Raw genomic sequence first — 42,777 nt, 5'->3', positions numbered from 1 at the left:
ACCCAAAGATCAAATGCGTATACATGCTCTGCATCCGTTTCATTTGCTACAAACATCGATGTTAAGGCATAACCGCACCCCAAATCCAGTGTCCTGTTAAAGCAAACGCCTTCAGGTCTTTTGCGAATCAATTCATCAAGCAGCCTAAAGGAATTCGGTCCCATCAAATATTCCTTTGTAAAATACTTCTTGTACATTTCTATACTGTTCATAAACAGCGTCCTCCATAGCACGATATTGGTCTGTTTTTCACTGCTTTTGCATTATGCACATTAATACTTTAGAACGTAATATAAAAAGTTATAAATCCAATCCAGCTTTATGCGCCTGGATATGCTGTAGCTTTCTTGGGATGTTATAAAGCTTCCCATCCTTAATCAGTTTTGCTCCTGTCTGGTGATAATAAAATGAGATTCCGTTCTCTTTACACTGTAACCATACCTTCTCTACCCATTTATAATCGCAGACCCTTGCATTTGCTCCTGACTCTCCACCTACGGAAACCTCCTCGATGAGCGGTCGCCCATCGAAAGTCCTGTATTTTTCGATATATGGACTCAAATCCACCTCAGTCAGCATAGGTTCTATCATCACGGCATGATGGAACAATGGAAGATCCAGATAAACCGGAAGTCTCTTATCCAGCATATCCTGATTCTCACAGGTAATGGCTATCGTAACATGCTCCCATCCGTTCCCCCATCCTGCAGGGAGATGATCTGCAATACGCTCAGGTCTTTTAGTAATCATAAAGAATGTACAATCTGAACGCTCATGCATCATTTCCCAGGCATCTTTTCTCCATCCATCTGCATCGGGATGAAAGAAATCTGAAGAAAAACATGTATAAATGTGTGACCCGCATGGAACCTTATACATGCCCTTATACTGTCCTGACCTTAGTTTTCGTATTGGGAGATTAAAGTTATCTGTCTTATGAAGGACTGTAGGGTCCTTTCCTATGGACTCATCTCTCCGGTAAACATAACAATGTAGGCACCCTGTGCTTGCTCTGGTGCATCCATGCCACAGATTCCAGTTAAGTGCCAGCGGAGGCCGTGGATCATTGTGTTTTTCCTCAAAAAACGATAATTGCTCCATCATGAAAACCATCCAGTTAGATATGAATCACTCCCCACTATCCCAAAGTCACAGCTCAAATGCAAAGATTTTCATCGTAACTATTCCTTCTTTCACTCCGCAGGCCAAACATCGCCTATATTAAGCCCTCTATCTATAAGCCATGCATCCTCTACAGATACAAACTTTGTCTGGCCCTCTTCGTTTTCAAGTGTTACTGAAACCTTTGGCCTTTCTCCGGGTGCGAGCTCCTCGCAGCCAAAGTCCCCATCAAAAAATTGCTTTATCTTCCACATGAGTATTCCTCAAATTCTTCGTTTATCAGATCTTCGCTTGCTGCCATGCCCTGAAGCGTCATGGTAAGCAGCTTATCAAGTTCCCAGCCAAGCTGCTGCGCGCCTCGCTCAATTACTTCTCTGGAGCAGCCTGCGGCAAAGCCCTTGCTCTTGTACTTTTTCTTGAGAGACTTAAGTTCCATATCCTTGGTGCTCTTGGACGGTCTCATGAGCGCCGCTGCCCAGATAAGTCCGGTAAGCTCATCTGCTGCAAAAAGAACTTTCTCCATTTCGTGAATGGGTTCCACATCTATAGTTGTCCCGCATCCAACAGTTATTCCATAGCCATGCGAGCATACAGAGTGAATAATGTCGTCACTGACACCACCTTCTCTTAGGAGTTCAGGAGCTTTCAGGCAGTGCTCTTCTGGATACAGTTCAAAGTCTATATCATGCAAAAGACCTACAATCCCCCAGTACTCTGCTTCATCAGAGTATCCCAGTTCATTTGCATACCACTTCATAACAGCCTCAACTGTCAATGAATGCTGGATATGAAATGGATCCTTGTTATATTTCTTTAAAAGTTCAAATGCCTCATCCCTTGTGATCATACAGTTCCTCCTCACTTCTTTTTCTTTGGAGCCGGAAGTTCATCATACATTGCTTCAAAAAGCTCTTTCAGAAACTCCTTATTATCAACATCATCCACAAGCAGCATCTCTTTTGCTCCTTCATAAGGAAGCTCCAGATCAGCGTCAGGCATCTTGTCTATGGCTGCCTTTACGTTCTTTACAAGGAAGCGGTCATCATAGATACCACCAACGATCTTGCCACGATAATAGATGATGTACTCGCCCATCATTGCCTTATATGTTATTTCATCAAGCCCCGAAAGCTGTTCTAAGATAAAATCCAGATACTCTTTAGTTGATGCCATACTTACCTCTTTCACTCATGTTTCTTAAAATAATAAATAAACTCGTTATCACGTCTTGCTTCTGTATACCCAAGCTTAGAATAAAATGCATTTGTTCTGACATTCCAAATGGGCGTATCCAACGTGAATTCCTTTGCATCTGAAAACATCGCCTCAATTTCCTGCATCATGTAGATTCCATAGCCTTTACGGAAATGCTCTGGACTTACAAATATCCTTCCGACGTTCAGCTTGTCTTTATCAGGAAACAGAATAGCTCCGCCAACAATCAATCCATCATCGGTTAACTTGTACAAATGATTTGATCTGGCCATCTTGGTATGATAAGGCACAGACATATATCCAGGAGGTCCACCTGCTGAAGGTGCTCCGACCTGAACATCGCTGTCAAAAGCTCTTTAAGATATTCCATTTAGTGTCAAAGCATCAGAAGTGCTTGCTTTTACAAATTGTAGACTCATGTTCTTATGCCTCTTACCCTCTACTTAATCATTGCACGCTCTGTGTTTAACTCAAAACCAAATTTTCTATACAAGCCATCTTAAGGAGTCTTTGGATATCTTCCATTTTCATATTCTCTGCGCCATCTATTATTCTGTAATCCATCATCCTTCGTATCTATACCCAGTTTCCAAATAGTATTCTTCAAGAAAATCTTTCATATACTCATGCCTCTTTTGGGCCATCTCCTTAGCTGCATCAGTATTCATTTCTTCTTTTAACAAAAGAAGTTTATCGTAAAAATGCTTTATGGAGTCTGACAAGCCCCTTCCAGCCTTCCCGCCATATGCAAATGTTCTGGCAATCCCTATCGCTCCAATGGCATCAAGTCTGTCTGCATCCTGGACAATCCTTCCCTCCAGTGTTTCGGGCCTTCTGCCTCTGTTATGGCTGAATGACACGGAATTAATAATTTTGCAAATCTGTTCTACCATTTCTGACGGAAGGCCTTTTTGTTCCATAAATGATCTGGCATTTGCATTGTTTTCTGTGCTGAAAAGCTTATAATCATCAGCGTCATGTAATAATGCAGCTAATGAAATTGCAAAACCATCTGCCTCAGGGTATGCTTCCATAAGTATCTGAGCGTTGTAATATACCCTCATGGTATGATCTGCTCCATGCCCATCGGAATTCCCTGCAAACAGCTTATTAACATACTCTATTGCTTCACTGATTATCATGTCACTGCTCATTTAAGTCTCATCCTTCATCAATCTTTCTTAATGTATTACAATAGTTTATCCAACTCACAAAGAAGCTTCTACTCCTTTACATCAAGTAAGTCCTTAGCACGCTTAAGAACAGGTACTTCCCTATTAGCTACCAGTCTGCCTAATCTTGTACTACTGCACTTTTCATATTCTGCAAGTGCTTCATCATAGTGAAGCTTCAGTGTCGAAAGATGAAAATCCTCTATTTCATCCTGTGTCAGGTGTTTATCACCAAAAGATTTAACTCTGCAAAGATAATAATTATTGATGTTATGCCTGTGAATCAGATTGTAATAATCGCTTACTACTCCAATCTTACATATCACTTCAACCTCAGCACCCAGTTCCTCAATAAGTTCTCGTCTGATCGCTGTATCGAGATTCTCACCAGGCTCAACCCCACCTCCAGCTGTCTCTATTAGTGTTGCTTTTCCAAAATCATCATCTCTATTTGCCCTGACAAAATAGAAATTATCATCACCATCCACCACTATTGCCCTGGCTATCATTCTGTCGTGGTCAATTGTTGTAAGTGGCCATTCCTTATCTTCCAAATTCAAATGCAGTTCTTCATCATTCATGCTTCTTGTACCTCTTATATATTCTGGTATAAACAAATGGCAGCACAGGCACGCAGAGGATGCATCCGACTAGCATTACCATTCCTGCCAGTTTCATGCTCGAGAATGCCAAAAACGTACTAAACCACATGAGCAGAGAGAAAACAATCCACATTATGCCGTTAGCTCTGTTATATGCCTTTACATCTCCAATCTCATCTTCACCAACTGTCTGGCCTGACCAGAACCACATAGGTTTCTGTCTTCTCCAGGCAAAGATTCCAAGTCCTGTAAGTATTGCGCTTACAGGAACCATTATTACAAGCCAAATAATCAATGCCCCATACACACTCCTCCATAATCTACAGTTCTTTTTTCATATAACCACATGTAAATGGAAAGAAATCAAATTTCTTTGTCCCCACATGAACGGCTCCGTTATCCTCATACCACTTACGAAGCCGCGTATTCTCTTCTACTATTCCGATATTCATCAGACTACAGCCTTTGCTTCGGGCGATTTTAAAAGAATGCTCCAATAGCTCTTTCCCTATTCCCTTATGTCTGTACTCTGGTAATACAGCAAGATTGTTCAACTCGCACTCATTGTTATCCTGAAGGAGTAACGAGTAATATCCGCACAGTACACCGTCTACCTCAAACACATACATCGGTCTATGCTCGCCATCCATGTGCCAGTATAGTCTCTCATCGGTAGTTGCAAATGCAGTAAACCTCGGAGCATTTTCCTCTGTAAAACCATATTCATCAGCAACAGTCTTAAAACTCTTTTTTATAATATTGGCACATAAAGAGATTTCTTCCCGCTTAACCTCTCTGATCATTCCATTAAGCATCTTGAACATATTGCATCTTCCCCAGGATTCATCTTTATAAGAAAATGCATTTTCTGTAACACTCCGCTCAGTAAATCCAGCCTTCTGATAGCACTTCTTTGCTCTGATGTTTTCGGAAAAGACATTTAGATGAAGTGCTTTCGCTCCTGTTTCTTCAAAAGCATATTGCGATGCCAGCTCAAGCATTTCCTTTGCAACACCTTTTCCACGCAGCAATGAATTGACCACAATAAACTTCAGCATGCCTTCTTTAGTCTCATCATTTAATGAATAGCAAAAGAAACCCACATTATTGCCGTCATCAAGGCTTGCAATAAACGGAGTATCTCCCCACTTCGAGTGCATATCCTCAAGAACCGCTTCAAAGTTTTCTTTCTCAAGAGGATATTCAAAGCGGCCTGCACACCACATAGCGTGTGTCCTTTCATCATCTATCCAGCTTTTAATATTGTCGAAATCCTTAGAAGGTAAATATTCCCTTAGCTTCATATTCCCACCAAAACTCCACTTCAAATACGGTACTCAAACCATTCGTCATCTGTTCTGACAAAACCTACGGACTTAAACATCCGCTGGCTTTGAGTGTTAAAAGAGTAAATGTTAGCTCTAACTTTAGTCATACCTTTTTCTCGGGCAAGTTCAATCATATTCAGTATGCATCTTCTGCCAATGTGACGGTTTTGATACTCCTTACAGACAACTATTGCAAGCTCTGCATTATCCCTAAGAGATACATCCCCCACAAGTCTGCCCTGATACTTTATGTAGTAGCAGTTACCATGGCTACTAAGAAAATCGTACATAGCATGCAGAGTATCAATATCATATACGTGGTCTACATTATCGACCTGCTTGCAAACATCAGGGTCTTGATACCATTTAAAAGATTCCTCATCATTTCTGTAATATGGAATAAGGTCTATATAATCATCGACTTTGCGATTTAGCTTAAGTTCAAAAGTATCCAAGCCATCCTTTTGGCCTTTATATTCAAAGCCATACTTACCTGCGATGTGCTTTGTAGCTTCCTGTTTAGGACTACACTCAATAATTGCATTTTTACCGTCAAGCCTTATTTTCTCTATAAGCATTTCTGTCAGTTTGCCTGCAAATCCCTTACCCCAAGCAGATTTATTCAGAATCCACCCAATTTCATTAGTATCCTGTTCATACTCGTGGTAGATAACATAACCAATGTAGTTACCATTATCATCCTCTGCAGCATAAATTAGAGGCTTTTCTATCAGAGCTGCTTTTTCAAGAAATGCCTTTGTCTTGTCCAATGTGTAAGGCGCTTCTATATATTTCATTACTTCTGAATCCGATAATGTCCCATACAGATTCAAAAGATCCGATTCTGTCATTATTCTGATGTTCATCCCAACTCTTGCTTTACCATTTCAAGCATTCTTTTATCTCTTTTAATCATAATTTCATTGAAATAATCAGCGCTGGAATACGCTTCGTTAGTTGCAATAGCCTCATCTATGTTCACTATTCGCAGCTCAAATCCAGCCTCATCTTCATATACATCCAGGTCCTGTCCGACAACTCTATCCTCGACATCACAGAAGTAGTAATAATTCTCCTGTTCAAAGATTTCGCCATCCTTTAAAGTGCTCTTCTGTCTTCGCAATACACTTCCATATTCCCTGATAGATTCAGGAATTACGACAAGGCCCACTTCTTCCCGAACCTCTCTGATGAGAGCTTCTTTCTTATCTTCGTCATCATGGATTCCTCCGCCCGGAAACTTGTAATACTTCTCTTTCTTGCTGTAAACGAGAGCTATCTTATCATCTTTTATAATGATGGCCCTGGCTGAAGGTCTGCGAAAAACTGTATCTGTTTCTTTATAATCCTTAAGATCAATTTCAAATAACTGTTTCATACTCTTTTTATCACCACTTATATATCCTCACAAAGCGCTATTATTTCCCGCTTTCTGGGCTCTACATTTTCCTTATACTCAACAGAACATAGTCCCAGGCTATTTACTGCTTGAATCTCCAAATGACCATAAAAATGCTCGATACTTTTAATTATTCGCTCACATTCAGGCATGCTTGGCCCAGTCCTCAGGGCTATGGCATAACCTCTTTTCCCTGGCCTAATCGTTGCATGTGGCTCATGGGTATTACACCATGGAGTACATCTGTCTATGAAAGCCTTGTATTGTCCAGGAATATCAGCCCAGTACGATGGAGAAACTGAAACTATCACATCTGCAGCATCAAATTCATCCATGATTACCTGAATATCATCCTCTATCACGCACTTAGCAGTGCTGTGGCACGAACGGCATCCTTTGCAAAAACTGAAGGTATAGTCATCAATACAAATGCTTTTCACATCATATTTCTTGGACAATTCCTGTGAAACAATGCTTACTATTTCCGCTGTAGCTCCGTTTCTGACCGGGCTGCAGTTGATCACTAATGCTTTCATTCATCTCTCCATCTTAACGATACTTGCTCTGTCGTTCTCTACTGCCTTTCGATACTCTATCATTAATTCAATACCTCATAGATATTTATTCACATGTATATCCTGGTCTTTTATATAAATACTGATCATCCGGAACAATGTTTTTATCCCATACTTGTTCTTTCCAGCTTTCCTCCGGAATATCTTTGATTGCAACAGAAATGCTCGTAGTCTTGCATCCAAGTGTCTCAGCGATTACTTCCGCAACTCTTTCCGCGCATTCTTTTTTCTGCTCTTCTGTTCTTCCTGAAAAGCACTTAATTTCAACGTGTGGCATTATCCTTTTCTCCAACTTCATCAACTGGCTTTAGAACATGTTGAAAAAAGAAGTTTCTTTTCCTTCTTCCTTTTTGCAGCACAGAATATTTCCCTGAATAACCGGCTCTGTCCTGTCATAGTAATCAATCTTATAATCTGATAATACCGTTCTTACAGCTGTCAATATTGCCCCGTGAGCTACAATCATTATTTTTTCATCTTCAGCAAAATCATATTTATCCAGCGCTCTTTGAGCTCTTTCACATAGCTCTGAAATTGTTTCCATCTTATATTTGGGATCTTCCAGATTAAGCTCCGGATACCATACTTCACCCTCCAGAAGCCCACAATCTCTTTCTATGAAATCATCGTCAAATACAATTTCATCCTTGAAGCCTGTCTTCTCAGCTATAATCTCAGCGCTTTGCTTTGCCCTGTCCAAAGGACTGGCAATCAATCTGTCAAATCTGACTTTGTCTCTAACCATCTGATCTGCAAGGTCCTTTATTTGCTGAATACCTACATCGTTCATAGGGATATTCATATGCCCTTGCATTCTTTTCTCGTTATTCCAATCTGTCTGTCCATGTCTTACAAGGTAAAAAAGCATTTCTAAACACCTCCAAAAAGCATAGTTCTAATATATCAGAAAAAAGAGCCATCAGACAGCAATTATTCTGTCAAATGGCTCCTTCCCATCAATTTGTAGATTCACAAATCATTTATCTTTTCCCAGCCTGTATGCATCCTCCGGATATCTGCTTCTTTTTGTCATAGATGGAGTGCCACATCCATATCCCAGAATCATCCCTTTATCCTCGAAATTGATATAGCGGACAAGAGTTTTATAGTGCGATACCAGGGCTTCAAAAGTCCAGTCATCCGCATTCCATGCCACTGTAAGAAGTGCTGATTTTAAATGCCTGCTGTTTAAGCTGCTGTTATAAGCACAGAACCTGTCCACTACAGTTTTTAACTGCGCACTCATGCCATAGTAATATAGCGGTGTCGCAAATACCACCATATCTGATGACAGGAGCTTTTCCTTAATATCTTCAACATCATCTTTCTGTACACATGGTCCTTCATAACCACAGGCTACACACCCAATGCAGGGATGTATATTGGCATGGCACACATCTATGACTTCACATGTATGACCTGCCTCCTCTGCTCCTCTATTAAATTCATCCACAAGAATACTTGTTGATCCTTTTCTGTTTGGGCTTCCCATAAGTATAGTTATCTTCATAAAAATCATCCTACCTTCTTATTTGTTGATACCATTAACTTCCAACCACTTCTGAATATCATCCGAGAGTGTAGAGCCACCTGAATAGTGTACCGATAATCCTTTGCCCATGTCTGCATCAGGCGCAAGCTTTGCTATCGCCGTAAGACTCTGTTCCACCCATCTTCGTCAAAATTCTGCCCGGATGTGCTGCCAGATATCATATTGATCACAAGTCCTATGATTATTGCCACCATAATGAATACCACAGGCAATAGCGGATTCTTTTTATCTTCTGTTTTCATCTGAGAGTTTCTGCATAAGACCGCAGCTTCGGTTCCAATAAATCCCCAGAATAAAAGCATTAGGACATTTTCAACAAATACCAATATTCCTGCCTTCTCATAATCAAGGAAAGCAAAGGGAACACGGAAAAAAAGATAATCCGGCATTCCGTTCCTAATGAATAAAAACAATCCAATGCCAGCCACAACACATAATGCTGCAGATATCACCGTCTTCAGTTTGTCTGTAAGGTGTAGCCTTGCAAACATTACCGGAATATGCATTCCAAGATGCAGTCCCATAAGTACAAATGCCCAGTGTGACATGGACAGATGCATCCTTCTGGCAAAGGAAACCTTCGTCATTCCATACAGAAAAGGTACTGCATGACCACTCATGGACATACCACAGAAAGCAGTCATGGCAAAGGATAAAAGAAGGGCTATGTTCACTACTGTCGTTATTATTCTGTATGGATTGTATTTACCTTTGAATAACGCACCGTACCACTTCCTGTTAAGGAGCTGATGGATAATAACGAGCACCGTCATGCCAATTCCAATCCACTCATGCAATGCTTCGCCTGTAACCTGATAAGCCATCAGACATAATAAGAGGACGGTCATACAGACATCCACTATTCTTTTTAACATGATATTTTGTTTTCTCTGCATGTTCCCGTCCTCACTTCCTCACTCTTTCTTTACTGCATGCCATCTATCCAGGATCTGATCTCATCCTCAGATGCTCCTGCGCCAAAACGCTTTCCATCAATCCATGTACCACTTCCTGCATTATCTGCAAGATTCTGACCACTTCTTCCTATTCCACTGCTGCTTGAGGTGCAGAAAGGTATCATTGTAATGCCATCAAAGCTGTAGCTCTCCACAAATGTATCCATGATGCGCGGCTCTTCTCCCCACCAGATAGGGTATCCAATATAGATTGTTGTATATCCATCCAGCGATACTGCATCACTTCCAATCTCAGGTCTTGCCGCTGAATCATTCTGTTCCTTAGTTGAGCGGCTGTTTGAATCGTTCCAGTTTAGATCTGCATCTGTATATTCCTGTGCAGCCTTTATCTCATAGGTATCTGCATCTGTGATTCCTGCAATCTTTTCCGCAACACCCTTTGTGGTTCCGGTTGCTGAGAAATATACTACAAGGACACCACTGTTTTCCTTGGAGCTACCAGTCTCTTCCGAAGAAGTATCATCCGCACTTTCATCATTTGTGTTTGAAGCAGTTTCACTTGTCACGACCTGCTGTGCTTCCTCTTCAGTATTATTCGCAGTTTCTGTTTCCTGTGAACTCTCAGCCTGTATAGTCTGAGCTGTATCACTCGCCGCCTGACCCTCGTTATTCCCACATGCCGTAAGACCAATAGCTAACAAAACAGCTGCAAGTACTGCCATCTTTTTCTTCATTTTGCGTCACCTTTCTATTTCAGTTTGCCATACTTCCTTTGCAAGACGAAATACCGCCCATCCCTTTGGCCATCCTACATACATGGTGGCATGGGTTATGATCGCTGCAATCTCTTCCTTTGTGACTCCGTGAGCCTTCGCATTCTGAAGGTGATATGAAAGCGATGAGTCTGTGATGCCTGATGCCATAAGTGAAACCACTGTAATAATGCATTTGGTCTTAACATCAATCGCTTCCTCATTCCACACTTCACCAAAGAGTACATCATCATTTAAGTGTGCAAACATCGGAGCAAACTCACCAAGCTGATCTCTTCCTGCTGTCTGTACAATTTTCTCGCTCATTGCGTTTTACCTCACTTTCCAATTTTCTGGTCTCCGGTAGACCATACATGTTTCTTTGAAGCATCACTTCTCTTATTCTGTGCCATAACACCTGCAAGCGGATGTGGCACATATGGCTCTTCGAGATACTTCAGTTCATCATCCGTAAGTTCAATGTCCACAGCCTTTGCTGCCCCTTCTATATGATGCAGCTTGGTCGCACCTACCACAGGAGACGTCACCCTGGTAAGGAGCCATGCAAGGGATACTTCTGTCATGGTCACACCGTGTTTCTCGGCAAGTTCTGCCACACGGTTTATTATCACAGCATCCTGATCCGCTGTAGCATCATACTTAAACTTCGCATAGGTATCCTGGGCAGCTCTTTTGGTATCCCCTTCGCCCGCCTTTCTGGAAAGCCTTCCGCTTGCCAATGCGCTATAAGGAGTCAGTGCGATATTCTCTTCTTCACAATAAGGCACCATCTCACGCTCTTCTTCACGGAAGATCAGATTATAATGCCCCTGGATCGAAACAAACTTTGCAAAGTCCTCTTTTTCTGCCAGAGCATTAGCCTTTGCAATCTGCCATGCGAAGCAGTTTGAAATGCCAATATATCTTGCCTTGCCTGCTTTCACGATACGGTTCAGTCCATCCATGATATCGTAAATATCCGTATTCCAGTCCCACATGTGATAGATATACAGATCCACATAGTCCATCCCAAGATTTTGAAGGCTCGTATTTATCATGTTTTCAATATGCTGCTGACCACTAACTCCTTTTTCAATCTCTTCCGGCGTCCTTGGAAGAAATTTAGTCGCAACAACCACATCCTCGCGCTTTGCAAAATCTCTAAGTGCACGTCCTACATACTGCTCACTTGTTCCGCTCTGATAAGCGATTGCAGTGTCATAGAAATTAACTCCCAGTTCAAAACCTCTTTTAATAATTTCTCTGGAATGTTCCTCATCAATCGTCCAGCTATGCTGTCCTTTTTGGGCATCACCAAATCCCATACAGCCCATGCATATACGGGATACATTTAAATCTGAATTTCCAAGCTTTGTATATTTCATTATCTGACTCCTTTCCGTTTAAAGTACTTCATCAAGCCACTTTTTAATCACAGCTTCATCCGAGCGATTGATCTGTGTGCCTTTTTCCCACTTCACATCACCCTTTACATTCTTATGGAGTTCTTCGTCACTTCTTCCTACACCGCTTCCTCCGGATGTGCAGAAAGGAATGACTGTCTTTCCACTGAAATCATAGCTTTCAAGGAAGGTCTCAATGATTCTTGGCGCAACTCCCCACCAGATAGGAAATCCAACAATCACCTTGTTGTAGGAATCCATGTCTGATACTGTCCCTGCAATCTCAGGTCTCGCAGAAGGGTCATTCATCTCAACACTGCTCCTGCTCTGCTTGTTCATCCAGTTAAGGTCATCATCTGTATATATTTCTTTTGGCACTATTTCAAAGAAATCTCCGTCTGCGATACGGGCAATCTCTTCTCCTACTTTTTTAGTTACACCGCTTGCTGAAAAAACAGCCACTAAAGTTTTTCCTGTCATTTTTTGTCCTTTCTTCTTATATAAAACAAGCCTCTGACCATAAAAGGTCAGAGACTTGAAAAATCAGTTCATCTTTCCACAGTTTCCGACCTTTTCTCCGGTAACGAAATACTCATAGGTCGGGAATTCAAACAATACCGGCTTAAAGGTATGATAGTTGATCTTGCCCTGCTCGTTTAAAACTGCTTCATCAGCATAGGTGGCAAGGATCTTGCAGATAAAGTGGTCGAAGTTTTCAAGTTCATAGTTACCATCAACCTCACACTCGATAGAAACCTTGGCTTCATCAATAATAGGTGCTCCGTTTTCGCCCATTGTCCATGCAAAAGCCTCAGACTTATCTTCTTTATTTCCGCTGATTGTTCCCATCTTATCCGCTTTTGAAAGCCATGATTCATCTACCACATTTACTGAAAGCTTTTTATTCTCACGGATTCCCTTATTGATATAGTGTGCCTGTACCAACGATACCATCAGATGACTGTGTGCCACAGTTCCTGCCTGTGCAACAAGAGTCCATGTGGGTTTATCATTTACCATTGCTCCAACCACGATCACAGGACATGGATATAATGCCAGTGTTGCTCCGATATTTTTCTTTGCCATATTATTTCATCTCCTTTTCCCAAAAGCGGATCACATTAAGTTCCAGACTATCAGCTACATTTTCAAGTGAGGATACTTCCTCATCTGTAAGGGTGATATTTGCAGCCTTCACTGCATCAAGCACCTGGTTTTCTTTTGTCACACCGATAATAGGAAGGGTTCCCTTTGCTATTGCCCATGCAACCGGGATCTGAGCCATTCCTACACCATATTTGTCTGCAAGTTTCTTAAGCTCTTCATTAAGGATCTCCAGCTTATCAAGTACAGGATTATAGATCTCTGCCCTTGCAGAGCCTTCCGGCATAGGATGCTTTGTATCATACTTGCCTGACAATGCTCCCTGCTCAAGAACCATGTATGAAAAAAAGGTAATGTCATTTTCTTTACAATAATCCAGGATCCCTGAGTCTTCTGATGATCTGTTGATCAGGCTGTAATGGTTCTGTACCGCTGACAGCTTAAGACCGTGAGCCTTCAGGATCTCATTTGCCTGTTTGATCTCAGAAAGGTTATGGTTAGACACTCCAAGAAGAGGCACATTGTCCTTGCCTTCAAAGTACTTAGCCAGTTCTTCCGTCCACTTTGGTGCACCAGACACATTGTGGATCCAGTAAACATCAAACCTGTCCAGATCCATAAGACCAAGCTGCATCTCTATCATATCCTTCATTGCAGAAGCTGAAGATGCATCTGCACACTGTGGAGTAAACTTATCGGAAATGAAGTAAGACTCCCTTGGCAGCCCTTCAAGAAATCCTGCAAGCACCTTCTCTGATGTTCCCATGCAACAAGAGCGATCTTAGGTAAACTTGCCATTTTAGTTTTCCTCCTTGAAATTAGTGTTTTTATTAGTCTGCCTCGCTTTATAAAAGCTTCAGCAGGCAGTTATTTGTTATCTCAAAAATGGACTGATATACATAGTCCACATTTGCCTGTTTCATGGCTTCCCTCTGTTTATCCGTTACTGCGGTATAAGGATAAATACCAAACATAAAAGGGAAGAATACATATATAAAATCCTGAATCTCCTGCACCGATTTCTCCGGACAGAACTTTGTGATTATCCTGCATACATTTTTCATAGACTCGCCATAAGCTACCTTAAAAGATGTAAGAAGTTCAGGTCTGCTGTTTTCCTCCATATCATAGTTATTCATGGAGAGAAGTTTTAGCAGTTGCTGCCTGTTTGCTATGGATGATGCAAGCTTGTTTGCAAGCTGCTCCTTGGAAAGCTTCTCATTTTCCTGAAGAATAGATTGTAATTCTTCATTCCAGCGAATGTACTCCCTCTCAAAAAGGGCCAAAAATATTTCCTCTTTTGTCTGGTAGTAGTTATATATTGTCGGTCTTGAGAAGGATGTTTCATTCCCGATCTCTTTAAGAGTGATATCTTTAAAGCTCATGGTCTGATACAGCTTCTCGCAGGCACTTATGATTTCTTCTTTTCTTGCTGCGGTTCTTTCCGGTGATCCTTTTGGCATATATCTGTCTCCTGATTTTTTATTCTGACTTCGTGTCAATATGAATTATAATCATTTTCTGACACCGTGTCAATATATTTTAAAAATAAAAAAAGGACGCATAAACATTAGTGCTTATACGCCCTGTGTTATAACATTCATCTTAGAAATATCCGAGCCCGGATATCCATGCATTTACAGATTCCCTTACGCTGTCCTGATCATTCTGTGCATCAGTATTGGGTCTTTCATCCTCTGATTTCCTTAACAACTTTAACAGCTTCTTTTGTCATATCCTCAATCTTATCAAAGGCGCATGATTTAATAAGATCACCTTTGACCATCCAGCTACCACCACAACATGCAATTCTGTCATAAGAAAGATAATCTCTCATGTTCTTTTCATTGATTCCACCTGTTGGCATGAACTTAATGCCTGTGTAAGGTGCTGCCATAGCCTTGATCATTGCAAGACCGCCTGCCTGTTCAGCGGGAAAAAATTTAAGAACCTTGAGGCCTCTTTTTACGCCCTGCGCTGCCTCTGAAGGAGTAGCTACTCCGGGAAGCACTGGATACCCTTTCTCAAGACAGTAATCCACAACCTCAGGATCAAATCCCGGGCTAACAATGAACTTTGCTCCTGCCTCAATGGCCTCATCCACCTGTTTTGTTGATAAAACAGTTCCTGCTCCAACCAGCATATCCGGAAAATTATCTGTCATTATTTTAATTGCATCAGCTGCAGCAGCTGTTCTGAATGTCACTTCAGCACATTTTAAACCACCTTTAACGAGTGCCTCTCCAAGAGGTTTTGCATCCTCCACTCTATCTATAACCACTACCGGAACCACTCCATATTGTGATAGCTCCTCAATAATATTGCTCATTTGATTCTCCCTTTAATATCTTCTTATTAGTAAATTATTCTTAATCCGGTATTATGGCTGTTTACCGATATAAGCCAAAATACCGCCATCAACATAAAGTATATGTCCATTAACAAAATCTGATGCCTTTGATGCAAGGAAAACTGCAGGACCTTTAAGATCATCTGACTCACCCCATCTTTCAGCAGGTGTCTTGGCAATTATGAAACTGTCAAAAGGATGTCTTGAACCATCAGCCTGTCTCTCCCTCAGCGGAGCTGTCTGTTCTGTAGCAATATAGCCCGGGCCGATACCATTGCACTGAATATTGTAGGCACCATACTCCGATGCGATATTCCTGGTAAGCATCTTAAGACCACCCTTTGCTGCCGCATAAGCTGATACAGTCTCTCTTCCAAGTTCTGACATCATTGAGCATATATTTATAATCTTACCGCCACCTCTTTTTATCATGGACGGAATGACAGTCTTAGATACGATAAACGGAGCCGTAAGGTCAACATCGATAACTCTTCTAAAGTCACTTGCTTCCATCTCCGTCATGGGCACACGTCTTATCATTCCTGCATTATTGACGAGGATGTCTACTTCACCCACTTCCTTCACAATTGTTACATGAAGCTTTTTCACGGCTTCCTCATCAGTTACATCACAGACATAACCTTTAACTGAATCGAAAAGCCCATCCTCTTCATAACTCTTAAGTCCTCTGTCCACAGTATCCTGTCTGCTGCAGTTAAAAACAACCTTTGCTCCAGCCTCAATATATGCCTTAGCAATCGCATAACCTATTCCATAGGCAGCACCGGTAACCCATGCCACCTTACCTTTTAATGAAAACATATCTTCGCTCATTTCATTTCTCCTCTATGAACATTCACATTACATAAGATCTGTCGGCTTCAGATTATCCATATCGTCAAATTCCTGGTTTTCTCCGCCCATTGCCCATATAAATGTGTAGTTTGAAGTACCTGCTCCTGAATGAATTGACCATGAAGGTGATATTACTGCCTCTTCGTTTTTCATTACAATATGTCTGGTCTCAGTAGGTTCTCCCATAAAATGGAATACTACCTGGTTCTCAGGTATATCAAAATATGTATATATCTCCATCCTTCTCTCATGAGTGTGTGAAGGCATCGTATTCCATACGCTTCCCTCTTCAAGAACCGTCATTCCCATACTAAGCTGACAGGTTTTCAAAACATCCGGATGAATAAACTGGTTAATGACTCTCTTATTGCATTCGGCTGTTGTTCCAAGAGGACGCTTAACAGCATCCTTAAAAGTAAGAAGCCTTGTCTCATAAGAACAATGTGCAGGAGCACTTACCATATAAAACTTAGCCGGTGTATCCTTATTGTCTGATGAAAACAGAATCGATTTGGCTCCCTTTGTGATATAAAGGCAATCTTTATGATCAAGGGCATATTCTGTTCCATCGACCTTTATCTTACCTTTACCACCAATATTGAAAATGCCGATTTCTCTTCTCTCCAAAATATAAGAAGTTCCGAAATTGTGATATACATCTATTCCATCATCAAGGGCTACTTCTCTCGTAACCGGCATACAGCCAAAGGTAACCATTCTATCCACATGTGAGTAAACAGCCTTTACCTTGTCAGCCTCATAAAGTCCTGTTATCAAAAACTCTTTTCTGAGTTCTTCTGTTGTATATCTTTTTACATCTCTCTGATTTGCAGAATATCTAATATCCATACCTTTTCTCCATACCTTTTCCTATTATCTCTGTACTCTTGCGCCTTTTCCGCCCATAATAGATTCAACTTCACTCTTATCAGCCATTGTTGTATCTCCGGGAGTAGTCATAGCAAGAGCTCCATGTGCCGCACCGTAATTAACAGCTGTTTCTGCATCGCCAGTGGTCATCAGCCCATATATAAGACCGGAAGCAAATGAATCTCCGCCACCTACACGGTCCATAATCTCAAGACCTTTGTAGTCCTTGGCCTTATAAATCTCACCATCCGCAAAGCACAACGCACTCCAGTCATTTACTGTTGCTGTCTTTACCTCTCTTAATGTAGTCGCAACAGCCTTGAAGTTAGGATATGTTTTCACTACCTCTCTTATCATCTTTTTATAGCCATCAATATCAAGCTTAGCAAGGTTCTCATCATTGCCTTCTATTTCGAATCCCAGGCAGGCAGTAAAGTCTTCCTCATTTCCAATCATTACATCAACATACTTAGCTATCTCTTTATTTACTTCCTGAGCCTTTTCCTTTCCTCCGATTGCACTCCACATGGAAGGACGATAATTCAGGTCATAAGAAATAACTGTTCCATATTTACGAGCTGTTTTGATAACCTCAAGCACTGTCTCACATGACTGTTCTGATAATGCAGCATATATTCCGCCGGTGTGAAGCCACTTTACTCCCATATCTCCAAAAAGCTTCTCAAGATCAAAATCTTCAGGCTTTACCTTTGATATAGCAGTATTTGCTCTATCGGAACATCCCTTTGCTCCTCTTATTCCAAAACCTCTCTCTGTAAAATTGAGGCCATTTCTGCACTCTCTGCCTATTCCGTCTGTTTTCATCCATTTAATGAAGGATGTATCTACTCCACCCTGCAGAATCAGATCCTCCATAAGCTTTCCGACTTCATTATCAGCAAAGGCTGTAAGAACAGTGGTCTTAAGTCCAAAACAACGTCTAAGGCCCCTTATTACGTTATATTCTCCGCCACCTTCCCAAACATTAAAATGTCTGGCTGTTCTGATTCTTCCTTCACCTGGATCAAGTCTAAGCATAACTTCCCCTAATGATACTGCATCAAATATTGCATCTTCTCTCAAATTTAAATCCATGATCTCCTCCAATAAATTAACTATTCGCTATTAATACCTTTAAGTTTTACTCCGAATCAGAGCGTTACTCCATCCTTAAATATGGATATTTCTCTATACCCGGCGTCTTCCTGCCTGGTTTTTTGTCCACTTGCAACATCCAAAACATAGTCCAGGAGTCTGTCCCCTGCTTCATCCAGAGACTCTTTTCCTTCAGCTACCTTTCCTGCATTGAAATCTATCCAACTGCCTTTCTTCTCATATAGCGCAGTATTCGTTGAAATCTTCACTGTAGGAACAGGTGCCCCAAAGGGTGTTCCCCTTCCGGTTGTAAAAAGTATCAGATGTACTCCTGCAGCTGTAAGGTCTGTAGTAGATACCATATCATTTCCCGGACCTGACAATAATGACAGTCCTTTATTTTTTACCGGCTCAGCATACTCCAGTACATCTGAAATCTGAGCACTTCCGCCTTTTTGAACACATCCACAAGACTTGTCCTCAAGAGTTGTAATCCCGCCAGCTTTATTTCCGGGGCTTGGATTTTCATATACAACCTGTCCGTGATCCACAAAATATTTCTTGAAATTATCAACCATACAAACTGCTTTATGGAACGTGGCGCTATCCTTACATCTATTAAAAAGAATTGATTCAGCCCCGAACATCTCAGGAACCTCTGTAAGAACAGTAGAACCTCCCAGAGAGATAAGTCTGTCAGAAAATCTGCCAACCGTTGGATTGGCAGTTATTCCTGAAAGGCCATCAGAACCTCCGCACTTCATTCCTACAATAAGCTCGCATGCATCTATTTCCTCACGCTTGGACTGGCCTGCATAATCCGCCAATTCTTTGAGAAGTTTGCTGCCTTCCTCAATCTCGTCTTCGCAGTCCTGACAGGTAAGGAATTTCACTCTTTCTCCGTTCCATTCCCTGAGTTCTTCCTTGAATTGTTCTGAAGTAAGATTCTCACACCCCAAAGAAAGAACAAGAACCCCGCCTGCATTTGGATGTTTTACAAGTGCTGCAAGGACCCTCTTTGTAGTTTCATGGTCATCACCCATTTGAGAGCATCCGTACGGATGGGTATATGCATATAATCCCTCAATTGATCCCTTTACAAGGTTCTGATTGTCTCTGGCCAATTTCTCCGCAATCCGGTTCACACATCCGACAGTAGGAATAATCCATATTTCATTTCTGATTCCTACTTTTCCTTTGGCTCTCCTGTAACCCATAAAAGTCCTGTTTGCTACTTTAGGAAGCAATGGTATTTCAGGTTTATACTCAAATTTGGAATTCTCAGAAAGAGAGGTTTTGACATTATGTACATGCACAAAACTTCCTGATTTTATTTCATCTGTGGCAATGCCTATACAGTTTCCGTATTTTACTATCGAGGATCCTTCGGCTATGTCATTAAGCGCTACTTTATGCCCTCTTCCAATTGCCTCAATAGTTTTTAACCCATCTTCAGATGCATCTATAATTTCACCCTTTTCCAGGTCTCTAAGTGCAACTGCAACATTATCCAGAGGATGTATCCTGATACTATTCACCCTGAACCTCCCTCATGGCTTCATACATGCCCTTTTCATCTATCAGGGCAAGGTCTTTAATAACTGCTTCTTCAAATCCGGATAGTTTTATGAGCGCATCTCCCCACATCTTCTCATTGGCAATAATATCTCTTGCCAACTTCTCATTATCAGCATCTTTCAGAGCAAGGAACGCATCAAGTACCCATTCGTCATCTTTGATAAGGTATTCATTATTGTCTCTTTCTGCAACCAGAGCGCCTTCCCGCTTTTCATAACCTCTGTGATAAAAAGCAAGAAATGCAGCAAACGAAAATGTCAGTACTTTGGGTAACTCCTTCTTCTGTTCATAATACTCGAGTACTGTGTACATAACTCTTGCCTTCCACTTAGATGCTGAATTCAGGGAAATACTAAGCAGTTCATGGTCAATGAAAGGATTTGCAAATCTGTCTGTAACTGCGGCTGCAAAATCCTCAAGATCTTTCTTATCAAGTCCCTTGAGAACCGGAATAATCTCATCATAGAGAGCCTTATTCATATATCCCCTTATTACATCATCTTTCATGCAATCTCTTACAATATTCTGTCCTGCAAGATATGCACCCATAATCATAGATGTGTGCGCACCGTTTAAGATCCTTACTTTGCGCTTTTTATAAGGATCAACATTATCTACTACAAGTATGGGAAGTCCGGCTTCTTCCACAGGAAATTCTTTCTTAATCTTCTGCGGTCCTTCTATAACCCACGCGCCAAACACTTCAGCCGTATCAATAATATTGTCTTTATATCCAAGCTCTTCACAAATAGCATCAGCTTCTGCTCTCGGATAACCTGGAACTATTCTGTCCACGAGTGTGGAGCAGAAAATATTATCATTATTTACAAAGTCTCTGAATTCTTCAGACAATCCCCACTGATCTATATATTTATTTACGCACTTTAGTAGCTCATCTCCGTTTCTGTCTATGAGCTCGCAGGATAAAATAATAAATCCCGGAAGTTTGTTATTAAATCTTTCATACAGGAACTGTGTCAGTTTTCCCGGAAAACTTGCACACGGTCTATCCTCCGGTTTGCAGGAAGGATCATAAGCTATACCTGCCTCTGTAGTGTTGCTTACAATGAATCTCATTTCGGGATTTTTGGCACAGGCTAAGAATTCATCAAATTCTCTGTATGGATTAAGGCATCTTGAAACACTGGAAATGACTCTTTTGTTATTAACTTTTTGCCCATTTTCCTGTCCCCGTAAATAAAGTGTGTAAAGGCCTTCCTGATCGTTTATCATATCAGCGAGTCCCTGTTCTATTGGCTGACATAAAACAACCTTGCTGTTAAATCCTGCTTTTTCGTTCATAAGATCGATAAAGTAATCGACGAACGCACGAAGGAAATTTCCTTCGCCAAACTGAAGAACCCTCTCCGGTGCATCCTTTAGAAGGTATCCATCGTACCCCTTTTCCCCCAATAGTTTGTAACTAAGCTTCTCCATGTTAAAAATCCTCCTCTCAGATTCCGAAATATCTCTTTGCGTTATAATAAGAAATCCCGGAAACAATGCTTTCCAGTGCCTTCTCGTCATTTGGGTATTCCCCATTTTCTACCCATTCTCCTATAAGATTGCACATTATCCTTCTAAAATAATCATGCCTTGTGTATGACAAAAATGATCTGGAGTCTGTAAGCATACCAATAAAATTACCAAGCAGCCCCAAATTAGCTAACGATTTCATCTGCTCTTCCATTCCTGATTTGGTGTCATTAAACCACCATGCGGGACCATGCTGAATTTTCCCGGGAACCTCAGATGACTGGAAGCATCCTAATATAGTTCCTATCTGCGCATTATCTGCAGGATTCAAAGAGAAAATTATCGTTTTTGGAAGTTCACCTGTTTTATCAAGCTCCGACATAAGCTTTGCAATATTCCCTCCGCAGGAATTATTGGCAATCATGTCAAATCCGGTATCCGGTCCCTCCAGCCTGAACATTCTCTCATTCATATTTCTAAGACAGGAATAGTGGAGCTCCATAGCAATTCCATGCTTGTGATAAGCCTTTCCGAGTGAAAGGAGCAGCGCTGTCTGATATCCTTCTGCCTCATCAAGTGTTATTTCTTTCCCGTTCATTACCTTTGTAAAAGCATTGTTACATTCGGCCATTGTCATCATTTTAAACGGGATATAATCCAGTCCGTGGTCAGATGCAACGCAGCCGTGCGCAGCAAAAAATTCTACTCTTTGTATCAGCGCATCAATAACTTCCTCAGCAGAATCAAGTGATCTTTTTCCAACAGTTTCAGCAAGTTTTACAATATATTCTCTAAAGCCTTCTTTTGTTATGTTGATTGCCTTGTCAGGTCTGAAGGATGGTCTGACCATAAACTCTATGCTATCGTCGTTCGCAATTTTCTCATGCCATTCAAGAGAGTCTGTCGGATCATCTGTTGTTCCCACATATGCCACGTTGCTCTGTCTGATCAGCCCTCTTACGGTCATCCCCGGATCATTTTGCAGCATGTCATTACATTTATTCCATATTTCCTCGGCATTTTGAACAGTAAGCGGCTTGGTGATTCCGAAGTACTTTTTAAGTTCCAGATTGCACCAATGATACATAGGGTTGCCTATCGCTTTGGTTAAAGTTTCTGCAAATCCTTTGAATCTTTGCAGTTCATCTTCCCTTCCCGTTACCATCTCCTCAGGAATTCCGTTTGAACGCATCAGTCTCCATTTATAGTGATCTCCAAAATAGGAACCATCCTCCTGTTTTCCCCCAAACCATACATCTCCAAGAGTTTCAAATCTCCTGTCCTCATATATTTCCTGAGGTGAAATATGGCAATGATAATCAATTATTGGCAATTTTTCCGCATAATCATGAAAAATATGCTTTGCAGTCTCAGTTTGTAAAATAAAATCTTCATCTAAAAAATTTTTCATCTTTTACCAGCTCCCAATTAAAACCTTTCCTATAATACTAATTGCAAATCTTTATTTTTTATATAGCTTTGGGCTTTTAAGCCAACTTATACAACAAGTACAACAATTTTTACAATATTTATGTCCGTCTTCTATAACAGCAGTTTTTTATACGTTTGCATACAATTTCTCCACATACATTCGCGTATCTACCGCATTGTCAGGAGATGTGTTTTCCAGAGTACACTGTATGCACGGCTTGTATTCTTTGATCTTGGATAAAAGAAGTTCATAGTTCAGGTCACCTTTACCCGCAGGTATTGATTTAAGTTCATCTCCGCATAATTCGAAATCCTTCATATGAATTACAGCTATATCATCCTTAAGCAAATCGAAGGTCTTCGTAATAATGCTGTCCTGTTCATCAATATTTCCTGAATAGAGCATGTTTACAGGGTCAAAAATAATTTGAAGGTTGGGACTTCCTATCTCATCAAGCACAAATCTCGCCTGTTCAGGGCCGTATACAATATGCTTCCAGACAGGTTCTATAGCAACTATCACGCCGAATTTCTCCGCAGCATTTACCACCGGCTTCAGATTCTTAATAAATATATCAAGTGCTTCCCGCTCATGATTCGCCGGCTCGTATTTATATTCAGCATTAACCGCACCAGTTTCAGTACCCACAACGCCGCAGCCAAGAATTGATGCAAATCTCATGTGCGCTATATATCTTTTCTTAATCTCATCAAGTTTGTCTTTGTCGGGATGTGCAAGATTTTGATAATTGCCAAGCACTGCAATATCTATATGATTATTTCTGCATAGATTTTTAATATACATGGCAAGTCCGGGAGTCATGGCACTTTCAGTCACCTTGAATTCCTTTATGGATTTGGAAAGCGCCAGGTGAATACAGCTAAAGCCCTGTTCTTTTATTCTGGGTATAAGTTCATTTAACGGTCCATATTCCGCATCATGTGCACGTAATCCTATCTGCATTAATTCTGCCTCCTAACACTCATTACCAGACTATCTGCCGCTTCTCTTATTTTTGAAGCTTCCTCAGGTGACAGGAGTTTTACCCATTTATTTCTCTTTGATAAATCAGGCTCATTCCCCATTTCATCCCTCGAATTGTATTCCGCAAAGAATGCCTCACTCTCCATCGTTTTCATCTCATACCACTCGCTGAATCTTAGTGGGTGTATGGAATTATCGTAGGTGCAATCTATGAATGCCACCTTACCTGTCGGTCTCCAGGGTCTTCCTAACAATACGGTACCTTCCATATCTTTATTCTCACCATGGATATGGCATTCTCTAAACACCATGCCTAATTCTCCAAGATTTTCGGAAGGCGCTGTAACATAGCCGTTAATGTCTTTTTTCCTGTCCATTACCACTATCTCACAGTTATCAAACACCGCATCCGCACCGCCGAATATGAAATCAACATCTCCACAAATCACACAGTTTTTATAAAACTGACGCGTATTTCGCCTGTTTGTAAGCATACGTGGACCAAAGAAACCGTTCTTAAACCGCTCTGTCAAAGGAAGTGGTGCCATAAAAAGTGTATCCTGCCTTGAGCGTATACTGACATTCTCCATTACAACCTCATCAGCATCTGCGTAAATTGCAAGCGCCTGACCTACGCCGTTTCCCCAGCCTGCTGTATTCTCTACGGTCAGATCCTGCACTTTGACCCTTTCTCCGCCGATAAATAATGTCTGACTTCTGAACGTCCCTCTTTTTGTATTATCTTCAAGAAGCTGTTCTGCACAGTCATCATAAGATATGACCGTCTTATTCATTCCGGCCCCTCTGAGGGTTATGTCCTTTTTTTCTATGGACAGTTTTTCTTTGTAGATCCCTTCTGCTATATCTATAACAGCACTTGCCATATACGGCACTGCTTCAGCAGCTTCTCCTATTGTGCGGTAATCCCCCAAAGGACCCACTGATATCCTTATTTTTTCCATCATTTTCCCCGCAATACCGGTTTTTATCCTAACTTTACATTTTCTATGTCACATATATCTGTTTCGCTGATATCCGGCTCCGAGTCCACCGTACCTGTTACTTCCACATCCCTAATGACAAGTTTCTTTGTGTTTCTGACAAATATTCCTCTCCCGCTCATCTTGTCAATGCCATCCATCATGACAGGGACTTCGGGAGCTCTGTCCTTTTCATCCATGTAGATTGCCTTAATGTTCTCAAGCGTTACCTCTTCAACTTTAGATTCCGGAAGTCCATATACCGTGATCAGGCACACGTCAACTCCCGCACATTCGATATTTCTCGCAGTAATATCTTTTATTGACGGAGTCATTTCATTGACTTCCATGAACTCTTTACCTTGACAGTATTCGCTGTGTCCGTCCGGATCACAAAAATAAAACATATTGATGGTAAACGGCATTCTTACATTCTCCATTTTTATATTCTCAAACAGAATATTTTGAAGAATTGACTTTTCACCCCTTCCTCTTCTTGTCTTAATTCTGAGTCCTCTGTCAGTGGAATCAAACAGACATCTGGTCACCTTTACGCCATTTACTCCACCTGCACATTCGCTTCCTACTGTGACACTTCCATGCCCTCTGTTAAGCCTGCAATTCCTGACAGTTATATTTGATGTATTCTTGTAGTGCCTAAGAGCCATGTAATATTTTCCTGACTTAATTGCTATGCAATCATCCCCAACAGATATTGTAGTTCCTATAATGTTCACATCACTGCAGCTCTCAGGGTCAATTCCATCAGTATTTGGCGAATTGTCCGGATTTTTAATACTCAAACCGATCAGATTTATTGCTTCCGAATAATAAGGATGGATTGTCCAGGATGGTGAATTCTGAACAGTTATCCCCTGCATGGTAACGTTACTGCATTCCTTAAGGAATATCAGTCTCGGTCTCCATGCCCCAGCCTTTTCTTTGGGGTTTATCCACCAATCTCCGCTTTGTGCATTACCGTCAATCGTCCCCTCTCCGAATATCTTCACATCATGTACATTAATACCTGTTATTAGTGCGGCAAAACACGATAAAGGATTGCCTTCCCAGGTACCAAGGTTAAATTCCGCAGTTTCATCCGTATATAGTGTCATTCCGGGCAGAATAGGGTAACTTTGTCTATCGGTTTTGCCTAAAAGAGTCGCTCCTTTATCAATCCATATATGAACACCGCTTTTAAGAAACAATGGTCCCGATAAAAATGTTCCTTTTCCCAGGTATACCGTTCCATCCAATGGGCATGAACTTATTGCGGCCTGAATATATGCCGTGTCATCATTTTTTCCATCTCCGACTGCCCCGAATTCACTTACATCCAGCAAAACAGATTCATAAGATGTTTTTATGACTTTTCTTTCACATATCCCTTCATGATCAATGATTGAAATCTCATATTCCTTATCAGGTTCAAGTCCATCGATGCTAAATACGTTCCTGTTCTCTGCATGGTATTCAATATCATTAACCATAACTTTTACTGCTTCTGCAGGCATAAAACATTCAGTATTATCAAGTTCCACCGTAATATTTCTGGGCTCTGTATCAATAACTTCAAATTTCATTTAACACACCTCGTTGTTCCAGACTGAGAAGCTCTGTATATGCCATCAGGAGCGGGGCAGTTCCTTTCGCATCGTTTTCTACAACAGGCTCGCCAAAATAGTACGAAAGTGAACCATCCCTGTGATCTTTTCCACCAAGTCCTGCCACAAGGCATATTCCTCCAAGTCTTGGCAGACCATCCTCGTTTTTGGACAGATATTTTTCTGTTATTCCATAGAATATTTCTTCTGAAATATTGGCATATCTTTTTGGTAAATAAGATAACCTCACTCCTTTTGCCAAAGCATAAGAAATAAGGGCTGACCCTGAGGTCTCCAAATAATTGCCCGCAGCTCCCTTTTTGTCTATTACCTGGTAAAACATTTTTGATTCCGGATCAAGGTAATTGAGTAGACTGTCTGCCAGATTTTTTAACATATCCTGAAGCGTTCTGTATTCGTAATATGTCTGCTCTCCCATTGCTTCTGCAGTATCCACAAGAGCAGCCATAAACCACCCTGTCGCTCTTAGCCAGAAATTCGGGCTACATCCCGTATTTTTATCTGCCCAATACATCTGTCTTGACTCGTCATATCCGTGATAATACAGACCTGTCTTTTCATCTCGCATAAATCTTCTGACATTCTCAAACTGCCTGAAGGAATCAAGACATCCGTTCATCTTGCGATATCTTCTTTCATATTCCATATAAAAAGGCTGTGCCATATATAAGCCATCAAGCCATACCTGGTTTGGATAAATCTGCTTATGCCAAAAATTGCCTTCCTTCGTTCTTGGCATGGTATCAAGCTGACTTCTTACTGTATCCATAGCCTTTCTGTATTTTTCCCTGCCGGTCAGATCATATAGCGCGAACAAGTTGCAGGCAGGCCTTATATTATCCAGATTATATTCTCCTACCTCATAGGTATTTATTGTTCCATCCTCATTTACATAAAATGAGACAAAATCATCTGCAAAATCCAGGAACTTTCGCTCACCCGTTATTGAATATAGCCTTAGAAGCGCTGTGATCATGCACCCGTCTATATAATTCCATTTATTCTGTTTCCCGCTTCTGACCTTCTCAATATTCCACATAGGATGTTCCGCATCGGAATTTTCCATCAGATACAGTACATATTCTTTGAGAAGTTCTTTTGTTTCTGCTTTAGTCATATTTCCCAAACACCTCCGTCAGTATCTCATCATGGAAATAGCGTAATACTTGTCAGTTCTCAAATTGTTCACCCATATAATAAAAATATCCCTTGTTATTCAATAGTTCTTCATAGGTGCCTTTTTCTACAACCCTGCCATTTTTTATAACAATTATCTTGTCTGCTTTTCTGATGGTTGCCAGTTTATGCGCTACGATAAATGTAGTCCTTGAATCAGACATATTATCAAGTGCACCGGAAACCTCCCGTTCGGAAATTGCATCAAGAGCGGAAGTTGCCTCATCCAGAATGATGACTTTGGGATCACGTATAAGCGCTCTTGCAATTGATATTCTTTGTTTCTGGCCACCCGAGAGTCTGTCACCATGTTCTCCCACAAATGTATCCATGCCATTCGGAAGCTTTTTTATCACTTCCTGTAACCCTGATTCCTTTATGACCCGATCTAAAACCTCCTCGGATACATCAGTTGTTCCATAGAGGATATTGTCCCTGATAGATCCTGAAAACAGCGCTGTATTCTGTGGTACTACAGCCAGGAATCTCCTGTAGCTTCTAAGATTAATCTCATTTAACGGAATTCCATCCACATATATCATCCCATCCACCGGCATCATAAAGCCGATTATCAAATTGAGAATTGTGGATTTACCTCCTCCTGATTCTCCAACAAATGCTACTGTTTCTCCCCGGTGTACCTCGAAATCCAAATCGTTTATTACATTTTTTTCATCACCCGGATATGCATATCTGACGTGGCTAAACCTGTAATTGCCCTTTAAATCATCAATCGATATCTTTCCCTCGTTATCTTCAATATCCTCAACTGACAAGATCTCACCTACACTACTTACTGACTCAAGCCCTTTTGAAATGGTAGGCAACAGATTCAGCATGCTCGTCACCTGCCCGACTATAGTTGTAAAATAGCTTTGATAAAGAACAACGTCACCTGCAGGAATTTTGCCACTCAGAGCAAGAAAAGATGTGAATACCAGGCATATTACCTGAAACATCTGAAAAAAAGCCCAGCTCACCGCACCAAAATTGGTCTGAACCATATCAAGCTGATAGCCTTCTGCTGCTATCTGATACATTTGTTCATCCATTCTGCTTATTTCATCTTCTTCAAGTGCATGAGCTCTTGTTACAGGCACCAGTTCAATCATTTCTGATACCTTTGCAGATGTTGCCTCCACTTCTTTTCTAAAACGCTGGTTATGAACCTTTATCGGTTTTTTGAAAATATATACAAGTATCGCCGCCATAGGTACCATCAATAGGAAAAAGATGAATACAACCCTGCTTTTTGATACTGTTACTATAAGTGCCACCACCACATTGATGATGATATTCATGAAGTTAACAAAAATCTGATCTGATAGTGTCTCAATCGCCTCAACATCACGTATTATTTTTGACTGTATACGTCCTGACTGAATGTCCTTTTCTGACAGGATAGACATCGTCTGCACTTTGTGAACAAGTGCACTTCTAAGTCCGGCCTCAACTTTTCTGACTGCTGATGCCCTGAAATGCATATGTAGATAATTCATAGGGATGTTAAGTATCAGCAATATTGCAACAATCGATGCATTAAATATAATCAGTCTGCCTGCATCTTCTGCTCCCCTTGTTACATAATTGATGATATTTGCTGTAACTATAGGCATTATCCACACAGGTGAATGTTTTATAGTATAAAAAAATACTGATAAAACAAAGTTATGATAATATCCACTGTAAAAAGATATTAGAGCTACAAGCGGCTTGTCCTTATATTTTCTGTACCTTTCCTCAAATCTGTTTGAATCACTATCTTGTGTCAATTGCATCGCTGTTATCCTTCTTACTGATTTACAAATATAATTGGATTAGTGCATTTCTCACTTATACTCATCTGCCACACCCTCGTCCATCAGATTGGAATCGTGAACCATTTTAAGCTCCGCCAGTACTGTTTCATCAATGAGTGACGCATAGGGCTCGCCTGCCTTTATAATCTCACCTGCCAGAAGTTCCCCAAACTTCATAGCACCTTCATACCTTAAATGAGTATTATCTGTAGACAAACCATCCGGGAGCCAGAATACCTCTCCCGGTTTTACGTGCATAAAGTACTTTTTTGTAGGTTCATCTCCCGTTTTTTCAATAAATTCTCTGCTTACTTTATACAGATCTATTATTGGTACATTGTATTTTTCTGAAGCAATATAATATCCTTCAACATAAGGTTCATGATCTGATTTTCTAAGATGTACATGATCATCTTCAAAGCTTCTGCGCTCCAAAGGTGTTATAAAAAGCGGTATTGCACCTCTGTTTCTGGCTACATTCACGAATTTCCCCAGATTATCAACAAAAGATCCTTTCGGATCGGTATACCTGCTAAAATCAGTTTTTTTCTCGTCATTGTGTCCGAACTGAATGAAAAGGAAATCTCCTTCTTTTATCTCATCGTTTATTGTCGCAAGTCTTCCCTGGTCAATAAAACTTTTAGTGCTTCTGCCATTAATAGCATGATCATATATGACCACATCGGGGCGGGTATATCTGTCAAAAGCCTGAGCTATACCTGTTTGTGGATATTTATTTGCCTTATTGCAGGTATTTGTGGAATCTCCTGCCCAAAATATTATTCTCATTTCTCCTCCAGAGACATCCCTTAAGTAAGTCAGTAGTTTTTATATCCTGCCTGTCATCATCTTAAGATATAAGCCGAAGCTCATGTTTCGAAGCTTCGGCTCTATAAATATATTTCTTACTCTTTTACCGCTCCGATATTTACACCCTTTACAAAGTATTTTTGCAGGAACGGATAAAGTGCCATAAATGGAAGAATCGCACAAACAATCGCTGAATAATACAAAGTGTTCTGCGAAACATTATATGAAGTTGTTGGCGTATCTCCGTCCATGACCATAACTCTCAGAATATACTGGAAATTAACCTGATCACGATTCGTAATATAAATCTGAACTGTTGAGTAATCATTCCAAACTGTTACAGCAAACATAAGACCTATGGATGCAAGCGCAGCCTTTGAAAGAGGAAGCACTATTTTAAAGAAAATCCCCATTGGTGTGCATCCATCAATTTTTGCAGCCTCAAACAATGATCCCGGAATTCCTTCAAAGAAGTTTCTCATAAGCACCAGGTTGTAAACATTCATTCCATGCTTAACAACCAAAATCCACATGCTGTTAACCAGATGCAGTTTCTTCATAACCAGGTATTCAGGTATCATACCGCCTGAAAATATCATGGTAAACAAAAGAAAATATGCCAAAAGATTTCTTCCCGGAAGGTCATACTGTGCAAGCACATAACCTCCAAGGGTAGATAATATCAGTCCCAGAAGAGTTCCGAGAATAGTAGTTATTACTGAATTTACAAATGGTGTATACAACTTTGCAGTATGCAAAATAGTACGATATCCGTCCAGAGTGGGCTGATTGGGCCACAGCTGAAATTTATATACCCCAACCGCATTAAATGAGTCAGCAACAACCTTCCATATAGGTACGAGAACTATAAGTCCTATAAGTATAAAAACACCATAATTAATTACATCGAAGAGGCCCGTCTTTCTCTTACGACCAACCGCATATTCTTTAGCCTTTGCCATTGTATTCCTCCTCAGATGATTCCGCGTCCGCGGATTTTTTTACTTGCCCAGTTGCACAAAACTACCAGAAAACATCCTACAAGTGACTTAAACAAACCTACAGCAGTTGTATATCCATAATTGGGTATTGCTGTAAGGAAAGTCTTTCTGTAAATATATGTAGATATTACATCAGATGTTTCAAAAACACGGTTGTTATACATTACAAAAACTGATTCAAACAGATTCAGAACCTTTGCAAGATTAAGAATAAGAACAATTATTATTGTGTTTGCAAGTTCAGGTACTGTCACAAACCATATTTTCTGAAGTCTCGTTGCACCATCGATGTCAGCTGCTTCGTATATTTCCGGATTTATTCCTGCAAGAGTCGCCAGGAATATAACTGTTCCCCATCCTGTCTCTTTCCATATATTTACCAGATAATACACTATCGGCCACAGCTTCGTTTCATGCATAAAGTCTATGCTTTGGCTAATCCACCCCCAGCTTTTCAAAGTCTCATTAATAAATCCTGTCGATGAAGTGGAAAGGAAAAGCGTAAATACAGCAGCTGTAACTGTCCATGACATAAAATGAGGAAGATAAATAACTGTCTGTAAAACTTTTTTTGCAAACAGATTTGTCATCTCATTGATAAATACCGACACGATTACGGCTGTAAATGTTGTTATCAAAAGCTTTGTAATAGATAGTTTCAGTGTATTAGTAAAGGCTCTCCAGAATTCAACATCTGAAAACATTTTTGAAAAATGTTTTAAGCCAACGAATTCAATTTTCTTAAGTGTGTAATCATAAAACGAATAACGAATTCCAAGCATAGGCCAATAGTAAACTATCAGCACATAGATAAAAATCGGAAGGAACATAAGGTAAAATCCCCTATTATTCCATATTCTGGTTTTTAACGGTTTCTTATTTATAACCTGTCCTGTTGATGTAACCTTTTGTGTCTTGCCCATGAAAATACCTCATAAATAGTTTTTAACGAGTTGTAAACCTACTCATTAGTTGATATATGGGCATCCATGTGGGATGCCCATATAATTTTGAATATAAAAAATAGTAACCAATGGTAAAGCAATAATTATTCTGCTGCGTTAAGTTCCTCAAGGATGCTGCTTACTGTATCACCCCATTTACTCTGATACTCTGCAACAGCATCTGCTGCTGTCTTTTTGCCTGCAACAACTTCGTTAACAAGTGTTGTCTTATCTGTAACAAGATCTGCCTCGATTTCTGTAAGAGTCTCTGATGACGGAGCTGCAGGAGCGTCTACACAGTTCTCTGTAAAGAATGCATTTCCTTTCTCTACAAGAGGATCGGTATCAGCATATCCGTTTGTAAGAGGTGCAATAACAAGAACCGGATCAAGATGGTTCTTCTTCCATAAAGTGTTAGGGTCATTCGGTGACTGCTTAAGGTGGAACTCACCATCAGCATACTCATAGTCAGTCTTCTTCTCAGGATCATCCGGATTTGTTGTGAAAGACTCAGCCTCTGTTGACCAGTGAACACCTTCTGCACCATAAGTCCAAAGTGTCTGTACGGTATCTCCATCAAGCATGGTCTCGAGAAGTGCATCAAATATAGCTTGCTCACGTGAATTATCACCATCGCCATCATCTGTAATTACCCAAACAGGTGCTTCACGGTTAAGGTAGCCACCCCAGGTATCTTTAATTTCCTGGATAGGAGCAAGCTGCACAAGTTTATCATCTCCAAGATCAGTATCTACATCATTCTTATCAAGATTATCTGTAAGTGTTCTGAGCCATGTTCCTGCCCAATATGTGAACACACCTTCTGAAGTACTCTGATCATTTGAGAACCACTTTTCACGAGCTGTCTTTGTTGATGCTTCCTCTGTATCTGTATCAATTACGCCATCAGCATAACCCTGTGCAAGTCTCTCAAGCGCATCGATAGTAGCCTGTTCCTGGAATCCATCGACCCACTGGCCATCCTTTTCGTAGATAGCAGGATAAGCTCCCTGCCAGAACTCAGGTAAATAATTGGTATAAGGTGCTTCGTCAAGCTTTGCAAAGCCTGCGGCAATGACACCTGTTCTGCCATCCTTTGTAAATGCCTTTAGCATATTGTAATAATCATCAAATGTCTTAATGCTGTCAGCTGTTATTCCTGCTTCATCAAGCCATGACTGCTTAACATATGTCACACAACCATTGCCGTATGTAGGAGCAAATCCGTACTGCTCACCGTTTTCAAGCTTAAGATTCTCATTTACAAGCGGCAGTGTAATCCTTGACTGGAAATCAGCATTGTCATATGCATCTGCAAGGTTCCAAAGAATTCCTGTTGTCTGATACTGCTTAAGCATTGTAGCGGACATTATCATAGCATCAGGATACTGTCCATCACCGGGCTCACCTGTTGTAAGAAGTTGAGCAATATTATCCTTATATCCGGAATGCTCAGGCTGGTTGATGTGAAGCTTGATATCATGTCCAAGTTTCTCTGATACAGCCTTCTCCCACTGCTCTACAAATGCATCCTGTCCATTGTCAACATTTGCAGTAAGTGTTCCGTCTACTGTTATGTACAGATCTGTAAGTTCATAATCTGATGCTGTCTCATTAGATTCAGCAGTTTCTTCAGATGCAGTCTCCCCAGACTCATCACTTTTTGCTGAATCCGCAGCCTCTGTTGATTCTGCAGCATCACTTGTTGCTGTTTCTGCCCCCTGATTTGAGCTTCCACAAGCTGCCAGTGACACCACCATAGATGTCGAAAGCAGAATTGAAAGTAACTTTTTTTTCATTTTTGTCCTCCTATACCCTTCCTTCTTGAATCAGGTGTGTTTATCACCTGTTGCTATAACGTATTATATAAAAGCATTGTTGCAAAAAAAATTCATAACTTGTTTATAATATTGCATTTATTGCTGTTTATGAATCTTTTTGCAATTATTGCTATTATGGTATAGAATATCGGATATGAAAAAGAATTTAACCAGCCAGTATGACGACAGACAGTATATGGAATCGCTTGATTTCGAACTATATTATTATCACGACACTAAGCCAACGGTCCGAACCGGTCTTCATAGGCATAAATATTATGAATTTTATTTTTTCCTGGAGGGACATGCAGAAGCTCAGGTACAACAAGAGCACTATATGCTGAGCTACGGAGATATTCTGATTGTGCCGCCTTCTGTTACACATGGAATTTTCGTCCATGATTTTGACATACCCTACAGGCGTTTTGATTTATGGATCAGCAAATCAGCTTTTTCCGAAATGAAGCATCTGGGACAGGAATATGCATATGCCGTAAATATGGCGCTGACAGAATCAAGACATGTCATTCACACTGACAGAATTACTTTTAATTCTATCCTTTCAAAACTTTTTTACATAATTGAGGAAAATAAGAGTGCCCGTTTTGGAAGAGAATGTCAGCTAAAGCTCAGCGTTTGTGAACTTATACTTACTGTTAACAGACTTGCGTATGAACAATTTAACAACAAAAAAATAACTCAGGATGTTCTGTATCAGAATATATGCGAATATATCGAAAGAAATATAGACGAGGACTTATCTTTGGACAGCATTGCCAATCATTTCTTTTTGAGTAAGTTCTATATTTCACATGTTTTTAAAGACAACATTGGCATCTCACTACATAAATATGTTGCAAAAAAAAGGCTTCAGCTATGTCACGACGCAATTTTAAGCGGTGAATCAATGTCTGAATCCTGCAATAATTATGGCTTTGAGGATTATTCAAATTTTTATCGCGCATTTAAAAAGGAATATGGAATATCACCAAGGGAGTTGGCTAAAACCGCAAAATTAAATACATCGGAAGCTCAAAAAAAACAAAGAGGGCAGGTATAAGTAAAAATCCCTTTGCAATACGTACATGACAGTCGCTTTCCATCATCTTTTCCCGGAAGTTCTTAAGCAAATCGCCCCTCACACCTTTGTGCAGGGGCAATTTTTCAGCTCAAATAATTATCATATTTCGAAAAATTCGTTTAACTATATCATACTTGGAAGGCCCTTGGATCTGTATAAATAAGGCATTCCAGACAAAGCCTTGTCACCATTCTTAAGTATTGTTTCTACATTCTTATTTTCAGTCATTATGCTTCTCCTGTTATCTCTTTAGCAAGTTCCAGAATTTCAAAGGCATATTTTTCCTTGCCCTTTTTCAGAAGCTTCTTGTATAAAGTATAGTTAGTGATGCAGATTGCAGCACCTGCCAGTCCCAGCAGTACTCCGACGATCATGAAAACTGCTCCTGTTCCAAAGACGCCCAGCCCAAAGCACATTCCTGTGCCAAAAATCAGAGTTCCTATGATCCCCAGTGTCATTGCCGAAATGAAAGCCGGGAGCTTTGCTCTTTCATCAAGCTTTTTAAGCTGCCTTACCTTATTTGTTTCCTTTGGCATGTAATCCTTTGCAACACTTTCTGCATAAACCTTATCTAAATCGTTCATCGTATTCTTCTCCTTCTTTTCTCTTGAATGTCCTTTTTATGCGATCTTCCCTGTGCTTCCAAGAAATCCTGCTGCTCCTGTTACCAGATACATCTTATTTGTTTTGCTCATTTATCTTTTCCTTTCTCATTCTCAATTTGTTTTTTCGTTCTTTGCTTTGAGCTTGAAGTCATTATAGGAAAATGAGCCTGCAAAAAGAACAACACTTTTTGCAAAATGTGTTGATTTCAAGAGTACAGGTCCCGACACGTTTTGTAAAAAGTGTTGATTTGTAAATTCGATATAGTGTTTTTACTGCGTTATGGCTTGATGATACACTTCTGTATGACACTTATGATCTCATCTTTTGACTCGGTGCATCCACCTCGTACCCACTCAGTGACAACTCCGATAATGCCCTTAAGATAAAAGACCATGATAAGTGGCTGTTCTTTTTTAGGAACTCCAAACCTTGTAAGAATGGGGCCGAATATTGTTTTAAACCAGGTTTCATAGGTCTTTTCTGCGCCCATCATCTCGTTCTTTTCATACATCAGATAAAAGAGCTTGCGGTTCTCTTCCACAAAATCCAGATATGGCATCAGATACTTGGGTGTTACAAGAAATAGCTCATCCTCATTTTTTTCATCAACATCAAGTGCTCCAGGCCCCTCAGCACCAAAGCGCCCAAAGAAATCTTTATATACAGCTTCCACCGTTTCCTGCAGAAGATCATTTACATTATCATAGTGAAGATAAAAGGTGGATCTGTTAACGCCAGCGGTTTCACATATCTCCTTAACAGAAATAAGTTCAAAATCTTTACTGTCAAGAAGTGTCAGTAACGCTGTATGCATTTTTTCCGCAGACTTAAAATACTTGCTCTCATTCTTGTTCATAGCAAAGCACTCCTAACACCTGTAGACTCATATATTCCCGAATAAAGCTCGGGAATATATGACAAATAGGCCATTCCAGTGCGACTACGTCGCAGGGCCTATTTGCACTTGTATCATATTCTCACGAAATGCGCAGCGTAGTGCGCATTTCTGAAATTTCATTCGATAACTCATACTAAAATGATATCACAATTTACCTTACTTAATAAAAGCAGCTACAGATTTCTCCATAGCTGCTGTAATGTGCCGTATTAAATTCTTATGCATTCTTGAATCAGAGATTCAAGAATGCCGCAAATAGGCCATTAAAAGTCGACTTCGTCGAAGGGCCTATTTGCCTTTCGTATCATGTTCTCACGAAATCCGCAGCTAGTGCGGATTTCTATAATTTCATCTAAGAAGTCATGATCTCTTACTGCTGGAACAACCATTCCATAACTGCTATACAGTTATAGGCGTAATCAAATGAAGCCATATGGTATGTAGCTCCGCCTCCGGCGCCTCCACCATTTCCGCCCATCATTCCTTGAGGCTTCTCGCCGGTCATTTCCATTGCCGGCTTATCTTCACTTACATCTGAAGAAGCGTCTGTAGCAGCCTCGGGATTTGAAAGGCCTCCTTCTTCAGAAGAACTCATCTGCCCGCCGTTTCCTCTCTCGCCAAAGCTGCCATCTCCACCGCCCTTAGGTGAATTGCCTGTTCCTGCGTCAATCGTTCCTGTCTTCCAGGATATAAAATACGCTCCTGTAGCTTCTCCACTGAATAATTCTGAGGCAGCTGCTGAAAGCTCATCTGCTGACCATGTGCCATTCCACTGTGCATATGTGTAAGTGACACCATCTGCATCATATCTGGCCATAAGGTCCTGTGCTCCGGTCCATGCACTCGTATCATCTTCAGCTGCAAAATAAACGAAGGCCTGCCCCTCCAGATTTGAAAGAAGTTCCGTATCCCACTGACCATCAACAAACATACACGCAGCATATAAATCCGGGTATTCCGATGCAAGTATGAGTGTCGTCATGCATCCCATGGACTGACCTGTTCCATAGATTCTATCAGTATCTACTGCGTACTCATCTGACATGTGATCAATAAATCTCTTGGTGAGCTCAACATATTCTGTTGTACTATATCCATCATGGTCATCAAGAATTGTTTCAGGATATGTTGGTACAGCTACTATGGTCGGATATACTGACTGCCATTCTGATGTTGCCCATACAAGACCACCAAGCCCCTGTGTAAGTGAATACTCCGCATCAGTTCCTGCAGTTGTTGAATCACCTATAAACACAACCATTGGATATTCTGCATTTTCATCATATCCTTCAGGCAGATACAGATTATAAGTTATAGAAAGACCTGTCTCCTCATCAGTATAAGTGAGCTGGTCAAAAAGATCTGTATATGTCTCCACAAGACCCTCTTCATCTTCCGCAAGCGTGTCACTGACAAGTCCCAGCTCTAACGTAGAACCGGTATCTGTAGTTGTTTCAGTTTCTGCAGCAGAATCCGAAGCTTCTTCTTTTACCTCTTCAGATGAATCACTTGCTTCCTGGGTGCTTTCCGATGATACGGTCTGGGTACTATCTGCTTGCTGTGCCTGGCTTCCACAAGCAACTGCAGATACGGTTATCGCACATGTTGTCAAAATAGTTGCTAATCTCTTGAACATTATAAAATTCCTCCATATATCTGTTCCTGTTTATTATAAAAGTTTTGGAGTATTTTATATTGCGAGCTACCATTCGCAGTAAGCCTGTTTCCAGAATTTCTAAGAATTCTGTTCTTCAGTTTACATTCTCATGATATATCCGTTAACTAAATCCAACCTAAAGAGCCTCTAAACATATTCTGAAATCATTAGTTACTTATTTTCTCTTCCAGCTTCTTGCGCTGTCTTCTTTCATACATTGTACTTCCGGTATAACTCACATCCGTACTCAAAGCGATTCAATTATTACTGCTTTCAAAGTCTCCGATGACTCTAGTAATGCAGCCTTTTCCTGCTCGCTGAGTCTGATTGGCACAGATCCTTCAACGCCATCTCTTCCGACAATAGCCGGCATGCTGAGAGCGACGCCATCAATGCCATTCTCACCGTGCTGAATGCTGGATATAGGAAGAACTGACTTTTCATCACGTATGATAGCCTCACAGATACGCCTTACACTCATGGCAATTCCGTAATAAGTAGCACCTTTTTTCTCGATGATCTCATAAGCACTATTCTTGACAGTTTCAGCAATCTCTTTCATAGCTTTTTCATGCTCGAAATGTCCTCTCATCTCGCAAAAATCATGGATTGGAATTCCTGATACATTTGCACTACTCCATGCTGCTATCTCGCTGTCTCCGTGTTCACCTATGATAAATGCATGTACTGAACGGCTGTCTACACTCAGGTGCTCACCAAGAAGATATTTGAATCTGGCCGTATCAAGTACTGTTCCTGAGCCAAATACTCTGTTTTCAGGGAAGTCACTGAGTTTGGCTGCTGCGTATGTAAGAACATCAACAGGATTAGCCACTATCAGAAGAATTCCATCTTTGTTGTACTTTGCTATTTCCGGAATAATCGACTTAAAGATTCCCACGTTCTTTTTTACGAGATCGAGCCTTGTCTCGCCGGGCTTCTGTCCTGCCCCTGCCGTAACAACCACAACTGCAGCATCGCCTGCATCCTTGTAATCTCCGGCATATATCTGCATTGGCTTTGCAAAGGGAAGTCCATGGCTGATATCAAGAGCCTCACCCTCAGCCTTCTCCTTATTCACATCTATCAGCACCATTTCGGAAAAGAGCCCACTCTCCATCAGGGCAAAAGCTGATGCTGACCCAACAAATCCACAACCTACTACTGCTACTTTTCTCTCATTTAATGCTGACATAATATGCCTCCTTTTTTCTTGCTACATTCAGTATAAACTCACTTATATCAAAAGCCCATGAAATATATGCTTACTGGGAAATTTAATCAAGTATCTTACCATTTCTGGAGATTGTCACAACCTGCCAAGGAAGAAACTTTCCGCTATTCTTTATTGCATTCTCTGCGGCTCTCTGCAGCCCTCCGCAGCATGGAACCTCCATTCTTACTATGGTCACGCTGACAATATCGTTGTTTGAAATGATCTCCGTAAGCTTCTCAGTATAGTCGCCTTCGTCAAGTTTTGGGCATCCAATCATTGTAACCTTGCCCTTCATAAATTCCTCATGCATGTTAGCGTAGGCGTATGCTGTGCAGTCAGCTGCAATAAGGAGCTTGGCCCCATTATAAAAGTCTGCCTGCGTTGGAAGGAGCTTTATCTGGCATGGCCACTGCATCAGTCTTGATGGATGAGTGCTCATTCTTGATATCATGTCCTGTCCGGGATCAATGTCTTCCTGATTGCCACTCTTAAGTGTCATAAACCTTGAACCGGGGCATCCATGTCCTGCAGCGTGTTGTTCCATTTCTTTCATCATCTTGTTTTCGCACTGATGCATATCTTTTACCAATCCTTTCTTCTCCTGTGCTGCCTTTACAGCTGCTTCGTCATACGCAGGCGCTTCTCTTTCTTCAAAAGAGATTGCTCCCATTGGGCATCCCGGCAGACAGTCCCCAAATCCATCACAGAAGTTCTCTCTTACCAGTTTTGCCTTTCCATTCACAATATCAATGGCTCCTTCATGACATGCGTTTGCGCAGATACCGCAGCCGTTACACTTTTCTTCATCAATTTTTATTATCTTTCTTACCATCATTAAACCTCTCTGTTTGACCTTTGTTCTTGTTCTGATGGTGTCAGTATAATATACTGTTCATAACAAATATGTTGTTCAAACCACATTTTGGAGAAAAATTTATGAACCTTGAAGGTATAGAAAAGAGTAGATTGTTCAAGGGAATGACAGCTAAAGAACTGTCTTCATGCCTTGCTTCACTGGATGCCAGGGAAAAGAAATATCGAAAAGACGATCTGATTCTCCGCGCGGGAGAGCGAACTTCAAGCATAGGCATGGTACTCTCAGGCAGTGTTACTATTGAAAGCAATGACGTCTGGGGCAATTGCTCTGTCTTAAGCCATGTAGGCCAAAATCAGTTCTTCGCTGAAACCTATGCTCTACTTGGCGAAGTCCTTCTGATTGATGTCAGAGCAAATGAAGACTGCCGAATTCTCTTTTGCAATATAAGGAACCTTCTTGAAGACAGCAAAAAGAGCTCTCCCTGGAAGGAAAAGCTCCTAAAAAACATACTTATTATTTCATCTCAGAAAAACCTTGTCCTCTCTGGACGCAGTTTCCATACTTCTCCCAAGAGCTGCCGTGGACGCCTTTTGTCATATCTCAATGCCATCGCACTCCAGACAAGTTCAAGGGAATTTGACATTCCCTTCAACAGGCAACAGCTTGCCGATTACCTTAACCTCGAAAGGACCAACATGTCAAAAGAACTCTCGCACATGAAAGATGAGGGGCTTATCGAATATAGAAAAAGTCATTTCAAGCTTATTAAGGCGGATTAAATTGGATATTATCGATTGTGCTTCCATTTATGACTCATTAACCAATTTTCCAGTCATATGTTCAGGTGCAAACTCCAAGCATTGAACACGAGGCAATGCGTTCTTTAGCTCCTTTTCCAGATATTCTTCATCATCGGTAAATTTTCTGACCAAAGCTGTGCATATTTCTCGCGCCTTTTCTTCATCTTCTACAAGGGCGATCCTGCCAAAAGTGATAACGCTCTTTATATTAAGAGCCCAGTCACCTTCTTTACGAAATCCTTCATCATAAACACAGTAACTGGCCTTACCACAAGCTTTTATGGAGTCAATCTTATGACCCTCTTTGGCGCCGTGAAAATAGATTTTTCCATCATCTTCGCAGTACCAGTGATCTATCGGAAGTCCGTATGGGTACCCATCATCACCTATCAATGAAAGTACGCCCCTCTTAGTATTCTTCAGTATTTCTATACACTCTGAATCAGAAATCTGCTGATTAAATCTTCTCATCTTTCTAAACATGGTAAACCTCACTCTTTCGCTAAAATCTTTAGTCCAGTAATTCCAACTACAATCAGGATAACACATATTACCTGTGGAACTGTCAGCTTTTCATGAAATAGAACTATTCCCAGCAAGGTAGTTCCAACAATTCCCATTCCGGTCCACATAGCATAAGCCGTTCCAAGTGGCAGTTGTTTCAGCGCTATCGAAAGAAATACTGCACTGGCTATATATCCTATGCCGGTAATAATAGATGGTATCAGCAATGTAAAACCGTTCGACATCTTCATGGTTACAGCCCACGTAATCTCAAGAGCACCTGCAATAAGCAAATAAATCCACTTCATAGAAACCTCCGTATAATAAAATACGCCATTTCCTTACCTGCTAAGACCTAACGGTAAAGAAATGACGTTAATCCCACTACTCGGTAGCAATGAGCGTCTGTTTGTTTTGCTTTATCAACTATACTTGGTAACAAGCTATTTTGTCAATAATATTCAAAATGATCCAGATTTTCCTCGATTACTCTGGTGTACGCCTCGATAATTCCTGCTATGCCAACCCTGTCATCTGCTCCCAGGACAGTCGTATGATCGCTTGTGATTGTTCCGCCGTCATTTAATATGATCTTCTTATTGTTCCCCGGAGATACGGTGTCCATATGTGCACAGAACAGAATAGGCTCAGAGTCTGCATACTTTCCCCGCCCCTCTGCAAAGCCATACAGATTCCCACAGTTACCACCGATCTTACCGGCAATATCATCCTCGATAAGCTTTATTCCCAGCTTTTGGAACTCTGCTATAAGATAATCAGCGACAAGCCTCTCATTAAAGGATTCACCGTCTACCAGCGCAAGCTCTGTAAATCTGTCTACTACTCTCTTGTCATTTTCTCTCATAGAAAATTGCTCCTGCTTCTTCACAGTCATCTATCAAAATAATAGCCAATGATTGGACGGTCTAAAACACCATGTTTTTTAGTCATATCCGTTTTTTCCTTTCATACCTCTTCATAATCCTTACTTTTCCCTATTCACAGCCTGTAAAAACGCTGTGCTCACAACCAGGTAAATAATGTAAGTGATCAGTGTTCCAAAGCATACATCAGAAAGAAAATGGTTTGTCATATGAATTCTGTTATAGCCGTAAAGCACAACAAAGCATGCTGCAATCACAAAACAGACAATATTCTTTTTCTCTGAACGTTTTTTAAGAACATCCGAGAGCATTGGCAGCGAAAACATCATGCTTGCTATTGTCATATTTCCGCTGGGCCAGCTCTTATAACTGTCATTT

50 protein-coding genes and 2 pseudogenes are annotated in these 42,777 nt (G+C 40.7%); 2 read left to right on the top strand and 50 right to left on the bottom strand.

Going from position 1 to position 42,777, the window contains the following annotated elements:
- The 41 genes and pseudogenes from BMW61_RS18235 to BMW61_RS18035 form a co-directional block, all read right to left on the bottom strand.
- Positions 1-212 (bottom strand): annotated as a pseudogene (locus BMW61_RS18235) (SAM-dependent methyltransferase); the annotation flags it as partial.
- An 88-nt stretch (positions 213-300) separates the two neighbouring features.
- On the bottom strand, positions 301-1,104 hold the full coding sequence (locus tag BMW61_RS18230) for a DUF5131 family protein (protein ID WP_242876807.1): 804 nt from the start codon (positions 1,102-1,104) through the stop codon (positions 301-303).
- A gap of 89 nt (positions 1,105-1,193) precedes the next feature.
- Complete coding sequence (locus BMW61_RS18225; protein ID WP_091824925.1) at positions 1,194-1,376, bottom strand: hypothetical protein; 183 nt, start codon at positions 1,374-1,376, stop codon at positions 1,194-1,196.
- Positions 1,364-1,969 (bottom strand): HD domain-containing protein, encoded by a 606-nt coding sequence (locus BMW61_RS18220; RefSeq protein ID WP_091824923.1) that lies wholly within the window; start codon positions 1,967-1,969, stop codon positions 1,364-1,366. Before BMW61_RS18220 ends, BMW61_RS18225 begins: the two co-directional genes overlap by 13 nt.
- A gap of 11 nt (positions 1,970-1,980) precedes the next feature.
- Positions 1,981-2,295 carry a TfoX/Sxy family protein gene (locus tag BMW61_RS18215; protein ID WP_026658887.1) on the bottom strand — a complete coding sequence of 105 codons (315 nt, stop codon included), beginning with the start codon at positions 2,293-2,295 and terminating at the stop codon, positions 1,981-1,983.
- An 11-nt stretch (positions 2,296-2,306) separates the two neighbouring features.
- Positions 2,307-2,633: a GNAT family N-acetyltransferase gene (locus BMW61_RS18210; protein WP_242876805.1), complete on the bottom strand. Its 327-nt coding sequence runs from the start codon at positions 2,631-2,633 to the stop codon at positions 2,307-2,309.
- Positions 2,634-2,900: 267 nt separating this feature from the next.
- On the bottom strand, positions 2,901-3,491 hold the full coding sequence (locus BMW61_RS18205) for an HD domain-containing protein (protein ID WP_175475289.1): 591 nt from the start codon (positions 3,489-3,491) through the stop codon (positions 2,901-2,903).
- Positions 3,492-3,559: 68 nt separating this feature from the next.
- A complete protein-coding gene (locus BMW61_RS18200; RefSeq protein ID WP_091824920.1) occupies positions 3,560-4,090 on the bottom strand; it encodes an NUDIX domain-containing protein in 531 nt (176 codons plus the stop codon).
- On the bottom strand, positions 4,083-4,418 hold the full coding sequence (locus tag BMW61_RS18195) for a hypothetical protein (protein WP_175475288.1): 336 nt from the start codon (positions 4,416-4,418) through the stop codon (positions 4,083-4,085). Before BMW61_RS18195 ends, BMW61_RS18200 begins: the two co-directional genes overlap by 8 nt.
- A gap of 13 nt (positions 4,419-4,431) precedes the next feature.
- Positions 4,432-5,415: a GNAT family N-acetyltransferase gene (locus BMW61_RS22620; protein ID WP_242876803.1), complete on the bottom strand. Its 984-nt coding sequence runs from the start codon at positions 5,413-5,415 to the stop codon at positions 4,432-4,434.
- 20 nt (positions 5,416-5,435) lie between these two features.
- Positions 5,436-6,305 carry a GNAT family N-acetyltransferase gene (locus tag BMW61_RS22615; RefSeq protein WP_242876801.1) on the bottom strand — a complete coding sequence of 290 codons (870 nt, stop codon included), beginning with the start codon at positions 6,303-6,305 and terminating at the stop codon, positions 5,436-5,438.
- Complete coding sequence (locus tag BMW61_RS18175) at positions 6,302-6,817, bottom strand: NUDIX hydrolase (protein WP_091824913.1); 516 nt, start codon at positions 6,815-6,817, stop codon at positions 6,302-6,304. The genes BMW61_RS22615 and BMW61_RS18175 overlap by 4 nt, the downstream gene beginning before the upstream one ends.
- Positions 6,818-6,834: 17 nt before the next feature.
- Complete coding sequence (locus BMW61_RS18170) at positions 6,835-7,374, bottom strand: flavodoxin family protein (protein ID WP_091824910.1); 540 nt, start codon at positions 7,372-7,374, stop codon at positions 6,835-6,837.
- Positions 7,375-7,459: 85 nt separating this feature from the next.
- Positions 7,460-7,690: a tautomerase family protein gene (locus BMW61_RS18165; protein ID WP_022763431.1), complete on the bottom strand. Its 231-nt coding sequence runs from the start codon at positions 7,688-7,690 to the stop codon at positions 7,460-7,462.
- A 30-nt stretch (positions 7,691-7,720) separates the two neighbouring features.
- Positions 7,721-8,281, bottom strand: coding sequence for a histidine phosphatase family protein (locus tag BMW61_RS18160; RefSeq protein WP_091824907.1), 561 nt, complete (start codon positions 8,279-8,281; stop codon positions 7,721-7,723).
- Positions 8,282-8,389: 108 nt separating this feature from the next.
- Positions 8,390-8,923, bottom strand: a complete 534-nt coding sequence (locus BMW61_RS18155; protein WP_091824928.1) for a flavodoxin family protein — start codon at positions 8,921-8,923, stop codon at positions 8,390-8,392.
- Between the two features lie 18 nt (positions 8,924-8,941).
- Complete coding sequence (locus BMW61_RS22135; protein WP_175475287.1) at positions 8,942-9,082, bottom strand: hypothetical protein; 141 nt, start codon at positions 9,080-9,082, stop codon at positions 8,942-8,944.
- Positions 9,058-9,861 carry a DUF4405 domain-containing protein gene (locus tag BMW61_RS18150; RefSeq protein ID WP_091824904.1) on the bottom strand — a complete coding sequence of 268 codons (804 nt, stop codon included), beginning with the start codon at positions 9,859-9,861 and terminating at the stop codon, positions 9,058-9,060. The genes BMW61_RS22135 and BMW61_RS18150 overlap by 25 nt, the downstream gene beginning before the upstream one ends.
- Before the next feature lie 29 nt (positions 9,862-9,890).
- A complete protein-coding gene (locus tag BMW61_RS18145) occupies positions 9,891-10,616 on the bottom strand; it encodes a flavodoxin (RefSeq protein WP_091824901.1) in 726 nt (241 codons plus the stop codon).
- Between the two features lie 24 nt (positions 10,617-10,640).
- A pseudogene (locus BMW61_RS18140) lies at positions 10,641-10,961 on the bottom strand (carboxymuconolactone decarboxylase family protein); the annotation flags it as partial.
- An 11-nt stretch (positions 10,962-10,972) separates the two neighbouring features.
- Complete coding sequence (locus tag BMW61_RS18135) at positions 10,973-12,019, bottom strand: aldo/keto reductase (protein WP_091824896.1); 1,047 nt, start codon at positions 12,017-12,019, stop codon at positions 10,973-10,975.
- A gap of 18 nt (positions 12,020-12,037) precedes the next feature.
- Complete coding sequence (locus BMW61_RS18130) at positions 12,038-12,517, bottom strand: flavodoxin (protein WP_091824893.1); 480 nt, start codon at positions 12,515-12,517, stop codon at positions 12,038-12,040.
- Between the two features lie 63 nt (positions 12,518-12,580).
- Positions 12,581-13,123: a flavin reductase family protein gene (locus BMW61_RS18125; protein ID WP_091824890.1), complete on the bottom strand. Its 543-nt coding sequence runs from the start codon at positions 13,121-13,123 to the stop codon at positions 12,581-12,583.
- 1 nt (position 13,124) lies between these two features.
- Positions 13,125-13,907, bottom strand: coding sequence for an aldo/keto reductase (locus BMW61_RS18120; RefSeq protein ID WP_091824887.1), 783 nt, complete (start codon positions 13,905-13,907; stop codon positions 13,125-13,127).
- A 79-nt stretch (positions 13,908-13,986) separates the two neighbouring features.
- Positions 13,987-14,604, bottom strand: coding sequence for a TetR/AcrR family transcriptional regulator (locus BMW61_RS18115; protein WP_022762071.1), 618 nt, complete (start codon positions 14,602-14,604; stop codon positions 13,987-13,989).
- Positions 14,605-14,831: 227 nt separating this feature from the next.
- Positions 14,832-15,470: a bifunctional 4-hydroxy-2-oxoglutarate aldolase/2-dehydro-3-deoxy-phosphogluconate aldolase gene (locus tag BMW61_RS18110; RefSeq protein WP_026659151.1), complete on the bottom strand. Its 639-nt coding sequence runs from the start codon at positions 15,468-15,470 to the stop codon at positions 14,832-14,834.
- 51 nt (positions 15,471-15,521) lie between these two features.
- Positions 15,522-16,325, bottom strand: a complete 804-nt coding sequence (locus tag BMW61_RS18105) for a gluconate 5-dehydrogenase (protein WP_091824884.1) — start codon at positions 16,323-16,325, stop codon at positions 15,522-15,524.
- 27 nt (positions 16,326-16,352) lie between these two features.
- Positions 16,353-17,195, bottom strand: coding sequence for a 5-dehydro-4-deoxy-D-glucuronate isomerase (gene kduI, locus BMW61_RS18100; protein WP_026659149.1), 843 nt, complete (start codon positions 17,193-17,195; stop codon positions 16,353-16,355).
- A 24-nt stretch (positions 17,196-17,219) separates the two neighbouring features.
- Complete coding sequence (locus BMW61_RS18095) at positions 17,220-18,311, bottom strand: sugar kinase (protein WP_091824881.1); 1,092 nt, start codon at positions 18,309-18,311, stop codon at positions 17,220-17,222.
- 56 nt (positions 18,312-18,367) lie between these two features.
- Positions 18,368-19,849: a UxaA family hydrolase gene (locus BMW61_RS18090; protein ID WP_091824878.1), complete on the bottom strand. Its 1,482-nt coding sequence runs from the start codon at positions 19,847-19,849 to the stop codon at positions 18,368-18,370.
- Positions 19,842-21,326 (bottom strand): tagaturonate reductase, encoded by a 1,485-nt coding sequence (locus BMW61_RS18085; RefSeq protein ID WP_026659145.1) that lies wholly within the window; start codon positions 21,324-21,326, stop codon positions 19,842-19,844. The genes BMW61_RS18090 and BMW61_RS18085 overlap by 8 nt, the downstream gene beginning before the upstream one ends.
- Before the next feature lie 16 nt (positions 21,327-21,342).
- The gene (gene uxaC / locus BMW61_RS18080; protein ID WP_029324352.1) at positions 21,343-22,776 is read right to left on the bottom strand and encodes a glucuronate isomerase; all 1,434 of its coding nucleotides are present in this window, start codon (positions 22,774-22,776) and stop codon (positions 21,343-21,345) included.
- 147 nt (positions 22,777-22,923) lie between these two features.
- Positions 22,924-23,760 (bottom strand): sugar phosphate isomerase/epimerase family protein, encoded by an 837-nt coding sequence (locus BMW61_RS18075; RefSeq protein WP_091824875.1) that lies wholly within the window; start codon positions 23,758-23,760, stop codon positions 22,924-22,926.
- Positions 23,760-24,746 carry a pectinesterase family protein gene (locus BMW61_RS18070; RefSeq protein WP_091824872.1) on the bottom strand — a complete coding sequence of 329 codons (987 nt, stop codon included), beginning with the start codon at positions 24,744-24,746 and terminating at the stop codon, positions 23,760-23,762. The genes BMW61_RS18075 and BMW61_RS18070 overlap by 1 nt, the downstream gene beginning before the upstream one ends.
- A 20-nt stretch (positions 24,747-24,766) precedes the next feature.
- Positions 24,767-26,344, bottom strand: a complete 1,578-nt coding sequence (locus BMW61_RS18065) for a glycoside hydrolase family 28 protein (protein ID WP_091824867.1) — start codon at positions 26,342-26,344, stop codon at positions 24,767-24,769.
- Positions 26,334-27,503 (bottom strand): glycoside hydrolase family 88/105 protein, encoded by a 1,170-nt coding sequence (locus BMW61_RS18060; RefSeq protein WP_091824864.1) that lies wholly within the window; start codon positions 27,501-27,503, stop codon positions 26,334-26,336. Before BMW61_RS18060 ends, BMW61_RS18065 begins: the two co-directional genes overlap by 11 nt.
- Before the next feature lie 52 nt (positions 27,504-27,555).
- Entirely contained in the window at positions 27,556-29,340 is a 1,785-nt protein-coding gene (locus tag BMW61_RS18055) for an ABC transporter ATP-binding protein (RefSeq protein ID WP_091824862.1), read from the bottom strand.
- Positions 29,341-29,391: 51 nt separating this feature from the next.
- Positions 29,392-30,150, bottom strand: coding sequence for a rhamnogalacturonan acetylesterase (locus tag BMW61_RS18050; protein ID WP_044931930.1), 759 nt, complete (start codon positions 30,148-30,150; stop codon positions 29,392-29,394).
- Positions 30,151-30,266: 116 nt separating this feature from the next.
- Entirely contained in the window at positions 30,267-31,133 is an 867-nt protein-coding gene (locus tag BMW61_RS18045; RefSeq protein ID WP_091824859.1) for a carbohydrate ABC transporter permease, read from the bottom strand.
- A gap of 11 nt (positions 31,134-31,144) precedes the next feature.
- Positions 31,145-32,095: an ABC transporter permease gene (locus BMW61_RS18040; protein WP_091824856.1), complete on the bottom strand. Its 951-nt coding sequence runs from the start codon at positions 32,093-32,095 to the stop codon at positions 31,145-31,147.
- A gap of 125 nt (positions 32,096-32,220) precedes the next feature.
- Positions 32,221-33,915, bottom strand: a complete 1,695-nt coding sequence (locus tag BMW61_RS18035; RefSeq protein WP_091824853.1) for a type 2 periplasmic-binding domain-containing protein — start codon at positions 33,913-33,915, stop codon at positions 32,221-32,223.
- Positions 33,916-34,090: 175 nt separating this feature from the next.
- Here BMW61_RS18035 and BMW61_RS18030 point away from each other — a divergent pair, with 175 nt between their 5' ends.
- The gene (locus BMW61_RS18030; RefSeq protein ID WP_091824850.1) at positions 34,091-34,996 is read left to right on the top strand and encodes a helix-turn-helix transcriptional regulator; all 906 of its coding nucleotides are present in this window, start codon (positions 34,091-34,093) and stop codon (positions 34,994-34,996) included.
- A gap of 248 nt (positions 34,997-35,244) precedes the next feature.
- On the opposite strand, the gene BMW61_RS18025 is transcribed toward BMW61_RS18030, so the two are convergent.
- The 5 genes from BMW61_RS18025 to BMW61_RS18005 form a co-directional block, all read right to left on the bottom strand.
- Positions 35,245-35,601 (bottom strand): AtpZ/AtpI family protein, encoded by a 357-nt coding sequence (locus tag BMW61_RS18025; protein WP_091824847.1) that lies wholly within the window; start codon positions 35,599-35,601, stop codon positions 35,245-35,247.
- 299 nt (positions 35,602-35,900) lie between these two features.
- A complete protein-coding gene (locus BMW61_RS18020; protein ID WP_091824844.1) occupies positions 35,901-36,479 on the bottom strand; it encodes a TetR/AcrR family transcriptional regulator in 579 nt (192 codons plus the stop codon).
- A gap of 412 nt (positions 36,480-36,891) precedes the next feature.
- Positions 36,892-38,157, bottom strand: a complete 1,266-nt coding sequence (locus BMW61_RS18015; protein ID WP_091824842.1) for a carboxylesterase family protein — start codon at positions 38,155-38,157, stop codon at positions 36,892-36,894.
- 268 nt (positions 38,158-38,425) lie between these two features.
- Positions 38,426-39,373, bottom strand: a complete 948-nt coding sequence (locus tag BMW61_RS18010; RefSeq protein WP_029232866.1) for an L-lactate dehydrogenase — start codon at positions 39,371-39,373, stop codon at positions 38,426-38,428.
- A gap of 82 nt (positions 39,374-39,455) precedes the next feature.
- The gene (locus BMW61_RS18005; protein WP_091824840.1) at positions 39,456-40,226 is read right to left on the bottom strand and encodes an ATP-binding protein; all 771 of its coding nucleotides are present in this window, start codon (positions 40,224-40,226) and stop codon (positions 39,456-39,458) included.
- A gap of 104 nt (positions 40,227-40,330) precedes the next feature.
- Between BMW61_RS18005 and BMW61_RS18000 the strand changes: the two genes are divergently transcribed.
- Positions 40,331-40,990, top strand: coding sequence for a Crp/Fnr family transcriptional regulator (locus BMW61_RS18000; RefSeq protein WP_091824837.1), 660 nt, complete (start codon positions 40,331-40,333; stop codon positions 40,988-40,990).
- 27 nt (positions 40,991-41,017) lie between these two features.
- Here the strand turns inward: BMW61_RS18000 and BMW61_RS17995 are convergent, their stop codons facing one another.
- The 4 genes from BMW61_RS17995 to BMW61_RS17980 form a co-directional block, all read right to left on the bottom strand.
- Complete coding sequence (locus tag BMW61_RS17995; protein ID WP_029232864.1) at positions 41,018-41,494, bottom strand: pyridoxamine 5'-phosphate oxidase family protein; 477 nt, start codon at positions 41,492-41,494, stop codon at positions 41,018-41,020.
- A gap of 8 nt (positions 41,495-41,502) precedes the next feature.
- On the bottom strand, positions 41,503-41,823 hold the full coding sequence (locus tag BMW61_RS17990) for a DMT family transporter (protein WP_091824834.1): 321 nt from the start codon (positions 41,821-41,823) through the stop codon (positions 41,503-41,505).
- Between the two features lie 143 nt (positions 41,824-41,966).
- The gene (locus BMW61_RS17985; protein ID WP_091824831.1) at positions 41,967-42,380 is read right to left on the bottom strand and encodes a zinc-binding metallopeptidase family protein; all 414 of its coding nucleotides are present in this window, start codon (positions 42,378-42,380) and stop codon (positions 41,967-41,969) included.
- Positions 42,381-42,500: 120 nt separating this feature from the next.
- Positions 42,501-42,777 (bottom strand): phosphatase PAP2 family protein (locus BMW61_RS17980; protein ID WP_139176436.1); only part of this gene is annotated, 277 nt, incomplete at its 5' end.

The sequence above is a fragment of the Butyrivibrio sp. ob235 genome, assembly GCF_900109475.1.
In the GTDB taxonomy this organism is placed as follows: Bacteria; Bacillota; Clostridia; order Lachnospirales; family Lachnospiraceae; genus Butyrivibrio.
This window is presented reverse-complemented; position numbering and strand designations above follow the sequence as displayed.

Excerpts from the sequence above, each read along its gene's own strand:
- BMW61_RS18230 (WP_242876807.1), bottom strand. The coding sequence starts at position 1,104 with ATGATGGAGCAATTATCGTTTTTTGAGGAAAAACACAATGATCCACGG.
- BMW61_RS18225 (WP_091824925.1), bottom strand. The coding sequence starts at position 1,376 with ATGTGGAAGATAAAGCAATTTTTTGATGGGGACTTTGGCTGCGAGGAG.
- BMW61_RS18220 (WP_091824923.1), bottom strand. The coding sequence starts at position 1,969 with ATGATCACAAGGGATGAGGCATTTGAACTTTTAAAGAAATATAACAAG.
- BMW61_RS18215 (WP_026658887.1), bottom strand. The coding sequence starts at position 2,295 with ATGGCATCAACTAAAGAGTATCTGGATTTTATCTTAGAACAGCTTTCG.
- BMW61_RS18210 (WP_242876805.1), bottom strand. The coding sequence starts at position 2,633 with ATGTCTGTGCCTTATCATACCAAGATGGCCAGATCAAATCATTTGTAC.
- BMW61_RS18205 (WP_175475289.1), bottom strand. The coding sequence starts at position 3,491 with ATGAGCAGTGACATGATAATCAGTGAAGCAATAGAGTATGTTAATAAG.
- BMW61_RS18200 (WP_091824920.1), bottom strand. The coding sequence starts at position 4,090 with ATGAATGATGAAGAACTGCATTTGAATTTGGAAGATAAGGAATGGCCA.
- BMW61_RS22620 (WP_242876803.1), bottom strand. The coding sequence starts at position 5,415 with ATGAAGCTAAGGGAATATTTACCTTCTAAGGATTTCGACAATATTAAA.
- BMW61_RS22615 (WP_242876801.1), bottom strand. The coding sequence starts at position 6,305 with ATGAACATCAGAATAATGACAGAATCGGATCTTTTGAATCTGTATGGG.
- BMW61_RS18175 (WP_091824913.1), bottom strand. The coding sequence starts at position 6,817 with ATGAAACAGTTATTTGAAATTGATCTTAAGGATTATAAAGAAACAGAT.
- BMW61_RS18170 (WP_091824910.1), bottom strand. The coding sequence starts at position 7,374 with ATGAAAGCATTAGTGATCAACTGCAGCCCGGTCAGAAACGGAGCTACA.
- BMW61_RS18165 (WP_022763431.1), bottom strand. The coding sequence starts at position 7,690 with ATGCCACACGTTGAAATTAAGTGCTTTTCAGGAAGAACAGAAGAGCAG.
- BMW61_RS18160 (WP_091824907.1), bottom strand. The coding sequence starts at position 8,281 with ATGCTTTTTTACCTTGTAAGACATGGACAGACAGATTGGAATAACGAG.
- BMW61_RS18155 (WP_091824928.1), bottom strand. The coding sequence starts at position 8,923 with ATGAAGATAACTATACTTATGGGAAGCCCAAACAGAAAAGGATCAACA.
- BMW61_RS18150 (WP_091824904.1), bottom strand. The coding sequence starts at position 9,861 with ATGCAGAGAAAACAAAATATCATGTTAAAAAGAATAGTGGATGTCTGT.
- BMW61_RS18145 (WP_091824901.1), bottom strand. The coding sequence starts at position 10,616 with ATGAAGAAAAAGATGGCAGTACTTGCAGCTGTTTTGTTAGCTATTGGT.
- BMW61_RS18135 (WP_091824896.1), bottom strand. The coding sequence starts at position 12,019 with ATGAAATATACAAAGCTTGGAAATTCAGATTTAAATGTATCCCGTATA.
- BMW61_RS18130 (WP_091824893.1), bottom strand. The coding sequence starts at position 12,517 with ATGACAGGAAAAACTTTAGTGGCTGTTTTTTCAGCAAGCGGTGTAACT.
- BMW61_RS18125 (WP_091824890.1), bottom strand. The coding sequence starts at position 13,123 with ATGGCAAAGAAAAATATCGGAGCAACACTGGCATTATATCCATGTCCT.
- BMW61_RS18120 (WP_091824887.1), bottom strand. The coding sequence starts at position 13,907 with ATGGGAACATCAGAGAAGGTGCTTGCAGGATTTCTTGAAGGGCTGCCA.
- BMW61_RS18115 (WP_022762071.1), bottom strand. The coding sequence starts at position 14,604 with ATGCCAAAAGGATCACCGGAAAGAACCGCAGCAAGAAAAGAAGAAATC.
- BMW61_RS18110 (WP_026659151.1), bottom strand. The coding sequence starts at position 15,470 with ATGAGCAATATTATTGAGGAGCTATCACAATATGGAGTGGTTCCGGTA.
- BMW61_RS18105 (WP_091824884.1), bottom strand. The coding sequence starts at position 16,325 with ATGAGCGAAGATATGTTTTCATTAAAAGGTAAGGTGGCATGGGTTACC.
- kduI (WP_026659149.1), bottom strand. The coding sequence starts at position 17,195 with ATGGATATTAGATATTCTGCAAATCAGAGAGATGTAAAAAGATATACA.
- BMW61_RS18095 (WP_091824881.1), bottom strand. The coding sequence starts at position 18,311 with ATGGATTTAAATTTGAGAGAAGATGCAATATTTGATGCAGTATCATTA.
- BMW61_RS18085 (WP_026659145.1), bottom strand. The coding sequence starts at position 21,326 with ATGGAGAAGCTTAGTTACAAACTATTGGGGGAAAAGGGGTACGATGGA.
- uxaC (WP_029324352.1), bottom strand. The coding sequence starts at position 22,776 with ATGAAAAATTTTTTAGATGAAGATTTTATTTTACAAACTGAGACTGCA.
- BMW61_RS18075 (WP_091824875.1), bottom strand. The coding sequence starts at position 23,760 with ATGCAGATAGGATTACGTGCACATGATGCGGAATATGGACCGTTAAAT.
- BMW61_RS18070 (WP_091824872.1), bottom strand. The coding sequence starts at position 24,746 with ATGATGGAAAAAATAAGGATATCAGTGGGTCCTTTGGGGGATTACCGC.
- BMW61_RS18065 (WP_091824867.1), bottom strand. The coding sequence starts at position 26,344 with ATGAAATTTGAAGTTATTGATACAGAGCCCAGAAATATTACGGTGGAA.
- BMW61_RS18060 (WP_091824864.1), bottom strand. The coding sequence starts at position 27,503 with ATGACTAAAGCAGAAACAAAAGAACTTCTCAAAGAATATGTACTGTAT.
- BMW61_RS18055 (WP_091824862.1), bottom strand. The coding sequence starts at position 29,340 with ATGCAATTGACACAAGATAGTGATTCAAACAGATTTGAGGAAAGGTAC.
- BMW61_RS18050 (WP_044931930.1), bottom strand. The coding sequence starts at position 30,150 with ATGAGAATAATATTTTGGGCAGGAGATTCCACAAATACCTGCAATAAG.
- BMW61_RS18045 (WP_091824859.1), bottom strand. The coding sequence starts at position 31,133 with ATGGCAAAGGCTAAAGAATATGCGGTTGGTCGTAAGAGAAAGACGGGC.
- BMW61_RS18040 (WP_091824856.1), bottom strand. The coding sequence starts at position 32,095 with ATGGGCAAGACACAAAAGGTTACATCAACAGGACAGGTTATAAATAAG.
- BMW61_RS18035 (WP_091824853.1), bottom strand. The coding sequence starts at position 33,915 with ATGAAAAAAAAGTTACTTTCAATTCTGCTTTCGACATCTATGGTGGTG.
- BMW61_RS18030 (WP_091824850.1), top strand. The coding sequence starts at position 34,091 with ATGAAAAAGAATTTAACCAGCCAGTATGACGACAGACAGTATATGGAA.
- BMW61_RS18025 (WP_091824847.1), bottom strand. The coding sequence starts at position 35,601 with ATGAACGATTTAGATAAGGTTTATGCAGAAAGTGTTGCAAAGGATTAC.
- BMW61_RS18020 (WP_091824844.1), bottom strand. The coding sequence starts at position 36,479 with ATGAACAAGAATGAGAGCAAGTATTTTAAGTCTGCGGAAAAAATGCAT.
- BMW61_RS18015 (WP_091824842.1), bottom strand. The coding sequence starts at position 38,157 with ATGTTCAAGAGATTAGCAACTATTTTGACAACATGTGCGATAACCGTA.
- BMW61_RS18010 (WP_029232866.1), bottom strand. The coding sequence starts at position 39,373 with ATGTCAGCATTAAATGAGAGAAAAGTAGCAGTAGTAGGTTGTGGATTT.
- BMW61_RS18005 (WP_091824840.1), bottom strand. The coding sequence starts at position 40,226 with ATGGTAAGAAAGATAATAAAAATTGATGAAGAAAAGTGTAACGGCTGC.
- BMW61_RS18000 (WP_091824837.1), top strand. The coding sequence starts at position 40,331 with ATGAACCTTGAAGGTATAGAAAAGAGTAGATTGTTCAAGGGAATGACA.
- BMW61_RS17995 (WP_029232864.1), bottom strand. The coding sequence starts at position 41,494 with ATGTTTAGAAAGATGAGAAGATTTAATCAGCAGATTTCTGATTCAGAG.
- BMW61_RS17990 (WP_091824834.1), bottom strand. The coding sequence starts at position 41,823 with ATGAAGTGGATTTATTTGCTTATTGCAGGTGCTCTTGAGATTACGTGG.
- BMW61_RS17985 (WP_091824831.1), bottom strand. The coding sequence starts at position 42,380 with ATGAGAGAAAATGACAAGAGAGTAGTAGACAGATTTACAGAGCTTGCG.